At 69.6% G+C, this 44,920-nt stretch carries 37 protein-coding genes and 2 pseudogenes; 19 read left to right on the top strand and 20 right to left on the bottom strand.

Annotated elements, in window-relative coordinates; all coding sequences use genetic code 11:
* Positions 1-337: 337 nt before the first annotated feature.
* The 3 genes from AB0E94_RS47365 (at position 338) to AB0E94_RS47355 (ending at position 2,406) form a co-directional block, all read left to right on the top strand.
* Positions 338-805, top strand: coding sequence for a GNAT family N-acetyltransferase (locus tag AB0E94_RS47365; RefSeq protein WP_360341507.1), 468 nt, complete (start codon positions 338-340; stop codon positions 803-805).
* Positions 806-877: 72 nt separating this feature from the next.
* Positions 878-1,354, top strand: a complete 477-nt coding sequence (locus tag AB0E94_RS47360; protein WP_360341504.1) for a GNAT family N-acetyltransferase — start codon at positions 878-880, stop codon at positions 1,352-1,354.
* Positions 1,355-1,395: 41 nt separating this feature from the next.
* Positions 1,396-2,406, top strand: coding sequence for a carboxypeptidase-like regulatory domain-containing protein (locus AB0E94_RS47355; protein ID WP_360341501.1), 1,011 nt, complete (start codon positions 1,396-1,398; stop codon positions 2,404-2,406).
* 4 nt (positions 2,407-2,410) lie between these two features.
* On the opposite strand, the gene AB0E94_RS47350 is transcribed toward AB0E94_RS47355, so the two are convergent.
* Positions 2,411-2,641 carry a hypothetical protein gene (locus AB0E94_RS47350; protein ID WP_360341498.1) on the bottom strand — a complete coding sequence of 77 codons (231 nt, stop codon included), beginning with the start codon at positions 2,639-2,641 and terminating at the stop codon, positions 2,411-2,413.
* Positions 2,642-2,727: 86 nt separating this feature from the next.
* Here AB0E94_RS47350 and AB0E94_RS47345 point away from each other — a divergent pair, with 86 nt between their 5' ends.
* On the top strand, positions 2,728-3,456 hold the full coding sequence (locus AB0E94_RS47345; RefSeq protein ID WP_360341495.1) for a hypothetical protein: 729 nt from the start codon (positions 2,728-2,730) through the stop codon (positions 3,454-3,456).
* 9 nt (positions 3,457-3,465) lie between these two features.
* Here AB0E94_RS47345 and AB0E94_RS47340 read toward each other — a convergent pair whose 3' ends face one another.
* On the bottom strand, positions 3,466-5,655 hold the full coding sequence (locus AB0E94_RS47340) for an AAA family ATPase (protein WP_360341492.1): 2,190 nt from the start codon (positions 5,653-5,655) through the stop codon (positions 3,466-3,468).
* A 146-nt stretch (positions 5,656-5,801) separates the two neighbouring features.
* Between AB0E94_RS47340 and AB0E94_RS47335 the strand changes: the two genes are divergently transcribed.
* The 6 genes and pseudogenes from AB0E94_RS47335 (at position 5,802) to AB0E94_RS47310 (ending at position 17,297) form a co-directional block, all read left to right on the top strand.
* Complete coding sequence (locus tag AB0E94_RS47335; RefSeq protein ID WP_360341489.1) at positions 5,802-9,395, top strand: S8 family serine peptidase; 3,594 nt, start codon at positions 5,802-5,804, stop codon at positions 9,393-9,395.
* An 86-nt stretch (positions 9,396-9,481) separates the two neighbouring features.
* Complete coding sequence (locus AB0E94_RS47330) at positions 9,482-11,122, top strand: glycoside hydrolase family 9 protein (protein ID WP_360341486.1); 1,641 nt, start codon at positions 9,482-9,484, stop codon at positions 11,120-11,122.
* Between the two features lie 111 nt (positions 11,123-11,233).
* Positions 11,234-11,938 (top strand): annotated as a pseudogene (locus AB0E94_RS47325) (PA domain-containing protein); the annotation flags it as partial.
* Positions 11,939-12,007: 69 nt separating this feature from the next.
* Positions 12,008-12,670, top strand: a pseudogene (locus AB0E94_RS47320) (M28 family metallopeptidase); the annotation flags it as partial.
* A 372-nt stretch (positions 12,671-13,042) separates the two neighbouring features.
* The gene (locus AB0E94_RS47315) at positions 13,043-14,125 is read left to right on the top strand and encodes a sugar phosphate isomerase/epimerase (RefSeq protein ID WP_360341483.1); all 1,083 of its coding nucleotides are present in this window, start codon (positions 13,043-13,045) and stop codon (positions 14,123-14,125) included.
* Between the two features lie 7 nt (positions 14,126-14,132).
* Complete coding sequence (locus AB0E94_RS47310) at positions 14,133-17,297, top strand: ThuA domain-containing protein (protein WP_360341480.1); 3,165 nt, start codon at positions 14,133-14,135, stop codon at positions 17,295-17,297.
* 79 nt (positions 17,298-17,376) lie between these two features.
* Here AB0E94_RS47310 and AB0E94_RS47305 read toward each other — a convergent pair whose 3' ends face one another.
* Positions 17,377-17,970 (bottom strand): TetR/AcrR family transcriptional regulator, encoded by a 594-nt coding sequence (locus AB0E94_RS47305; protein ID WP_360341477.1) that lies wholly within the window; start codon positions 17,968-17,970, stop codon positions 17,377-17,379.
* 73 nt (positions 17,971-18,043) lie between these two features.
* Here AB0E94_RS47305 and AB0E94_RS47300 point away from each other — a divergent pair, with 73 nt between their 5' ends.
* Positions 18,044-19,456 carry an MDR family MFS transporter gene (locus AB0E94_RS47300; protein WP_360341474.1) on the top strand — a complete coding sequence of 471 codons (1,413 nt, stop codon included), beginning with the start codon at positions 18,044-18,046 and terminating at the stop codon, positions 19,454-19,456.
* Positions 19,457-19,547: 91 nt separating this feature from the next.
* Here the strand turns inward: AB0E94_RS47300 and AB0E94_RS47295 are convergent, their stop codons facing one another.
* Positions 19,548-20,897, bottom strand: coding sequence for an SLC13 family permease (locus tag AB0E94_RS47295; RefSeq protein ID WP_360341471.1), 1,350 nt, complete (start codon positions 20,895-20,897; stop codon positions 19,548-19,550).
* 116 nt (positions 20,898-21,013) lie between these two features.
* On the opposite strand from AB0E94_RS47295, the gene AB0E94_RS47290 reads away from it, so the two are divergent.
* From AB0E94_RS47290 to AB0E94_RS47280, 3 genes are read left to right on the top strand one after another with little or no spacing between them, the layout of a single operon-like run.
* Positions 21,014-22,177, top strand: a complete 1,164-nt coding sequence (locus AB0E94_RS47290; protein WP_360341468.1) for an aminotransferase class V-fold PLP-dependent enzyme — start codon at positions 21,014-21,016, stop codon at positions 22,175-22,177.
* Entirely contained in the window at positions 22,174-25,095 is a 2,922-nt protein-coding gene (locus tag AB0E94_RS47285; protein ID WP_360341465.1) for an FAD-linked oxidase C-terminal domain-containing protein, read from the top strand. The genes AB0E94_RS47290 and AB0E94_RS47285 overlap by 4 nt, the downstream gene beginning before the upstream one ends.
* Complete coding sequence (locus tag AB0E94_RS47280) at positions 25,085-25,864, top strand: methyltransferase domain-containing protein (protein ID WP_360341462.1); 780 nt, start codon at positions 25,085-25,087, stop codon at positions 25,862-25,864. Before AB0E94_RS47285 ends, AB0E94_RS47280 begins: the two co-directional genes overlap by 11 nt.
* A gap of 33 nt (positions 25,865-25,897) precedes the next feature.
* Here the strand turns inward: AB0E94_RS47280 and AB0E94_RS47275 are convergent, their stop codons facing one another.
* From AB0E94_RS47275 to AB0E94_RS47230, 10 genes are all read right to left on the bottom strand, one after another.
* The gene (locus AB0E94_RS47275; RefSeq protein ID WP_360341459.1) at positions 25,898-26,347 is read right to left on the bottom strand and encodes a hypothetical protein; all 450 of its coding nucleotides are present in this window, start codon (positions 26,345-26,347) and stop codon (positions 25,898-25,900) included.
* 85 nt (positions 26,348-26,432) lie between these two features.
* The gene (locus AB0E94_RS47270; protein WP_360341456.1) at positions 26,433-26,690 is read right to left on the bottom strand and encodes a hypothetical protein; all 258 of its coding nucleotides are present in this window, start codon (positions 26,688-26,690) and stop codon (positions 26,433-26,435) included.
* A gap of 180 nt (positions 26,691-26,870) precedes the next feature.
* The gene (locus tag AB0E94_RS47265) at positions 26,871-27,164 is read right to left on the bottom strand and encodes a hypothetical protein (protein ID WP_360341453.1); all 294 of its coding nucleotides are present in this window, start codon (positions 27,162-27,164) and stop codon (positions 26,871-26,873) included.
* Positions 27,165-27,355: 191 nt separating this feature from the next.
* The gene (locus AB0E94_RS47260; RefSeq protein ID WP_360341450.1) at positions 27,356-27,973 is read right to left on the bottom strand and encodes a hypothetical protein; all 618 of its coding nucleotides are present in this window, start codon (positions 27,971-27,973) and stop codon (positions 27,356-27,358) included.
* A 30-nt stretch (positions 27,974-28,003) separates the two neighbouring features.
* Positions 28,004-28,141: a hypothetical protein gene (locus AB0E94_RS47255; protein ID WP_360341447.1), complete on the bottom strand. Its 138-nt coding sequence runs from the start codon at positions 28,139-28,141 to the stop codon at positions 28,004-28,006.
* The gene (gene atzF / locus AB0E94_RS47250) at positions 28,138-29,778 is read right to left on the bottom strand and encodes an allophanate hydrolase (RefSeq protein WP_360341444.1); all 1,641 of its coding nucleotides are present in this window, start codon (positions 29,776-29,778) and stop codon (positions 28,138-28,140) included. The genes AB0E94_RS47255 and atzF overlap by 4 nt, the downstream gene beginning before the upstream one ends.
* Positions 29,775-33,323 carry an urea carboxylase gene (uca, locus tag AB0E94_RS47245; protein ID WP_360341441.1) on the bottom strand — a complete coding sequence of 1,183 codons (3,549 nt, stop codon included), beginning with the start codon at positions 33,321-33,323 and terminating at the stop codon, positions 29,775-29,777. The genes atzF and uca overlap by 4 nt, the downstream gene beginning before the upstream one ends.
* 2 nt (positions 33,324-33,325) lie before the next feature.
* Positions 33,326-33,949, bottom strand: coding sequence for an urea amidolyase associated protein UAAP2 (locus tag AB0E94_RS47240; protein WP_360341438.1), 624 nt, complete (start codon positions 33,947-33,949; stop codon positions 33,326-33,328).
* Positions 33,946-34,752: an urea amidolyase associated protein UAAP1 gene (locus AB0E94_RS47235; protein ID WP_360341435.1), complete on the bottom strand. Its 807-nt coding sequence runs from the start codon at positions 34,750-34,752 to the stop codon at positions 33,946-33,948. Before AB0E94_RS47235 ends, AB0E94_RS47240 begins: the two co-directional genes overlap by 4 nt.
* Positions 34,749-36,305, bottom strand: a complete 1,557-nt coding sequence (locus tag AB0E94_RS47230; protein WP_360341432.1) for an amino acid permease — start codon at positions 36,303-36,305, stop codon at positions 34,749-34,751. The genes AB0E94_RS47235 and AB0E94_RS47230 overlap by 4 nt, the downstream gene beginning before the upstream one ends.
* Positions 36,306-36,464: 159 nt before the next feature.
* Here AB0E94_RS47230 and AB0E94_RS47225 point away from each other — a divergent pair, with 159 nt between their 5' ends.
* Both AB0E94_RS47225 and AB0E94_RS47220 read left to right on the top strand, forming a co-directional pair.
* Positions 36,465-37,070, top strand: a complete 606-nt coding sequence (locus AB0E94_RS47225; protein WP_360341429.1) for a helix-turn-helix domain-containing protein — start codon at positions 36,465-36,467, stop codon at positions 37,068-37,070.
* Positions 37,067-37,471 carry a hypothetical protein gene (locus AB0E94_RS47220; RefSeq protein ID WP_360341426.1) on the top strand — a complete coding sequence of 135 codons (405 nt, stop codon included), beginning with the start codon at positions 37,067-37,069 and terminating at the stop codon, positions 37,469-37,471. Before AB0E94_RS47225 ends, AB0E94_RS47220 begins: the two co-directional genes overlap by 4 nt.
* Before the next feature lie 53 nt (positions 37,472-37,524).
* Here AB0E94_RS47220 and AB0E94_RS47215 read toward each other — a convergent pair whose 3' ends face one another.
* The 3 genes from AB0E94_RS47215 to AB0E94_RS47205 all read right to left on the bottom strand — a co-directional run bounded on the left by AB0E94_RS47215 (position 37,525) and on the right by AB0E94_RS47205 (position 39,780).
* Complete coding sequence (locus tag AB0E94_RS47215) at positions 37,525-38,127, bottom strand: hypothetical protein (protein ID WP_360341423.1); 603 nt, start codon at positions 38,125-38,127, stop codon at positions 37,525-37,527.
* 140 nt (positions 38,128-38,267) lie between these two features.
* Complete coding sequence (locus AB0E94_RS47210) at positions 38,268-38,981, bottom strand: hypothetical protein (protein ID WP_360341420.1); 714 nt, start codon at positions 38,979-38,981, stop codon at positions 38,268-38,270.
* Between the two features lie 175 nt (positions 38,982-39,156).
* Entirely contained in the window at positions 39,157-39,780 is a 624-nt protein-coding gene (locus AB0E94_RS47205) for a hypothetical protein (protein ID WP_360341417.1), read from the bottom strand.
* Between the two features lie 249 nt (positions 39,781-40,029).
* Here AB0E94_RS47205 and AB0E94_RS47200 point away from each other — a divergent pair, with 249 nt between their 5' ends.
* The gene (locus AB0E94_RS47200) at positions 40,030-40,497 is read left to right on the top strand and encodes a DUF4259 domain-containing protein (protein ID WP_360341414.1); all 468 of its coding nucleotides are present in this window, start codon (positions 40,030-40,032) and stop codon (positions 40,495-40,497) included.
* Positions 40,498-41,180: 683 nt separating this feature from the next.
* Here the strand turns inward: AB0E94_RS47200 and AB0E94_RS47195 are convergent.
* Entirely contained in the window at positions 41,181-41,522 is a 342-nt protein-coding gene (locus AB0E94_RS47195) for a hypothetical protein (RefSeq protein WP_360341411.1), read from the bottom strand.
* Positions 41,523-41,785: 263 nt separating this feature from the next.
* Between AB0E94_RS47195 and AB0E94_RS47190 the strand changes: the two genes are divergently transcribed.
* Entirely contained in the window at positions 41,786-42,346 is a 561-nt protein-coding gene (locus tag AB0E94_RS47190; RefSeq protein WP_360341408.1) for a DinB family protein, read from the top strand.
* A 677-nt stretch (positions 42,347-43,023) separates the two neighbouring features.
* On the opposite strand, the gene AB0E94_RS47185 is transcribed toward AB0E94_RS47190, so the two are convergent.
* A complete protein-coding gene (locus AB0E94_RS47185) occupies positions 43,024-43,899 on the bottom strand; it encodes a hypothetical protein (RefSeq protein WP_360341405.1) in 876 nt (291 codons plus the stop codon).
* Positions 43,900-44,113: 214 nt separating this feature from the next.
* Between AB0E94_RS47185 and AB0E94_RS47180 the strand changes: the two genes are divergently transcribed.
* Positions 44,114-44,437: a hypothetical protein gene (locus AB0E94_RS47180; protein WP_360341402.1), complete on the top strand. Its 324-nt coding sequence runs from the start codon at positions 44,114-44,116 to the stop codon at positions 44,435-44,437.
* A gap of 66 nt (positions 44,438-44,503) precedes the next feature.
* Here AB0E94_RS47180 and AB0E94_RS47175 read toward each other — a convergent pair.
* Positions 44,504-44,920, bottom strand: a 417-nt coding sequence (locus AB0E94_RS47175; RefSeq protein WP_360341399.1) for a hypothetical protein, incomplete at its 5' end; no start/stop codon positions are given.

Here is a 44,920-nt window from a genome sequence, read left to right as displayed (position 1 = left end):
CACGCCCTCATCGCCCTCGCCAAACTCCACCTCGGCGGCTACAACATCGACCTACCAGGCCGCACCTAACCCACACATCCACCCGGAGAGCCGAAGAACCGTGCAAGATCCACGAGCAACGAGCAACGAGCAACGAACGACGAACGGCCAGCCACGAGCGACGAGCGAGAACGACGGGCCGGGGGTGGGCGTCGCGGGCGAGGAGATGTCATCCGCCCGAGGGCTGTCCTTCTCAAGCTGAGGCGGCTGCGCAGAAGGCTCCGTAAACGGTGACGAGCCGGGCAGGAACGCGGAGAGGATGACGCCTGGTGTTGCCGTCATCCACGAAGATCACTACATGACTGATGTCGATGTGACGGTGCGCCGGGCCTCCGACGCCGACGCGCCCGCGCTGGCCGGGTTGCGCTGGCGGCGGGCCACCCAGGACCACGGCTACGAGGGCGACAACCTGGACGAGTTCGTCGCGACGCTCGGCGAGTGGATGCGTGATCATCCCGAGCACCTGGCGTTCGTGGCCGAGGCGGACGGCGAGGTCGTCGGGATGGCATGGCTGGCCGTCCTCGACCGGGTGCCGACCGCGACCAGGTATGCCCGGCGCGGCGGCGACGTGCAGTCCGTCTTCGTCGTCCCCGAACTGCGCGACCGCCGGGTCGGGGCGCTGCTGATGTCGGCCGTGCTGGACGAGGCCCGCAGCCTGGAACTGGAACATGTGACGGTGCACTCCAGCCCGCGGGCGGTGCCGTTCTACGAACGTAACGGCTGGGAACACGACAACGAGTGGCTCAGCTGGGCCGCCGGGGCATGACTCACCCCACGGGACCGGCGCCGAACCCGCGGGGGCGCCCGGCACAGGTGGCATGAGACGACCGGAGGCAGGATGAGTGATGTGGTGCACATCGAGCTGCTGACCGACGCCGATCATGCCGAGTGGTCCGGGCTCGCCCGCCGCTTCAACGACCATTTCGGCACGGCGATCACCGACGAGTTGTACGAGCGGACCTGGCACCGCCTCATCGCACGAGACGAGATACGCGGTGCCGGGGCGTGGGCCGACGGCCGGATGGTGGGCCTCGCCCACTACTACTTCCACACCGGCCTCTGGTTCGGTGACCGCTGTTTCCTGGCCGACCTGTTCGTGGCGCCCGAGGCCCGGCGGCGCGGAGTCGCGACCGCGATGCTCAGCTGGATCGCCGGCGACGCCGCGGAGCACGGCATCACCCGTTTCTACTGGAACACCGAGCACGACAACGCCGGTGCACGCGCCCTGTACGACACGGTCGCCGACTACCGGGGCTTGATCGTTTACACGTACCGAACACCGCTGGGTCGCGAAATCCGCTCGAACACGGCATAGTGTCGTCCGCTGTTGTCGGCCGATCGAGAAGGTGGATGGAAGTGACGACGCGCATACGTGCCCGATGGACCCGTACCGCCGCATTCTTCGTATTGGCCGCCGGAGCACTGGCGGTGCCGGCGACGCCCGTGGTTGCCGCACCGGCCCCGATCAAGATCCTCAGCGTGTCGGCGGAGAACGTCGCACCGGGTGACAAGGTCCAGGTCCGGTTCCGGGTGACCAACACCGGGTCGGCGGCCGAGACCGCCATCGTGGTCGTCGGCGGCGGTCTGCCCTGCCGCACCGGCTGCCGGGCCGAGCCGAATCTCGGCCCGGGCCGCAGCAGGGACTTCTCGGCCACCGTCGTCGCGCCGGCCGCAGCGCCGGGTGAGACGACGGGTCTGAACATCTCGGTCGCGGTCCGGCTCGCCGGGCAGAACCACTTCGACTTCAAGATGGTGTACGTGCACGGGGCGGGCGCCACGACGCCGGGCACCGGCACCTCGTCCCCCACGGTGGACCGGGTCACCGGCCGGGTCCGGGACGCCGACGGCAAGAATGTCGGCGGGGTGGCCGTGACGGTCCGGGACAGTGCCGGGCACGAGTATCGGACGACCAGTGGCGGGAACGGCCGGTTCACGATCCGGTCGACCGATGCCAAGCCGATTCTCGCCGGGTCGATCGGTGTCGCCGCGACGAAGAAGGGCTATCGCAGCGCCGCCACTGTCGTGCAGGGTGCCGCCGGTGGCACCGCGAACGTGCCGGTGACCTTGACCGCGCTGGCCGAGCTGACCACGAAGGCGTCGCCTTCGGTGTCGGCGACACCGTTCGTCGCCGACGCCGACACGCCGGAGCCGAAGGCGAGCCTCGACGGCCTGGCTGCTCCGGGTTTCGAGCCGGTCAGCGACGACGGCAGCGGCCCGCTGCCGTTCGTCATCGGCGGCCTGCTGATGCTCGTCGGGCTGGGCGCGCTGGCGCTGATGGTGGTCCGCCGGCGTAACACCCGGCCGGAACCGGCGCAGCTCGCGGCGACCCAGTTGTTGCCGGTCCACGGCCGCGGCCGGGCCGGGTGAGAACTCAGTAGCTGGAGCTGGCGTCGAAGCCGAGCAGGCCGAGCCCGGCGGCCAGCGCGTAGGCGATGGCGATCGCCACGCCGAACAGGACGGTCGCGCCGACCCCGGTGATCAGACCGGTCCGGCCCAGGATCAGCATGCTGTCGACAACCTGCCGTCCGAGGCTCGGGTAGGTGACCCGGCAGGTGATGTCAGCGGCGGGCATCGGCTTGATCTCAGCGGTGGTGATGTTCATGCCTCAAAGACTCGCCCCACCACCTCAAGACAACCTCCGGCCCCGCTAAAACCCTCCGCAAGCCACCGACCCGAAACGGAACCGGCGTGATCGACGACTTCAGTGACCTGCGCGCATTGTGCGCTCCGGACGGCGACCGGCAGCGTGGGTGGGCGTTCGTCCGGGAACTGACCAGCACACTGGGCCGCCCGCTGACCGACGGCGACGGTATCGACACCGACCTGCTGCGTGCAGCCGAGGACCGGCTCGGGTATCCGCTGCCGGCCGCGCTGCGGGAGGCCTATCTGCTGTTCGGCCGCCGGCGGGATCTGACCGCCGCTCAGGACGAGCTGGTCTGGCCGCAGAATCTCACGACCGCCCCGGAGGGCGTCCTGGTCTTCCGCGTGGAGGCGCAGCACTGCGCGTCGTGGGGCGTGCCGGAGCAGGCCGTCGGGCAGGACGATCCCCCGGTCCTGGTGAACAACGGAGACGGCTGGGAGCCGTACTCGGACCGGCTGTCGATCGCGCTCGTGGAGATGGTGATGTCGGAGGCGATGTTCGGCGCCGACGAGCACAACGTCGACAACCGGGACCTCGACGAGGACGCGGCCGCAGCCGTGGCGGCCGCGTTCGAGCCGGTGCCGCTGCCGACCCTGCCGTTCTGGGCGGGAATGGACGGGCCGGGGGTGCGCTGGCTGGCCGGCCCGGAGGTGTTGCTGCGCGACGACGGCGGGGTGTGGCTGTGGGTGCACGGCCGGACTCCGGCGGCGGTGCAGCCCGTACGTGAGCAGGTGCCGGGCGATTGGCTTTCGGGCCCGGACTACGACGAGGACTGAACCCGACGGTCAGGAGGCCACCGGCGTGAGGAGGCGGGTGGCGTCGCGGCCCCAGGCGGGCAGGCCCTTCGCCTCGGCCAGGGACAGGGCCGCCTGAGCTTCGGCTCGGCCCTCGTCGTTGGCGCCTCGGGTGAGCAGCACCTCGGCGAGTGCCGTCCGCGCCGGGATCAGCGGCCACGCCGCGCCCACCCGGCCGGCTTCGGTGATCACGTCGCGCAGGCCCTGCTCGGCGGCCGTCAGGTCGCCCTGCCGGTGGCGGAGCCGGGCGAGGTAGAGCCGTGCGTCCGGCATCGCCAGCGGCAACCGGTGTGGCTGGGCGAGGAAGCCGAGGAGGCGGTCCTCGAGTCCGGCTCGCCGGTCGAGTGCCAGGTCGAGGCCGTAGGTGGTCAGCTCGACCAGGGGGCGCAGCCGTTCGTAGTCGGTGTCGTCGACCAGGCGGCGGCCGGTGGCCAGCATCGACGCGGCCAGGGTGATGTCGCCGACGTGCAGGGCGCCCTGGGCCCAGTTGAGGCAGGCCCGCGCGCGTTCCCGCGGATGCCCGGCCAGCCCGGCCGCGGCCGCGGTGATCGCCGCACCGGCGGTGGGGTCGCCGCTCTCCAGCAGCAGCGACAGCCGCGCGATCTCGACGGCGAGCACCGCCGACGGCTCCCCCGACCGGGCGGCCGCGAGGGCGGCCTGTTCGCAGAGCGCCTGATGCTCGCGGAGATGCCTGTCGACCACGGTGTCCGGCGCCGACAGCACGGCCAGGGCCCGGGCGCGCCGGCCGTGCTGGCGCAGGTACGGCAAGGCTCGTTCGATCTCGGCATAACCGGCGCGGGCCTCGCCCTGTTGGCGCAGCATCCGCCCGAGCGCGAGGCCCAGCTCGCCGCGGGCGCCGGGTGGCAGGCGACGGTCGGCGACCAGTGCGCGCAGCACCGGGATGGCCGATGTCTGGGCCACGCTCTCGATGGCGGACCGGGCGAGTTTCCCGGCCAGCCGGACCCGGATCGGGCGGGGCAGCCCGGCGTGTCCGACCGCGTCCAGCAGGAACCGCGCGGCGGTGCCGTCGTCGCCACGGGCGCTGGCCAGGTCGGCTGCGGCTTCGGCGTTGCGGACGTGATCGGCCGGGCTGTCGGCTTCCCGGTAGTGGTGGGCGAGCCGGGCGTACGGCCGTGGTTGCTGCTCTTCCAGGAGGCGGGCGGTGCGCAGGTGCAGCAGCCGCCGGGTGACCGGTGGCAGCAGTTCGTGGACGACCTGCCGGGCGAGGGTGTGCCGGAACCACAGCCGCCCGTCGCGCTGGTGGAGCAACCCGATTGCGCGGGCCTGCTGGAGCGCGGCGGTGATCGTACCCTCGCTGGTTTGAATGATGATGGAAAGCGGTCGTGCGTCGGCTGCCTGGCCGAGGACGGCGGCCGCGCCGAGGATTTCGCGGGTGTGTTCGTCGAGGTGGTGCAGGCGTGCGACGAGCACGTCGCGCAGCAGGGCGGGGACGGCGAGGTCGGCCAGGGCGTCCGGGTGGCGGCGGATGGCTTCCAGATCACCGTCGGTCATCAGTGACCGCACGACCTCCTCGACGAGGAACGGGATGCCGGCGGTGCGCTGGTACAGGTGGGTGGCGAGGGCGTCGGATCCGGCGAGCAGGGCGGTGGCGAGCCGGCCGACCTCGGCGCGGGTCAGCGGCGGCACGCGCAGGCGTTTGACGGTTGGTCCGGGCAGCCAGCCGGGCGGCAGCTCGTTGCCGCGCACGGTGATCAGAACCTTCAGTCCGGGTACGGGGTGCGCGCCGAGGTGGTCGATCAGTTGCAGGGTGGCCGGGTCGGCCATCTGCAGGTCCTCGACGGCCAGCGCGACCGGCGCGAGCCGGGCCAGCAGGGCGGCCGCCGAGCGCAGCAGCCGGGCGCGTTCGGCGTCCGGGTCGGGTAGCGCGGGCGGGAGCAGGTCGTTGAGGGCGTCGGTGGCGTGCGCGACCCGGAGCCCGTCGATCAGCGGCCCGAGGGGTTGTGGTTCGCGCAGGTCGTCGCAGTGGGCGACGATCACCGGCAGGCCACTGTCCTGAAGTGACTCGGCGACCAGCCGGCTCTTGCCGACTCCGGCTTCACCGCTGAGCAGCACCAGTGGCGAGGGGCGGGCGAGTTCGGCGCGCAGCGTGCCGAGCAGCCGGCGCCGCCCGACGAACGGGCCGGGCGTGGGCAGGGCGAAGAACGCGGTCAGCTGAGACACCAGATAGGACGATAGTTCGCCGTGTTTCCAGTGACTGCGCATTCGGTTTCGTGATCGTTAACGGACAAGATCGACAGGCGCCGCATCGATGATCGCGCTTGTAGCGTCACCGGCACTTCAGGCCTCTGATCGAGTCGAGGTAATACGTGAGGATCTTCCCCATCGGCGGCGTCGTGGCGGTGCTGACCGCGGTCGCGGTGACCCCGCCCGCGGCCGCGGCCGCACCCGGGCCGGCGCACCGTGCCCCCACCACCAGCAGCACCACGATCACCCTGATCACCGGCGACGAGGTGACCGTCCGGCCCGGCGGGACCGCGGTGCAGGCTCCGGAGGGCTCGCACATCACCACCGTCGGCCCGGACACCTACGTCTATCCGGACGGTGTGCTGCCGTACATCGCCTCCGGCCGCCTCGACAAGCGGCTGTTCAACATCACCTACCTGCTGCGCGAGGGCTACGGCGACGCCGCCACCGACCGGCTGCCGGTCATCCTCGGTTACGCCCCGACGCTCGCGAAACGCGCCGAGGTCCTTCCCGAGGCCGCCACCGAGGTGCGGGCGCTGCCCAGCATCAACGGCCGCGCGGTGAACACCGACCGGGCCCGCGCCAAGGACTTCTGGTCGTCGCTGACCGCCACGTCCCCGGCTCTGACCGCGCGGACCACCAGCGCAGCGCCGGCGTTCGCGCACGGCATCGACCGGGTCTGGCTGGACGGCCGGGTGCACGCCGCGCTGGCCGACAGCGTGGCCCAGATCGGCGCGCCGTCGCTGTGGGCCGGCGGCAACACCGGTGCCGGCATCGACGTCGCCGTGCTCGACACCGGTGTCGACGCCGGCCACCCGGACCTGGCCGGCCGCATCGAGTCGACCGCCAGTTTCGTGCCGGGCGAGGACGTCACCGACGGCCACGGCCACGGAACCCACGTGGCGTCAACGATCGCCGGCACCGGCGCCGCCTCCGACGGCCGGGAGAAGGGTGTCGCCCCCGGCGCCGACCTGGAGATCGGCAAGGTGCTCGACAACGGCGGCTCCGGCCAGGACTCCTGGATCATCAGCGGCATGGAGTGGGCCGCCCGCGAGCGCAGGCCCAAGGTCGTCAGCATGAGCCTGGGCGGCTCCCCCACCGACGGCACCGACCCGATGAGCGTCGCCGTCAACCAGCTCAGCGCCGAGACCGGCGCGCTGTTCGTGATCGCAGCAGGCAACAGCGGCCCGACCGAGACCACGGTCGGCTCGCCGGGCGCCGCCGACGCCGCCCTGACCGTGGGCGCGGTCGACTCCGGCGACCGGCTCGCCGAGTTCTCCAGCCGCGGCCCGCGCCTGGTCGACGGCGCGCTCAAGCCGGAGATCACCGCCCCCGGTGTCGACATCCTGGCCGCCCGCTCGCAGTACTCCGCGGAGGGCGAGGGCCTCTACCGGACGATGAGCGGCACCTCGATGGCCACCCCGCACGTGGCCGGCGCGGCCGCCCTGCTGGCCGCCCAGCACCCCGGCTGGACCGGCGGGCAGCTCAAGGACGCCCTGGTCAGCACGGCCAAGCAGACCCCGGACTTCGGGCCGTACGACGCGGGCAGCGGCCGCCTCGACATCGCCGCGACCAGCAGCGCGACGGTCTTCGCCTCGGCCACCGCCTACCTCGGCATCCACCCGCTCACCGACGAGCCCACCGGCACGACCGAGCGGCCGATCACGTACACCAACACCGGCCCGGCCGCGGTCGACCTGGACCTGACCCTGGACGGCCCGGACCTGATCGAACTGTCCGCCACCAAGGTGACCGTGCCGGCCGGCGGCACCGCCACCGTCACGGTCTCGGCCGACCTCGGCAGCGTCGCCGAGAAGGGCCGCTACACCGGCAGCGTCGTCGCCAGCGTCGGCGGCACGCGGGTGGCCGACACCGTCGTCGGGCTCAGCACCGAGGACCAGCCCCGGCACCTGACCATCACGCCGACCGGCCGCAACGGCGAGCCGATGCCCGGCGAGATCATGCTGCTGCGCGACGGCGATCCGGCCGGCGCCTACTACAGCTTCGTCACCTATGACGGCCGGCCGATCGACGTGCTCGTGCCGCAGGGCCGCTACGCGGTCTGGATGTGGGGCCAGGTCGAGGGCAGCCACGGACCCAACTCCCGGGGCATGGCCCTGATCAGCGAACCCACCGTGGTCGTCGAGAAGGACACCGCGATCGCGCTGAAGGCCGCCGCGACCCGCGAGGTGCAGGCGATCACCCCGAAACGCACCGCCACCAGCGAACTGCGCGTCGACTACCACCGCGAACTGGGCGAGACCGCGTCGGCGACCGACGCGTACATCCTGCCGCGTTTCTACGACAGCGTCTGGGTGGTCCCCGGCCAGAAGGCCCGCGACGGCCGGATGTCGGTCACCGCCCGCTGGCGCAAGATCCAGCCGATCCTGTCGCTCGGCGACACCTTCGACGACCTGATCCTGCTGCCCGGCTCCACGCCACCGGCCGAGGGGGTCCAGCAGATCGAAGCCGTCTTCGCCGGCAAGGGCGTCAACGTCAAGGACAAGATCGCGGTGGTACGGCGAGGCGACCTCGACGATCAGGTCGACGCCGCTGAGGAGGCCGGTGCGGTGATGCTCGCGATCGTCAACGACGAGCCGGGCCGCTACTTCGACGCCACCAGCCGCACGAAACTGGCCGTGGTGTCGCTGACCAAGGACAGCGGCGAACAGCTGATCACCCGGCTCGCCCAGGGCCCGGTCAGCCTGCGCGTCGAGTCCCAGCCGACCACCGACTACCTCTACGACCTGGTCCGCTACTGGCCGGACGGGGTGCCGAAGTCGGTCACCTACCGCCCGGCCGAGCGTGAGCTCGCCCGCGTCGACGTCGACTTCCAGCGCACCTCGACCCGGGAGATCTCCGAGAAGCGCTACGACTACCACCCGGGCATGCCGGTGAAGGTCGGTTCCACCACGCTGATGCGCTCCGACCGGTTCCGGACCGACCGGGTGAACGCGCAGCCCGGCGTCACGTGGTCGAGCGACATGGACGACCTGTACTCGTTCCAGCTCGGCGGCAGCACCACCTATCAGCCGGGCAGCCGGACCACGGAGACGTGGCTGGGCGCCATCCAGCGGCCGCGGATCAACGACGCGGTCACCCTCCCCCACCGCGACGGCGACCGGATGGTGGCCGAGATCCCCGGCTGGGGCGACTCGGGCGCCAACCATGCCGGGGTGGCGTTCCCGGACGGCGGCGAGATGACCGCGACGCTTCTCCAGGGCGGGCGGGTCATCGAGAACAACGAGTACAACTGGATCGACCAGAACTCCGGGCTGAGCCCGAAGCGCCTGCCGTACCGTCTGGTCACCACCACCAAGCGGGACTCGACGTCCTATCCGTACTCGACGCGGACCCGTACCACCTGGGACTTCGTCTCGGACGCGAAGACCGGACGGCTGCCGCTGATCCAGCTCGACTACCGGGTGGCCACCGACATCACGCACCGGGCCGCCCGCTCGGCGCCGATCACGGTCACCCCGTCGCACCTGCCCGGCGCTCCCAGGACAGGGTCGATCACGTCGGTCACCCTCCAGGTGTCCTACGACGACGGCGTCACCTGGCAGACCCAGCACCTGCACCGGACCGCAGCCGGCTGGACGGCCGACCTGAAGGCGCCGCGGAACGCTCAGCACGTCACGCTCCGCACCACCGCGAAGGACGTGTACGGCAACCGCGTCGAACAGACGATCACCCGGGCCTTCGGCCTGAAGTGATCACACGGCCGGGTCGCGACGCCCATCGTCGCGGCCCGGCCGTTCACGTTTGACAGCGAACCGCATGCCTGGGAGCGTTCCCAGGCATGTCTGCCGTTGCGGTGAATCAGGTGGGGTATCTGCTGTCCGGCCCGAAGCGGGCCACTCTCGTCACCGCCGCTGTCGAGCCGCTGACCTGGCAACTCGTTGACGATACGGGCCGGATCGCCGCGGACGGGACGACCGAGCCGCGCGGCCTGGACGTCTCCTCCGGGCAGAACGTGCACACCATCGACTTCAGCGCCCACCAGCACGCGGGCGCCGGCTTCACGCTGACCGCCGGCGACGCGACCAGCCACCCGTTCCGCATCGGCACGGGCCTGCACCGGCCGCTGCTCGCCGACGCGATGAGGTTCTTCTACTGCCAGCGCAGCGGCATCGAGATCCGCGAGGACCTGCGGCCCGGCTACGGCCGCCCGGCCGGGCACCTCGGCGACCGTGACGTCCCGTGCGCCCCGGACGCCGGCGATCACCGCCTGGACGTGCGCGGCGGCTGGTACGACGCCGGCGACCAGGGCAAATACGTGGTCAACGGCGGCATCACGGTGTGGCAGCTGCTGCACGCCTTCGAGCACCGCAGCGGCCTCGCCGACCTGGCGCTCGACCTGCCGGAGAGCGGCAACGGCGTACCTGACCTGCTCAACGAGGTCCGCTGGGAACTCGACTTCCTGCTGCGCATGCGGGCGCCGGGCGGCCTGGTTCACCACAAGATGCACGACCTCGCCTGGACCGGCCTGCCCACCCTGCCGCACCTCGACCCGCAGCCGCGGGTGCTGCGCCCGGTCTCCACCGCGGCGACGCTCAACCTGGCCGCGGTGGCCGCCCAGGGATCACGGATCTACCGGAAGTACGACGCCGGCTATGCCGACCACCTGCTGGCTGCCGCGCGGACCGCTTTCACCGCGGCCAAGAGCAATCCTCTCCGGTACGCGCCGGTCGAGGACACCATCGGCGGAGGCCCCTACGACGACGATGACGTACGCGACGAGTTCTACTGGGCCGCAGCCGAGTTGTACCTGACCACGGGCGAACCGGAGTACGCCGATGCGGTCCTGTCCTCACCCCTGCACACCGCGGACGTCTTCGGACCGTACGCCTTCGACTGGGCGGCCACCGCAGCCGCCGCCCGCCTGGACCTGGCCCTGGTCCCGAACGCGCTGCCCGGCCTCGACGAGGTGCGCGCCTCGGTGCTCGCCGGCGCCGACCGCTACCTGGGCATCCAGCAGGCCAGCCCGTACGCGATCGCCTACGCCCCGCCCGGCAACCAGTGGCACTGGGGCTCCAACAGCATGGTGCTGAACAACCTGGTGGTGCTGGCCGTGGCGCACGACCTCACCGGCGAGGCCGGCTACCGCGACGGCGTCCTGGAGGGGCTGGACTACATCCTGGGCCGCAACGCGCTGAACCTCTCCTACGTGACCGGATACGGCACCGACTACGCCGAGAACCAGCACAGCCGCTGGTACGCCCACCAGCTCGACCCCGGCCTGCCGCATCCGCCGAAGGGCACCCTGGCCGGCGGCCCCAACTCGGGGCTCCAGGACGAGGTGGCGCAGGCCCGGCTGGCGGGCTGCGTGGGCCAGTTCTGCTACGTCGACGACATCGAGTCCTGGTCGACGAACGAGCTGACCATCAACTGGAACGCCCCCTTGGTCTGGATCGCGGCTTTCGCCGCCGAACTCGGGTAACCGGATCGTCCTTACCGGACGGTCGGGCCATTCCAGCCCCTCCGAGGCGCGGGTTACGTTCCGCATCACCGGAGTTACGACCATCAATTGATCTATCTGTCCGGGGGGATCATGCGCATCAGCCTACGCAGGGGAATCGTCGGCGCCGTCTCGGTGGCCACGACCATCGCCCTGCTCCTCGCCCAGCCATCACCGGCCGCCGCGACCTCGCTCGACGACGTGTTCGCCAAGCTCCTCGTCAAGCAGGTCACCGGGGCCAACGCCCAGAAACACCTCAACGCGTTCCAGGCGATCGCCAACGCCAACGGCGGGACCCGCGCGGCCGGCACACCCGGCTACCGGGCGTCCCGTGACTACGTCGCCGACAAACTGCGGCGCGCCGGCTACAAGGTCACGCTCGACCCGATCAACTTCGTCCAGGGCTGGGTCGAGAACAACCCGCCCACCCTGGAACTGACCGCGCCGACCGGCAAGGCCTACGTGCCCGTGCAGGACTTCGTCACGTTCGCACCCTCCCCGCCCGGTGATGTGACCGCGCTGGTGCAGGCGGTCGACCTGACGTTGCCGCCGACCCCGACACCCACGTCGACCAGCGGCTGCGAGACCGCCGACTTCGACGGTTTCGTCGCCGGCCGGATCGCGCTCATCCAGCGCGGCACCTGCCCGTTCGTCACCAAGATCCGTAACGCGGGGTTCGCCGGCGCGTCCGGGGTCATCGTGTTCAACGAGGGGCAGCCGGGCCGCACCGACCCGTTCCCGCTCGACCTCGGCGAATGGCGGGCCGGAATCCCGATGGTCTTCTCGAGCTTCGCCGTCGGCAACGAGCTCGCGAACACGCCGGGCGCGACCGTCCGGCTCAAGGTCGACTCGACCCTGACACTGGGCACCGACCACAACGTGATCGCCGAGACCCGCACCGGCAACCCGAAGAACGTCGTGATGGTCGGCGCCCACCTGGACAGCGTGACCGAGGGCCCCGGCATCAACGACAACGGCTCGGGTAGCGCGGCGATCCTCGAGACCGCCCTGCAGATGAAGCACGTCCCGGTGAAGAACAAGGTCCGCTTCGCGTTCTGGGCGGCCGAGGAGATCGGTCTGCTCGGCTCCGACCAGTACGTGGAGGGCCTGTCGGCCGCCGAGAAGGACCGGATCAAGCTGTACCTGAACTTCGACATGGTGGCCTCACCGAACTACGCCTACAAGCTCTACGACGGCGACGACTCGGACGCCGAGGGCTCGCCGGCCGGGCCGCCCGGTTCCGCGCAGATCGAGAAGCAGCTGGAGAAGTTCTTCGACCGCCGCGGACTGGCGCACGTCGGCACCGACTTCGACGGCCGCTCCGACTACGGCCCGTTCATCGCGGTGGGCATTCCGGCTGGCGGCATCTTCACCGGCGCCGAGGGCATCAAGACCCCTGAGGAGCAGGCGCTGTTCGGCGGTACGGCGGGCGTCGCCTACGACGTCTGTTACCACCAGGCGTGCGACACCCTGACCAACATCAACACAACCGCATTCGACGTCAACGCGGACGCCATCGCCGACTCGGTGGCCCGCTACGCCTTCAACACCACAGCCATCCCGTAAACCGTCACCGCCGACGAGGCCTCCGGTCGTTTCAGGACCGGAGGCCTCGTGCTGTTAAGCGGCCCGACCCGGACGGAAGGCGAAGCGGGGCCACGGGTGTGGTGGACGTTCCTGACTGACCAGGCAAAATCGGTAGCTTTCGTCTCGATCGAAAAGAGTTTCCTCTGATGTGGACTATCTTTTGTATCGATCGAACGATACGGTGTGTGATCAAGGCGTAACAATCGCGAAACCGCGCCAGGCGCCGGCGCTTCGGCAACGCCGGCACTTTTCCCGCACTGAACGCAACCCGGCAGCGGCCCCTCCCACGGGCCGCGGTTGGAAGGTGGAGAAGTCATGTCCGAGCCGCACCAAAAATCCCTCACCCGTCGCCGCCTGCTCACCGCATCGGCTGGCGCCGCCGCTGTCCTGGGCGCCGCCGGCTTCCCGATCCTGCAGACCGGCTCCCCGGCGATCGGCCACGGCCGGCTGCGCGCCGAACCCCTCATCCCGGCCCGTAACCGGGGCATCATCCTGTACAGCGTCCGCGACCGGATCAGCGCGGCGCCCGACGACTCGGGTGTCCCGTACGGCTTCGAGCGGGTCCTGGCCCGGCTCGCCGAGATCGGCTACAAAGAGATCGAGTTCGCCGGCTACAACCAGCACACCTCGATCCTGGGCCGGCAGATCACCCCGGCCGAGATCCGCAAGATCCTGGACGACAACGGGCTGGTCGCCAACGGCACCCACACCCAGATCAACGCGGCGACCTTCGAGCAGCAGCTCGACATCGCCCAGACGCTGGGCATGAAACACATCGGCACCGGCTCGGACCCGACCGGCAGCGCGTACCGCACCGACTGGGACGCGGCCGCCGACCTGTGGAACGAACTCGGCCGCGCGGCCCGCAAGCGGGGCCTCAAGCTCTACACCCACAACCACGACGCGGCGTACGGCTTCCTGCTCGACACCGGCCCACTGGACGCCAACGGCCGCCCCACCCTGTCGACCGGCACCCGCAAGCTGGAGTACTTCTTCGGCAAGACCGACCCCCGGTACGTCTTCTTCGAGATGGACATCTACTGGGCGTACGTGGCCAGGTTCAAGCACCGCAGCTACGTGGACCGGTGGGGCGCCACCCGCACCGCCCTGTTCGACCCGATCCTCACCGTGGCCCCGCGCACCGAACGGTTCCCGCTGTTCCACGCCAAGGACGGCGACCGCAACTCCACCCAGGCCAACGGTTACGTGATGACCCCGCTCGGCGAGGGCGACATCAACTTCCAGCAGTTCTTCGAGGAGATCGGGGAGCAGAACTACCACCACGCGAACTGGGAGCAGGACACCGCTCCGGGCGGGGCGGCGAACCCGGGCCAGTCCCTGAGTTTCGCCGACGTGAGCTACCAGAACATGTCCGAGCTGACCATCTACCGGCGTTGACGCGGTCATGTTGAAACGAATCACGGCCGTGCTGTCGGCTGTTCTGCTCATCATCACCGCGCCGGGCGCGTCCTACGCGCACCCGGGCCACCAGCACCATGACGTCCTGGTGTTCACCGAGACCGCCGGGGTCCGCCGCGACTCCATCGACAAGGGCGCCCGCACGATCCGCGACCTCGGGCGCCGGCACGGGTTCGGCGTGACGGTCAGCGCCGACTCGGCGTCCTTCAGTGCGGCCACCCTGGCCAGGTACAAGGCGGTGGTCTTCCTCAACACCACGGGCGAAGTGCTCACCGACACGGAGAGAGCCGCTTTCGAGACGTACATCCAAGGGGGTGGCGGTTTTGTCGGTGTGCATGCCGCCGCCGAGACCGAGCCCGGCTGGACCTTCTACCGGAACCTGCTCGGCGCCGCCGCGACCAGCGCGTCCCCGGTGAGCACGGGCGCCGTGACGATCACCGACCGGGTGCATCCGTCGACGGCCCCGCTGCCGCGCACCACGACTTTCACCGAGGAGTGGTACACCTTCGACCGTGACGTGCGCGGAACCTCGCACGTGCTGGCCACCACCACCGGCCCGCTCGCCTGGTGCAAGGACTTCCAGGGCGGCCGGTCCTGGTACACCGGCCTCGGGCACTCGGCTCAGACGTACAGCAGCAGCTCTTTTCAAAAACATCTGCTCGGCGGCATCCAATGGGCCAACGGGCAGGCCGGCGGCGACTGCGGCGCAACCGTGCAGAGCAACTACGAGAAGGTCACGCTCAACGACGAACCAGGCGAGCCGATGACCCTCGCGGTGCTCCCGGACGGGCGCGTCCTGCACAACACCCGCGCCGGTGAGGTGCGCCTCTACACCCCGGCGACCGGCCTGAGCCCGGTCATCGCGGAGATCCCGGTCTACGCCCACGACGAGGACGGCCTCCAATCGGTGGCGGTCGACCCGGACTTCGCCCGCAACAGATGGGTCTACATCTACTACGCGCCGAAACTGACCACACCCGTCGACGACCCGGCCACCCCGGCCGTCAACGAGGGCGACGCCCCGGTCACCAGCACCGACCCGACCGCCTGGGACCGCTTCAAGGGCTACAACCAGCTCTCCCGGGTCAAACTCGTCGACACCCCGGCACCGCACCTCGACCTGAGCACCGAGCAGCAGATCCTGCGGGTGCCGGTCGACCGCGGCAACTGCTGCCACGTCGGCGGCGAGGTCAAGTTCGACGGCAACGGGCTGCTCTACCTGGTCACCGGCGACGACACCAACGCCGGCGGGTCGGACGGCTTCACCCCGATCAACGAATCGCCCACGCAGGGGCCGGCCTACGACGCGCAGCGCTCCGCGGCCAACACCAACGACCTGCGCGGCAAGGTGCTGCGCATCAAGGTCCGCGGCAACGGGACCTACACCATCCCGTCCGGCAACCTGTTCCCGGCCGGCAAACCGAAGACCCGGCCGGAGATCTTCCTGATGGGCCTGCGCAACCCGTTCCGCTTCGACGTCAGCAACAGCGGATATGTGTACGTCGGCGACTACTCCCCCGACTCACGGACCCCGAACCCGGCCCGCGGGCCCGAGGGCACCGGCCGGTGGATCGCCACGAACAAGGCCGGCAACTACGGCTGGCCCTACTGCTACTCGCCGGACCTGCCGTACATCGACTTCGACTTCGTGACCCGCACCTCCGGCGCCGCCTTCGACTGTGCGAAACCGGTCAACAACTCACCCCGCAACACCGGACTGCAAAACCTTCCGCCGGTACGGGACCCGCAGCTCGCGTACACCTTCAACGCCCTGACCCCGTGCCCGGAGGCCTACCTCGCCGTACCGCCCGGGGTGTGCGGTTTCGACTGGCCGGTGCTCGGCACCGGCGGTGTCGGCCCGATGGGCGGACCGCAGTACGACTACGACCGCCGCCTCGCCAACCCGATGAAGTTCCCCGAGTACTACGACGACACCGTGGTCTTCGGCGAGTTCACCCGCAACCGGCTGTTCGCCTTCCGCACCGACGGCCGCGACCGGCTGCTGTCCATCGAACCGCTTCTCACCGGCTTCACCTGGGCCAACCCGATGGACATGGAGTTCGGCCCGGACGGCCAGCTCTACGTGCTCGAATACGGCAACGGGTTCTTCCGCGCCAACCCGGAGGCCCAGCTGTCGACGGTGCGTTACGTCAAGGACGGCCGCTCACCCGTCGCTCGCGCCTCGGCCAGCCCGACGTCCGGGCCGGCGCCGCTGACCGTCCAGTTCGCCAGCACCGGCACGGCCGACCCCGACCCGGGTGACACGATCACCCTGGGCTGGGACTTCACCGGCGACGGCACGATCGACTCGACAGTCGCCGACCCGTCGTTCACCTACACCGCGAACGGCACCTACAACGCACGGCTGACCGTCACCGACAGCACCGGGCGGACGGCGGTGGCCACCCGCACCATCACCGTCGGCAACACCGCGCCGGTGGTCGAGGTGGTCACCCCGGCCAACGGATCGTTCTTCGACTGGGGTGACGACATCCCGTTCACGGTCCGGGTCACCGACCCGGAGGACGGCACGGTCGACTGCTCCCGCGTCCAGGTGTCGCTGGTCATCGGCCACGACGAACACGGCCACGGGATCAACTCGACGACCGGCTGCACCGGCACCCTGCCCAGCCCCGAGGACGGCGCCGACCACGCCGGCGGCTACCTGTTCCTCGGTGTCAGCGCCTCGTACACCGATCTCGGCGGGCTCGCCGCGACCGGGCAGGCGACCGTGCAGACGTGGCGGCAGCAGGCGGAGAACGCGCAGGTCAAGAGCGCCGTGGCGATCGCCACCACGAACGACGTGGACGGCGGCGAGCACCTGACCGCGGTGGACAACGGTGACCACATCGGATTCCGGCCGATCGACCTCGGCGGGATCTCCTCGGTCACGCTGCGGACCGCGGGCGGTTCGGCGGCCACCGCCGGGCAGCAGCGGGCGGCGGTCGAGGTACGGCTCGGCTCACCCACCGGCGCGCTGGTGACGACCCTGCCGGTGCTGGCCACGGCGGGTAACGCGTACTGGACGAGCCAGACCTTCCCGCTCACCGCGGCGGCCGGGCAGCAGGAGCTCTACCTGGTGTTCCGGCAGATCACCGGTGGTCCCGCCACCAACCTGTTCAACCTGAACTGGGTCGAGTTCGGCCCCTGAGACATGACGGCCGGGGCCGGCCGCCGAACCGGTCCCACCCGTCATAGTGACGCCACCGTGGCTGCCGACCACGGTGGCGTCACCGTGCTTGCGGCCAGCCGATCAGCGGCAGCCAGACCTGGTCGATGATCTCGATGGCGATCTCGTCGCCGGGCGGGCGCATGGTCATAAACATCTCGTGCCGGAACAGGTCGAACGGCAGATTGACCACCCGTGGCGGGCGCGGGACGTCGGGCAGTTCGCCGCGCTGGACCGCGCGGTCCAGCAGCCGCTCGAAGCCGGTCCGCTGACCGGGAGTCAGCAGGTGCTGCCGCAGGTCGCTGAAGCTGGTCCCGGTGGCCCGGAAATACTCCGCCAGCTGCATGCCGAGCATGGTCATCATGCCGGAACGGCCCGCACCGGCGTTGCGCAGGAAACCGATCGCGTCGTCGCGGAGGTTGCCGGTGTCGGGCAGCTCGACCGGGTGCGCCGCCCAGTGTTTGCGGATGGTGGCCAGCAGCAGGTCTTCGCGCTGGGCCCAGCGCCGGTAGAGCACCGGGCGGCTGGTGCCGGCGCGGGCGGCGATCGCCTCGTAGGTGAAGCCCGCATAGCTGTGCTCGATCAGCACCGCCCAGGCGGCGTCGAGGATCGCGTCCTCGAGTTCGGGTCCACGCCGCCGGCTTTTAAGAGTCACTTGCGTATCTTATCGCGGCGGCCTACCGTCGAGGCAACATTAGATACGGCTGCGTACCTTAAGGCGGTACCCCATGTCCCACCCCCACGACAGCGCGATGCGCACCGCCGTCGCCGTCCTCGTCGGTGGCATCGCGGTCATCCTCGACGCGACCATCGTCAGCGTGGCGCTGCACGAACTCGCCACCGATCTGAACACCGACGTCGGCACGATCCAGTGGGTCAGCACCGCCTACCTGCTGGCCCTCGGCGTGGCCATCCCGACCGTCGGCTGGCTGCAGGGCCGGCTCGGCGCCAAGCGCCTCTGGATGGCCGCGCTCGCCCTCTTCCTGGCCGGCTCGGTGCTCTGCTCGCTCGCCTGGAGCGCACCCGCCCTGATCGCCTTCCGGGTGCTCCAGGGCCTCGGCGGCGGCGTGATGATGCCGCTGATGACCACGATGATCATGCAGGCCGCCCAGGGCGCCGACCGCAACCGGCTGATGTCGGTGGTCGCCCTGCCCACCGCGGTCGGCCCGATCCTCGGACCGGTGATCGGCGGCCTGATCCTCGGCGCCGGCGACTGGCAGTGGCTCTTCCTGGTGAACGTGCCGCTCTGCGTGGCCGGCCTGATCCTGGCCCAGCGGATGATCCCGGCCGACCAGCCCGGCCGGCGGGTCAGCCTCGACGTGGTCGGCCTGGCCCTGCTCTCCCCCGCGCTGGTCGCCCTGCTCTGGGGTCTGTCCAACGTCACCGGCGACGGCGGCTTCAGCCAGGCCGACGTCTACCTGCCACTGATCGGCGGCACTATTCTGCTCGTCGCGTTCGTCGGCTGGGCGCTGCGCCGCCGCGGTGACGCGCTGGTCGATCTGGACGTGCTGCGCTCCCGGCCGACCTGGGCCGCGACCACCCTGATGTTCCTGTCCGGCGCTGCCCTCTACGGCGCGATGCTGCTGCTCCCGCTCTACTGGCAGGAGTTGCGGGGCGAGGACGCGCTCGGCGCCGGGCTGCTGCTGATCCCGCAGGGGGTGGGGTCGCTGCTCAGCCGTACCGTGGCGACCCGCCTGCTGGACCGGATCAGCGCCCGCTGGGTGGCGTTCCTCGGCTTCCTGCTGGTCGGCGCGGCCACCGTGCCGTTCGCCTTCGCCGGCGTCGGCACCACGACCTGGCTGCTGCTGGTGGCCCTGCTCGTCCGCGGCATGGGGCTCGGTCTGGTGATGATCCCGCTGATGACCGTCGCCTTCGTCGGCCTCGACAAGGAGAAGATGCCGCACGCCAGCATCGTCACCCGGATCGCCCAGCAGGTCGGCGGCTCGGTCGGGGTGGCCCTGCTGGCGGTGATCCTGGCGACCTCGGCGACGAGTTCGGGCTCGCTGACCACGGCGTTCCACGCGGCGTTCTGGTGGACCACCGGGTTCACCGGCCTGGCGGTGCTGCTCTCCTTCGTCCTGCCCGCCGGCACCACCGCCCTGCCCGCCGCCACCCCGGCCCCCGCCAGGGCCGCAGCCTGACAACCGGCCGGCACCACCTGCCACCACCCCGGCACCCACCAGCGCCGCCGCCTGACAACCGGCCGGGTCAGAGTCGGCCGCCGCCACAAGGTCAGAGCCAGCCAGGCACCACGAAGATCAGCCAGGTGATGATCGGGATGAGCACCACCATGCTGAAGCCCCACCGCATGAGGCCCCGGTAGACGTAGTCGCGACGGTCTTCCGGGGCGTTGGCCACGGTGAGCGCGCCGGAGGTGGAGAACGGGCTGGAGTCGACGATCGACGAGGACAGGGCCAGGGCGGTGATCAGGCCCACCGCGCCGACCGCGTCGGTGCCGGTGAGGAACGGGACGGCGAGCGGGATCAGCGCGCCGAGGATGCCGGTGGTGGAGGCGAACGCGGAGACCGCGGCGCCGATGAAACAGATCACCAGGGCGGCCACCAGTGGGGCGCCGACCGTGGCGACCTCCTCGCCGAGCCAGTCGATGGTGCCGATGGTCTGCATGACACCGACGTAGAGCACGATGCCGCAGACCAGCAGGACGGTCGACCAGGCCACGTGGTCGACGGCGTTGCGGGCCGACTGCGGCGAGAGCAGGGTGAGGGTCACGGCCACGGTGATCGCGGCGACGCCGACGCTGATGTCGAAGAAGAGCGCGGCGACGGCCAGCAGGAGCAGCCCCACGATGGTCATGATCCGGTGCCGGTCGAGGGTGATCGCCGGCGCCTCCTCGGCCGTGGCGAGGGCGGCCGAGGGCAGCGGCGACGCAGACCCGGACGGCGAATCGGACGGCGAATCGGACGCAGAAGCGGGCGCGGGCTCGCTCGCGGGCTCGACGCGGCGGCCGAACAGGTCACGGCCACCCCACATGACGAACGCGACGACGCTGATCGCCAGGTTGACGAAGAACGAGGCCAGGAGAAGCAGCGTGGGGTTGCCGGGCAGGCCGGCCTTCTCGACCACACCGTTGGTGATGCCGCCGAAGATGCTGATCGGGGAAAAGCCGCCGGCACTGGCCCCGTTGATGATCAGCAGGCCCATCATCAGCGGGTTGATCCCGTACCGGACGGCGAAGCCCATGCCGATCGGGGCGATGATCGCCACCGAGGCGGGCACGACCGCGCCCATCGCGGTGAGGCAGGCGGTGACCAGGAACATGATCCACGGGATGAGGCCGATCCGGCCCTGCACGGCCCGGATGGCCCCCTGGACCAGCCAGTCGACGGTGCCGTTGGCCGAGGCGATGGCGAACAGGTAGGTGACGCCGACCAGGATCAGGAACAGCTCGCCGGGGAATCCGGCGAAGACGGCGTCGGTCCGCTCCTCGACGTCGCCGTCGAGGACCGCGATGCCCAGGATGAAGGCGGCCACGATGGCGAGCGCGCCGAGGTTGACGGGCCGGATCGTGGCGATGAGGAAGATGACCGCCAGGACGAGGATGGAGACGAGTTCTACCGACATCGCGACCTCCCACGGAGGGCCCCACTATGATCCCGGCCACAGTGGAGGGTCAAGCAATCTCGATAGATCTGCATCTATTGGTTTATTGATCGCAGTAGATGTTGATACGGTCGGGCATGACCTCCACCGGTCGTCATTTCCTCCAGATCCCCGGCCCCACCAACACCCCCGACCGGGTGCTGCGGGCCATCGCCGCCCCCACCATCGACCACCGCGGCCCGCAGTTCGCCGACCTGACCCGCGACATCCTGCGCCGGCTCGGACCGGTCTTCGGCACGACCGGGCCGATCGTCGTCTACCCCGCCTCCGGCACCGGCGCCTGGGAAGCCGCCCTGGTCAACACCCTGTCCCCGGGCGACCGGGTGCTCTGCTTCGAGACCGGCCACTTCGCCACCCTCTGGCAGGACATGGCACAACGCCTCGGCCTCGACGTCGAAGTCGTACCCGGCGACTGGCGGCACGGCGCCGACCCCGCCGAGGCCACCGCACGCCTCACCGCCGACACCGGGCACACGATCCGCGCGGTCCTGGTCGTGCACAACGAAACCTCGACCGGCGTGACCAGCCGGATCCCGGAGATCCGCGCCGCCATCGACGCCACCGGCCACCCCGCGCTGCTGCTCGTCGACACGGTCTCGTCGCTGGCGTCCATCGACTACCGGCACGACCAGTGGGGCGTCGACGTCACCATCGCCGGCTCGCAAAAAGGCCTGATGCTGCCGCCGGGCCTGAGCTTCAACGCCGTCTCGGCCAAAGCGCTCGCCGCGTCGCGGACCGCCCGGCTGCCCCGCTCGTTCTGGGACTGGGCGCCGATCATCGAGGCCAACGCCCGGGGCTTCTTCCCGTACACCCCGGCCACCAACCTGCTCTACGGGCTGCGCGAGGCGCTGCGGATGCTCGACGAGGAGGGCCTGCCACAGGTGTACGCCCGGCATCAACGGCACGCCGAGGCCACCCGGCTGGCCGTGCGCGCCTGGGGCCTCGAGGTGCTGTGCGCCGACGAGCGGGAACACTCCGGCTCACTGACCGCGGTCCTGGTGCCCGACGGCCACGACGCCGACGAGATCCGCGCGATCGTGCTGGACCGCTGGAACATGTCCCTCGGCACCGGCCTCGGCCGGCTGGCCGGGCGGGTCTTCCGGATCGGCCACCTCGGCGACCTCAACGACCTGATGCTGGCCGGCACCCTCGCCGGCGTACAGATGGGCCTGGTCGCGGCGGGCGTCCCGATCGACCCGGCCGGCGTCACCGCCGCCCTCGACAGACTTCAAAAACGATGACCGACCTGTCGTACGACCTGACGAGCGCTCTGGACGGCGAGGTCGCCTTCGACGCGTACACCAGGCATCTGTTCTCCCGCGACGCCAGCATGTACGCCATCGAACCGCTCGGTGTGGTCTTCCCCCGGCACGCCGGCGACGTGGCCGCGGCCGTGGCGGTCGCCGGCGCGCACGGCGTGCCGGTGGTGCCGCGCGGCGCGGGGACCAGCCTGGCCGGGCAGACCGTCGGCCCCGGCCTGGTGCTGGACCTGTCCCGGCACCTGCGCGAGATCGTGGCGATCGACCCGGAGCAGCGGCTGGCCCGGGTCCAGCCCGGCGTCGTACAGGACCAGCTCAACCAGGCCGCCGCCGCCCACGGCCTGATGTTCGGGCCGGACACCTCGACCAGCAACCGGGCCACCATCGGCGGGATGCTCGGCAACAACTCCGCCGGCAGCGGCTCGCTGCGCTACGGCTCGACCATCGACCACGTCCAGGAACTCGACGTGGTGCTCGCCGACGCGTCGACCGCCCGGTTCCGGCCGATGCCCGCCGACGAGCGTGCGACCCGGCCCGGCCTGGAGGGCGAGATCTACCGGCGGCTGGCCCCACTGCTCGACGACCCGAGCATCGGCGACTTCCCGCCGTACTGGCGGCGGGCCTGCGGGTACCGCCTCGACCGGCTGCGTGACGACCCGGGGTTCAACCTGGCGCCGTTCGTGGTCGGCTCGGAGGGCACCCTGGTCACCGTGACCGAGGCCGTGGTGCGGCTGGTGCCCCGCCCACGCCGTACGGTGATCGCGGTCGGGCATTTCGATTCGACGTTCGCTGCGGTCGAGGCCACCGGGGACGCGCTGGCCTGCGAACCGGCCGCGGTCGAGATGATGGACCGCACGATCCTCGACCTGTCCCGGCAGAAGATCGAGTACGCGGATCTCGGCGCCATCCTGACCGGCGACCCGCAGGCGCTGCTGTTCGTGTCGTTCAGCGGCGACGACGACCGGCAGCTGCGCGCGCAACTCGACCGGCTGTGCGCGCTCTGGCGCAAACACGGGCACGGCTATCACACCTTGCGCGCCGAGACGCCGCAGCAGCAGGCCGGTCTGCTGAAGGTGCGCAAGTCGAGCCTGGGACTGCTGATGGCGGCCAGCACCGGGACGCTGCGGCCGCTGGCGTTCGTCGAGGACACCGCGGTCGATCCGCGGCACCTGGCCGCGTACACCAGGCGTTTCGCCCAGATCCTGGACCGGCACGGGCTGCGCGCCGGCTTCTACGGGCACTGCTCGGTCGGATGCCTGCACATCCGGCCGTTCGTGGACGTCCGGCGCCCCGAGCACGTCACCGCGATGCGGGCCGTCGCCGGGGAGATCAAAGACCTGGTCCGGGAGTACGGCGGAGTCAACTCCAGCGAACACGGCGACGGCCTGGCCCGCAGCGAGTTCAACCGGGAGATCTTCGGCGACGAACTGTACGAGCTCATGCGTACCGTGAAAATGATCTTCGATCCGGATGGGCGGATGAACCCCGGCAAGATCGTCGACGCGCCGCCGATGACCGACCACCTGCGTGACGCCGCACTGCCGCCGCCCCGGCCGGTCCGCACCCACCTGGACTTCTCGGTGACCGGCGGCATGCGCGGCGCCGCCGACAGGTGCATGAACATCGGCCTCTGCCGCAAGGACTCGACAGGTGTGATGTGCCCGTCCTACATGGCCACCCGCGAGGAGGAACACGCCACCCGCGGGCGCGCCAACGCCCTGGTCAAGGCACTGTCGGAGGGCGAGCCGGACACCGCGCTCGGCGACGACCGGCTGCACGGCATCCTGGACCTGTGCCTGATGTGCAAGGCGTGCAAGAGCGAATGCCCACTGAGCGTGGACGTGGCCGCGCTCAAGGCGGAGGCGCTGGCGCACCGGCACGACACGCACGGCGTACCGCTGCGGTCGAAGGTCTTCGGTCGCATCCGCCTGCTGAACCGCCTCGGCTCGGCCACCGCACCGCTGTCCAACCTGCCCGGACGTGTGCCGCCGCTGCGCCGCCTGATGGATCGCGGCCTGGGGATCGCGGCCGCTCGGCCGTTGCCGCGGTTCCACCGCGGCAACCTGGTCCGCTGGTTCAACGGCCGCGCCGGCTCCCTCGGCCGGCCGGTGGCTTTACCGGCCTCCCGTTCCCCCGGCCGGCCGGTGACGTTCCCGGCTTCCCGTTCTCCCGGCTGGGCGGTGACGTTCCTGGCCGACTCGTTCACCACCTGGACCGAGCCGGGCGTCGGGCGGGCCGCGGTGGAGCTTCTGGCCGCCGCCGGCTGGGAGGTACGGCTGGAGAGCGCCGGCTGCTGCGGGCGGGCGAGCTACTCCAAAGGCCTGCTCGACGACGCGCGGCGGCAGGCGTCGGCGATGGTGACGCGACTGGCCGACACGCCGGGACCGATCGTCGGCTGCGAGCCGTCCTGTGTGCTGACGCTGCGCGACGAATACCGGCGGCTGCTGCCCGGCGACGACCGGGTTCCCGGCGTCGCCGAACGGGTCCGGCAGGTCGAGGAACTTCTGACCGAGGCGATCGACGACGGCCGGCTGACACTGTCCGGCGCGCTCAGCGGCAAGCAGATCCTCTACCACGGGCACTGCCATCAGAAGGCCGAGGTGGGTACGGCCGCGACCGTCGTCCTACTGCGCCGCATCCCGGGCGTCGAGGTCACCGAACTCGACGCCGGCTGCTGCGGCATGGCCGGCTCGTTCGGGTTCGAATCCGAGCACTACGACCTGTCGATGCGCATCGGTGACCTCCGGCTGTTCCCGGCGGTCCGGGAGACACCCGCCGACACGATCGTGGCCGCCACCGGGGTGTCCTGCCGCCAGCAGATCCGGCACGGCACCGGCCGGGCGGCCCGGCATCCGCTCGACATCGTGCACCAGGCTTGGGGAGGTTTCGGTGGAACATGATGAGCTGATCCGACGGGAGTTCGCCCGGCAGGCCGGCACGTTCGAGGACGCCCGCCTCAACGACGCGTTCACCAGGCACCTGGCCCGGCTGGCCGACTTCGCCGCGCCGCAGCCGGACGATGTGTGTCTCGACGTCGCGTGCGGCACCGGCCTGGTCGCGCGGGCTCTCGCTCCGCGGGTGCGGCATGTGACCGCGCTGGACCTGACACCGCAGATGCTGGCCACCGGGAAGGTGGCCGCGGACCGCGACGGCCTGCGCAACCTCGTGTTCCAGGAGGGCGATGCGACCCGGCTGCCGTTCCTGAGCGCGTCGTTCGACCTGGTGGTGACCCGCTTCTCACTGCACCAGGTCAGCGAGCCGGAATCGGTGGTGTCGGAGCTGGTCCGGGTGTGCCGGCCCGGCAGCCGGGTGGTGGTCGCCGACCTGATCCGCGATCCGACGCTACCCGGCGACCCGGACCGGGTGGAACGTCTCCGCGACCCGTCACACGGCACGATGCTCACCGTCGAACGGATCACCGAGTTACTGGCGCGGGCCGGGGCCACGCTGGAGACCGCCGACGTGTTCCCGGTGGAACGCCCGCTGACGACCTGGCTGGAACAGTCCCGTACCCCAGCGGACGTCTCCGCGGCGATCGCCGAGCAGTTGCGGACCGAACTCGACGGCGGCACACCGACCGGCATGCGGCCACGGGCGGCCGGCGACGACCTGATGTTCACCCAGACGTGGGCGCATCTGCTGGCCCGTCTCCCGAGGCCAGCCGGTTGATGCGCTGGCGCGTGACCAGTCTCAGCGGCAAACCTATGCGAGATCCAGCAGGTGAATGTCGCCGCCGCGGATCATCCAGTCGTCCCAGTAGCCGAGCCGGCCGCACGCGACGCAACGGCTGGTGATCGCGAGGGCCCGGATTCCATCGCCGCCCTCGTAGAGCGAATAGCCGACCGCGATGTTGAAGTCCTCCTCGTCACCATCGCCATCGCACTCACAAACCATGACGCCGGTCTTGCTCTCGTCCCAGTAGGCGCCGCTGTCCGCGATGAAATGCTCCTGACCGCACCCGCGGCACAGGCGCATCGCCGTGTTCTCCCCCAGGTCGCCGTGAAGACCGAACACCTGGCCGCCGCAGGCTGCACACACGCACAGCCGGACCTCGTGTACCTCGTAACCCTCGGCGCCCTCCGCCTTTGCGTACTCGACGAGGTCGTCGAAGTCCTGTCCGATCTTCCAGTCATCGCCGTTGCGGGTTGCCACGGCGGCAATCTCATCACGGCGGCCCCGACATCGGAACGCCCTTACAAAGCCGGACAGGACAAGTCGTGATCGCAGGCCCATTGGATCAGGGCCGGCCCTCTCTCTCGCGGAACGCCAGCAGGTCGAGGGAATACGGCATTCGGATCGGCGGAGTCAGTTCGCTCATGGCGAGCACTCCCTGAATCGGTCCTCGGCGGATCGCGGCATCAATGGAGTGCTGAGTCGACAACGCCAGGGAATCCCATGTCAGCCGCGCCTCGCACATGCTGCAACGGGCGTTGGCTCGGACGGCGTCGGCAACCTCGCCGCGCGTATCGCACGTCGGGCACTGGTAGGGGAACACCCGTCGATGATGTTGCCCTACCTGCCCGTGGGCAACGGATATCCCGATACCGCGCCGCCGGACAGGACTCCCGCGGGCACGACGGGCCGGTGTCAGCCCGCGCAGAGGACGCTCCGCCGTATCCGGTGAGACCAGGCGGATGAACCCGCAACTCAGACATCGACTTCTCCCCCATAGCCGTCAGGTGATCAGTGAGTGAATGCCGTACAGCACGGCGTCACCGAGCAGCACCAGGCCGCCAGCGATCGCCAGTCGTCGAGCCGAGACACGCGGGTCGCGGGCAGCCATGCCCAGCACCGCGAACACGATGCCGGCGAGATTGATCGGCGCCGCGGCGATCACCGGCGCCCAGGTGCCACCGTCGTCGCCGTCCGAGGCCACGAGGGCCATCCCGCCCACCGGCACAGCCGCGAAAACGATCAACGCCAGCCCCGCGTACCAGCGCATCTGTTCGGTCGGGTCGTCCAGGCTCACGGTTCCTCCGGCAGCAATAGCAGTCGCAAGGGTGTTCCATCTCGGGCGCTGTTCGGTTCACCACTGTCCGACTTGCGATAGCTTGCTGAGCTGACGCTGTGCCAAAGGGTGCCGTCGGGCGTCGACGCAGGTGAGCAGGTCGGCTGCGACGATTCGCAGCTGAACTCCGCTCCGGGCACGACGGGCCTGTGTCAACCTGCCCGGATGACGCCCGTGATCAGGGCGACGACGGCCAGGACCCCTGCGGCGCCGATCGTCCAGCGCAGCATCGAGTGCTTGACGTAGAAGTCGCCGGCACGCTTGCCGGCGCTCACCCGGATCGCGATGATCAGTAACGGTACCGCGGCCATGGCGCCCCACCGCGCTCCGGTGATGAACCCGCTCCCACCCCGCCCGTCGACCGTTTCGGCGAGTCCGCTGCCGTGCAGTGGCAGGAGCATCCAGGAGGCGAGGGCCAGCAGGGCCAGCACCGTCCCGATCGCGTAGATCCAGGGCCGCGGAACCCGGCCACGGATCAGGACCAGAGTCAGCACGACGGCCGCGGTGACGACGAAGAGCAGCCAGCCGGCCGCCGCCATGCCGCGCGGACTCCCGCCGGTGGCGGACCGGGCCGCGGTGACGTACGCGTCCGCCACCACCGAGAGCACCACCGGGAACACGGCGAAGTAGGCGAGGCCGGCGACCATGAAGAGGACGATGGAACCGCCGACGCACCCCAGACACCCGAGATTCTCGGCGAACGTCGGCTTCTTGCGCTGGATCGGGATCCGGACCCCACCTGCCGACGCATCGGGCCGATCGGGATTCATCGCTTGATCGTAAGCCGCACCGGCCACCGTTCACTCGGGTGTGGACGGTCCCGGTTCGGGTTCCGGCCCGGCGGCTTCCGGCGGCCGTCTGGTCAGCAGCCGGGTGATCGCGGCGAGCAGAATGGCACCGACGACGTAGCGGGACGCGTGCAGGGTGACCCGGTTCATCGAGACCCCCGGGTGGAGTCGAGGTAGGCGAGCCAGCCACCGTGCGCGGTGATGTCGGGAGTGCCGTCAACCGCCACGGATTCGCAGAGGAAGCCGGTGACCGAGGTTCCGTCGGCGAGCCGCACCTGCCCCAGCGTCATCGGCGCCGGCAGGGCGGCCAGGAACTGCCCGAGCGCGGCCGGCGGCAACTCCCACACCTCACCGGACACGGCGGCGCCGCCGGAGGCGACCCGGACCAGGCCGGGTTTCGGTGGCTCGGTCGGCAGAGCATGCAACCGATACTCGGGTACGGTCCGGGCCGCCCCGACAAGGCGGCCACCGGCCGAGGTGAGCTGGTGGTTGAGGGGCTGCCCGGTCAGGTGCGCCCCGACCACGAGCAGGCGCAACCCGGGTGCGGCCGGTACGGGCGCGGGCACTCCGGTGAGCATGGCGGCGATGCCGGTGGCGACGGCGTCGGCGTGCCCACGGGCGATGATCTGCACCCCGAGCGGCCCGGCCGGGACAGCCACCGCGGACAGGCCGAACAGGTTGCAGAAGTTGGTGAACGTGCCGACCCGCGCGTTCACCCCGATCGGGTCGGCCTCCACCTCGGCGATCGTCGGATGGATCGGCGCGGTCGGCAGCAGCAACGCGTCCGCGCGACCCCATTCGGCCATCGCCTCGGCCCGCAACAGGTCGAGACGTTCGGTGTCGGCGACCAGCCGGTGCGCGGGGATGTCCCGGGCCGCGGCAACGATGGCCGCGACGGTGGGGTCGGCGCCGTCGGCGTGCGTGCCGAGGAACTCACCGACGGCGGCGTAGCGTTCGGCGACGAAGCCACCGTCGTAGAGCAGTTTCGCGGCGGCCAGGAACGGGTCGAGCCGGATCGGCCGCAGCACCGCCCCGGCGGTCTCCAGCGTTTTCGCGGCTTGTTCGAACGCGTCGAGCCACTCCACCGACATGCCGATGAGCTGGTCGCGGCCGGGCACCGCGACGACCGGCCGCGGTGGGGCGGCCAGCGGCGCGCCGGCCGGCCACTGCGGGTCGCCCATGATCGTCATCGCCTGCTGGGCGGTGGCGAGGTCTCGGGCGAAGACCGTCACACAGTCGAAGCTGCGGCAGGCCGGGACGACACCCGTGGTGGGCACCCGGCCGGGCGTCGGCTTGATCCCGACGATGCCCTGGAAGGCAGCCGGCACCCGGCCCGAGCCGGCGGTGTCGGTGCCCAGCGCGAGGTCGGCGATGCCCAAGGCGACCACCACCGCGGAACCCGAACTGGACCCGCCGGCCACCTTCGCCGGGTCGTTGACGTCACGGACCGCGCCGTACGGGCTACGGGTGCCGACCAGCCCGGTGGCGAACTGGTCGAGATTGGTCTTGCCGAGCACCACCGCCCCCGCGTCGATCAGACGTTGCACCGCTGGTGCGTTTCGGGTCGGACGGTAGGCGTACCCCGGATGTCCTGCCGTTGTCGGAAGCCCGGCCACGTCGATGTTGTCCTTGACCGCCAACAGTGACCCCGCCAGGGGCAGATGGGCGGCGACCGCCGCCGCGTCGGCCAGAACGTCCGCCTCGTCACGCAGCGTGATCCAAGCTTCCGGGCGCTCGCCGAGGGCGAGCCGGGCGTAGGCGGCACGGACGCGGTCCTGTGGGGTCATGCGGCGGCCTTTCCGGAGAGGACGAGCAGCGGGCTGCCGGGCGCGACCTGGCTGCCCGGGGTGACGAGGACGTCGGTGACCTGCCCGTCGCTGGGCGCGGTGAGCACCGTCTCGAGTTTCATGGCTTCCAGCGCCAGCAGCGGCTGACCGGCGACGACCCGGTCGCCGGGGCGCACGTCGACGCGCCACACGCTGGCGACGAATGGCGCCTCGACCAGAGCGCCACCTTCGGGTACGGCCACCGCGCCGGCCGCCGGAGGCGCGGGCGGCTCCGGGCGCGGGTCGAACTCGCCGGCCGCCGCCCAGGCGGAGCGTTCCCGGCCGAAGGCGGCCGCCTGGGTGTCGCGGAACGCGCTGATCGAGCCGGCGTTGGCGGCGAGGAAGTCCTCGTGGTCGGCGAGGCGGAAGGCGCCGTCCTCGATCCGCAGCCGGTGCCGGCCGGCGGCCACGTCGGCGCGCAGGTCGAGCAGTTCCTCGGCGCCGACCGGGTACCAGGAGATCCGGTCGAAATGGCGCAGCAGCCACGGGTCGCCTGCTTCACGCTGCCAGCGGCTCCACACCTGCACGGTGCGGCCGACGAACTGGTAGCCGCCGGGCCCCTCCATGCCGTAGATGCACAGGTACGCGCCGCCGATGCCGACGGCGTTCTCCGGTGTCCAGGTGCGGGCCGGGTTGTACTTGGTGGTGACCAGCCGGTGCCGGGGGTCCAGCGGGGTGGCGACCGGCGCGCCGAGGTAGACGTCGCCGAGCCCGAGGACCAGGTAGCTGGCGTCGTAGACGGTGCGGTGCACGTCGCCGACGCTGTCCAGGCCGTTGATCCGGCGGATGAACTCGATGTTCCACGGGCACCAGGGCGCGTCGTCGCGGACGCCGGCCATGTAGCGGGCGATCGCCTCCCGGGTGGCCGGGTCGTCCCAGGACAGCGGCAGGTGTACGACCCGGCTCGGCACCTCCAGGTCGCGGGTGGCCGGGAGCTGGTCCTCGATCTCGCGAACCAGCCCGAGCAGCCGTTGCACGGGCAGCCGGTCCGGGTCGACGTGGATCTGCACGGAGCGGATGCCCGGGGTCAGGTCGACGACGCCGCCCAGGTTCTCCGCGCGCAGCCGCTGCATCAGGGCGTGCCCGCGCATCCGCAGCCCGAGGTCGAGGGTCATCGGCCCGTACTCGACGAGCAGGTTGTCGTCGCCGCTGCGGCGGTAGGTGACCGCCGGGCCGGCGCCGGTGGCCTCGCGGCGGGCCAGCACGCCGTCGTCGCCGGTGACGATCGGGGTCACCGGGGCGAGTGGCCGGGCCCGCAGGTCGTGGGCGGTGTCGTCGGAGACGGGCACGAACCGGACGGTGTCGCCCGGGGTGAGCTGGCCGAGTTTCCAGCGTTCGGCGGTGATCACGGTGGCTGGGCAGACGAACCCGCCGAGGCTGGGGCCGTCCGGTCCGAGCAGGATCGGCACGTCGCCGGTGAAGTCTACGGCGCCGACCGAGTACGGGGTGTCGTGAATGTTCGACGGATGCAGTCCTGCCTCACCGCCGTCGGTGCGCGCCCACCGGGGTTTCGGTCCGACCAGGCGGACCCCGGTACGGGCCGAGTTGAAGTGCACCTCCCACGACGCAGCGTAGAACTCGTCGATGTCCTCCCGGGTGAAGAACTCCGGGGCGGCGTGCGGCCCTTCGGTGACCGCGATGCGCCAGTCCCGTCCGATGGCGGGCCGTTCGCCGGGCGGCACCGGGCCGCGGACCGGGCCGGCTGTGACACCGGGGCGCAGCACGTCGCCGAGCCGCAGCGCCCGGCCGCCGTGGCCGCCGAACCGGCCGAGGGTGAAGGTGGCCGCGCTGGCCAGGTAGCCGGGCACGTCGAGCCCTCCGGCGACGAGCAGGTAGACGCGCAGCCCGCCGCCGGTGGCCCGGCCGATGTCGAGGACCGCGCCGGCCGGCACGTCGACCGGCTCCCACATGGGCACGGGCGTGCCGTCGACGGTGACCGGCACGTCGGCGCCGGTGACGCAGACGGTGGTGGCCGCGGTGAACCGCAGGGCCGGCCCGTCGACTGTGCACTCCAGCCCCGGTGCGCCGGCGGGGTTGCCCAGCGCCCGGTTGCCGAGGCGGAACGACAGGTCGTCCATCGGCCCGGAAGGCGGGACCCCGACCTCCCACAGTCCGGTGCGGCCGGGCCAGTCCTGCACGGCGGTGAGGGTGCCGGGCCGTTCCACGACGATGCGCGGCTCGTGGTCGTGCACGTCGGCGAGTGTCGCAGTGCTGTGCCGGGCGGCCAGGACTTCGGTGTCGACGGCTGCGGCGCGCAACAGGCCGAGGTTGGTCTCGATCCCGTCGACCCGGGTGCTGTCGAGTGCCGCACGCAGGGCGGCGAAGGCGGCGGGCCGGTCCGCTCCGGTGGCGATCACCTTGGCGAGCATCGGGTCGTAGGAGGTGGTGACCTCGGTGCCGGCCTCCACCCAGCCGTCGACGCGCACGTCAGCGGGGAAGGTGACCGCGGTGACCAGGCCGGCGCTGGGCCGGTGCCCCTGGGACGGGTCCTCGGCGTAGACGCGGGCCTCGACGGCCGCCCCGGCGGGCCGGGGCACGTCCAGCTCAAGGTCACCCTGTGCCAGCCGCAGCATCCACTCCACCAGGTCGATCCCGAAGATCGCCTCGGTGACCGGGTGCTCGACCTGGAGCCGGGCGTTGACCTCGAGGAACGACGCCTGCTCGCGTTCCGCGTCGTAGACGAACTCCACGGTGCCGGCCGACCGGTAGCCGACCGACGCGCACAGCGCCACCGCCGACTCGTGCAGCCCGGCCCGGACCGTGTCCGGCAGCCCCGGCGCGGGCGCCTCCTCGATCACCTTCTGGTTGCGCCGTTGCAGCGAGCAGTCCCGGTCGCCGAGCGCCACCACCCGCCCGCGCCCGTCGCCGAACACCTGCACCTCGACGTGCCGGGCGCGCTGCACGAACCGTTCCAGGAACACGCCGCCGCTGCCGAAGCTGGCGATCGCCATCCGCTCGACCTTCGCAAACGCGCCGGCGAGTTCCTGCGGGGTGAAGCAGGCCTGCATGCCGATGCCGCCGCCACCGCCGGTGGCCTTGACCATCACCGGGTAGCCGATCTCCTCAGCCGCGGTCAGCGCCTCGTCGAGCCCGGACAACAGCCCGGTCCCGTCGATCATCGGCACCCCGGCGGCGCGGGCCAGGTCACGGGCGGTGTGCTTGGCGCCGAACGCGGTGAGCTGCGCCGGGGTGGGCCCGACGAAGGCGAGCCCGGCCTGCTCGACGGCGGTGGCGAACCCGGCGTCCTCGGAGAGGAACCCGTATCCGGGGTGCACGGCGCCGGCGCCGGTGGACAGCGCCGCGTCCAGGACCCGGTCCACGCGCAGGTAGCTGTCGCGGGCCGGGGCCGGGCCCAGCCGTACCGCCATGTCGGCCATCCGCACATGCGGCGCGGCCCGGTCCGGGTCGGAGAAGACCGCGACCGTCTTGAGGCCGATCCGCGCTGCGGTGCGGATGATGCGGCAGGCGATCTCACCGCGGTTGGCGACGAGCAGGGTGTCGAACACGCTCACTCCCCGGTGACGATCATGCGGACCGGTGTCGGGTCGAACCCGTTGCACGGATTGTTGATCTGCGGGCAGTTCGACACCAGCACCAGCACGTCGGTCTCGGCCCGCAACGCGACGCGCAGGCCGGGCGCGGAGATGCCGTCGACGATGCCGAGGCTGCCGTCCGGGTCGACCGGCACGTTCATGTACCAGTTGATGTTGCTGACCAGGTCCCGTTTGCCGAGCCCCCACTTCGCGCCCTCGATCAGGAAGTTCTCGACGCAGGCGTGCTGATGCTTGGTGTGGTGGCCGTAGCGCAGCGTGTTCGACTCGCGGCTGCACGCCCCGCCGACGGTGTCGTGCCGGCCGACCTCGTCGGCCACCACGGTCATCAGCGGGCGGCCCTCGCTGGACATCAGAACACTGCCGGTGCTCAGGAAGATGCCGCCCTGCGCGGCGAGGGTGTCCGGCGCCGAGTAGCGCTCGGCGGTGTCGTCGGCCCGATAGATCAGACAGTCGACGGCCTGGTTGCCGTGCAGGTCGACGATGGTCAGCGTCTGGCCCCGGCGGACGATCGCCGACCACGGCGCACGCGCCGCGACGGTCTCGTCGAGCACGACCGGGCCCGCCACCAGCGCGGTCACCGCGACCCCCTCGCGATCAGGTAGTCGGCGGTGTTGAGCAGGGCACGCTCGCCTTCCGGCGAGCGCGTCCAGAGAGGGTCACCCGGGCCGGCCGGTTGCGATTTCCAAGCCCGCAGCTGTACGGCCGAACTGGCATACTCCGGGCGCGGATCCAGTGGGTGCGGGACATTGGCGAGCAGCACGATCAGCGGCATCTCGGCACGCAGCTCGACGCTCGCCCCGGCGCCGGCCGAACCCAGCCAGCGGAACCGGCCGTCGCCGTCGACGCGTACCCCCTGGAAGAAAGAGATGCTCGGGGGCAGGTCCCGCCGGGTCAGGCCGTGTTTCGCGGCGGCCAGCGTGAACAGTTCCCGCCCGGCCGGTGTCGGCCCGTGTGGGCTGCCGTCGCCGTACCGATCAAGATTGCTCTGAAGAGTGGACGTGCCGCAGAACGTGTCGGACCGATCGAGCGCCCCGGCGGTGACCGAGGCGAGCGCGCGGCCCTGGTCGGACAGCAGCAGGTGGCCCTCACCGACGTAGGCCTGCCAGAGCACCTTGACCGTGTCGGCGACGTTGAGGCGTTCCCACGGCTCGTCGGCGTTGAACAGCAGCACCGAGACGCAGGCGTCGCCGTACAGATCGGTCAGCCGCAGGGTGGTGCCCCGGGCCAGCCGCCGGCTCGCATAGCCGCCGCCCGGGATGGTCTCGGCCCAGACCAGGCCGTCGCCGAGCCGGTCGGCCGGCACCGTCGGCATGCATTCGACGACGGTGCCGCCCTGGGCGCGGGCGTGTTCGCGGGCGCCCGCGGTGGTGGCGGTGCTCATGCGGTCTCCGCCAACGGCAGGGTCAGATGCAGGCTTCGGGTACGGGCCCGGAAGCGCAGGTACACCAGGGCGCCGACCAGCACCGCGCCGCCGACGAACAGCAGTGAGAAGTAGTGCAGGTACCAGTGGGTGCCGGCCGGGTCGTACACCTCCTGGCGCGGCCAGCCGAGGTTGAGGATCATGCCGATGCCGTAGACCACGGCCAGCACGTTGACGACGATCCCGAAGCGGCCCAGGGCGAACAAGCGGCCGCCACGTTCGGTGGCCAGCCCGGCCTCGCCGTCCGGCCAGCCCTTCAGCCGGCGGGCCAGCAGCGGGATGGTGACCAGGGCGTACGCGATGTAGAGCATGACGATGCAGACGCTGGTGATGGCGGTGAACAGCGCCGCCTGGCCGATGTTGACGAGCAGCACGGCGATCGCGCCGACGCCGACGACGATGGCCGGGACGACCGGGGTGCCGGTGCGGGCCGGGACCTTGGACAGCGTGGCCGAGAACGGCAGGACACCGTCCCGGGCCATCGAGAAGATCATCCGGCTGCCTGCGGTCTGGATCGCGAGGGTGCAGACCGCCACCGCGATCGCCACGTCGATCAGCAGGATCCGGCCGCCGGTGTCACCGAGGCGGCTGGTCAGCACGTACGGCAGGCCTTCGGTGGCGAGCCGCCCGTCGGTGAGGCTGGGCGCGGCCATCAATGCAACCAGCAGCATCAGCCCGCCACCGATGCCGGCCGCGGCGAGAGCCCGCAGGATGGTACGCGGGGCGGTGTGCCGGGGGTCGCGGGTCTCCTCGCTGAGTTCGCCGGCACTGTCGAAGCCGACCACGACGTACGCCGCCATCAGCGCCGAGACCAGGAACGGCCCGACGTAGGACAGCCCGGTGCCGGTGCCGCCGGTGTCGAAGACGACGCCCGGCCCGCGTTCGGCGTGGAACAGCAGCAGCCCGACCACCGCGACCACGCCGATGATCTCCAGGGTGACGCCGGTGCTGTTGACGATGGCCATCAGGCGTACGCCGATGACGTTGATGATCGTGGTGACCGTGATCAGGATCGAGCCGAGGATGACCGCGTTGGTGGCGCCGCTGGTCGAGGTCAGCGAGGGGTCGTCGCCGACCAGCTGGAAGCCGGACCAGATCTGCGGGAGCACCACCTGCAGCGCGATCGCGGCGGCCGCGACGGTGGCGATCTGCGCGATGATCATCACCCAGCCGGCGAACCAGCCGACGGTCGCGCCGGCCAGCCGCCGTGACCACTGGTAGATGCAGCCGGAGAGCGGGTAACGGGCGGCGAGCTCGGCGAAGTTGAGCGCCACCATGAACTGGCCGGCGAAAACCAGCGGCCAGGTCCAGAAGAAGGCCGGGCCACCGAACGAGAAACCGAACGCGAAGAGCTGGAAGACAGTGGTGAGGATGGAGACGAAGGAGAAGCCCGCGGCGAACGACGCGTAGCTGCCGATACCGCGGCGCAGCTCGGGCTCGTAGCCGAATCCGCGCAGGTCAGCGGCGTCAGCCTTCTCGGTCGGGGGCGCGGGCAGGGTGGGGGTGGTGGACAAGGGGGCCTCCTCGGGGCCGGAATACCTGTCAGTTGACAGATTTACGGCTCCGGCTCCGGCCGGGGTTTCTGCTCGGTAAATCCTGGGTTGCCGCCGATGTCGGCGGCGTTACACCGCGGCCGGATCGGTTGTGACATCACGACATGCGACGATGCAGGAGTGAGCACCACGTCCCCGACCGCCGGCCGCCCCCGATCCGGAGCCCGGCGGATGCCGGACGCCACCGCCCGCGAGGAGATCCTCGACGCCGCGGCCGAGTTGTTCGCCCAGCGCGGTTACGCCGCCACCTCCACCCGGCTGATCGCCGAGACCGTCGGCATCCGGCAGGCGTCGCTCTACTACCACTTCCCCAACAAGGAGCAGATCCTCGCCGAGCTGCTCGAAGCCACCGTGCGGCCCTCACTGACGTACGCCGGCGAGCTGTCTGCCAAGGACCTGCCACCCGCCACCGCCTTACGTGACCTGGTGGAGTACGACGTCGGCGTCCTGGTCGGCGCCCGCTGGAACATCGGCATCCTCTACGCCCTGCCGGAGATCGCCACCGAGCCCTTCGCCCGCTTCCGCCGCGAACGCGAACAGCTGCGCCTGGCCTACCGCGCACTGGTCGAGGCGGTCGCCCCCGACACCGCGCCCATCACCGGCGACCTGGTCTTCGGACTGGTCGAGAGCGTCATCGGAATGCGCCGCGACCTGCCCGACCTGCCCGGCCCGGCGGACCTGCCGGCCGCCGTCGCCGCCGCCGCGATGCGCCTGGTCGGCCCATGAGCTGGTCGATGTTCATCTTCCGCGGCGTCGCGGCACACGCCCACGACAACGAACAGAACACGTTCATGGCGCTCGCCGCGATGTTCATCGAGGTCCATCCGGTGCACCGGGAGTCGGCCTTCCTGCGCGAATGGCAGGCCACCTGGATGGAGACGATCGGCAACCAGGGCAACGGCGTCAGCGACCTGAGCCAGGACGCCCATCTCACCGACGACGCCCGGATCACCGAATTCCGGCGGTTCCTCGCCGATTACCGCACCTGGGTACGGGCCACCGCCCCCTCAGCACAGTGGATCAGCGGATTCACCGCCGACCGCCTGGCCGAATTCCCCGACATCATCGAGGCCGTCCTCGACCGCGACCACAGCCACCCCCGGGTCGAACCCCTCAACCCGCGCTGACCAAGGCACCCAGCCGTGTTTCAGCGTGCGGACTGGGTACCGGGCCCCGACGGTCAGTCCCAGAAACATTCCAGGTGGTCGGACGTCTCGACGGCGTCCGCGTCGACGCAGAACTCGACGGCGTCGGCCCGCAGCACGTCGTCGATCTCCGGCGCCCAGACGGTCTCCAGCGACACCCGGTAGTCCTCGCGGTCCAGGCTGATCGCGTAGCCCTGCGCATGGGTGCCCGGGTGGTCACAGACGAACTGGAAGATGTCCCAGGCGGACGGGGCAGCGTTCTGCCTGTCGTCCGGATCCAGCCACCTCTCGTCGAACAATGTGGCCAGTCCAGCGGCGTCCAGCGGGCCGAAGAATCCGGCGCCGCCGGTGAAGGTCTCCCCGTTGCCCAGCAGGTCGAGGAAAGGCAGCATGCTGTCACGGCGGGCGGCGTCCCGGTTGAACGGGAAGGCGTCCCGAGCGGCCGGCCGATCGGCGTCACAGAGGGCCGGCCGGACCACGGCGCCGACGCCGTCCGCCATCTCCGAGGTGGCCGCACCCACCGCCGCCGGGCCTACCGCGGGATCGCTGGGACCCGACGAGGCGCTGAAGGCGACGGCGACCAGCCCGCAGACAACCGCAACACCGACCGAGACGACAAGATTGATCGAGCGACGCACCCGGAGAGTATGCCGCCCGATGATCAACAGCCGCGACCCCGAAGCCATCGTTGACGACACCGGCACTCGTTCTTCGGGCCACCACCGCCGAGGCCATGACGAACTCCTGCCGACATCCGGATCTGCCGACGTGTACTCGCCTACCAACTCAATATGCCACCGCGGCGTAGCCTCGGATCACCATGACGGCCTATCTCAACGGCGAGGGCGGCCAGCACCACGAACAATGCGGCACTCGAAACGACATCCCACCAACCGGCAGCCTTGAGAACCCCGCCCCACATCATTGCGGACCACAGGAGTACCAGGACGCGAGCGCCGCCGAAAATCTCCGCACGATACAACGCGGCAGCCAGCAGCGGCATACCGAGATACTGTCCGAAAGCGGCCGTCACCGGAATCCGTAACGGCCCGTAAGAGACATTCACATACGCGTCGAGCACCAATGCCGCCGTCGGGTCGACTCCCTGGATGTCCACCAACTGGAATGCCACCTGCTCAACGCCGGCGAAGTACACCCTCGCCGCGAAACCGAGGATCACCAGCAGCCCGCCCATCGTCGCGAGCACAGGTGAACGCCGAGCAGCCAGATAGGTGAGGATCGCCGTGGCAGGTATCAAGAGAATCGCTCCGGCCAGGAACAGACCGTATGCGGAAATCGTCAGGCCCGGGTTAGCGGCGTAGGCGGCCAACTGTTGCCGTGCAGCGAATTCTTCGGTGGCGAATCGCGCGACCTCCTCTGGCGTGAACGACGCGGAAGCGACAGCCCGAGTTCGCAACAAGAGGCCCACACACCAAAACAGGGGGCCGAGAATCAGCACCGATGCCACCAGCCATCGGCTGACTCCGGTCAAGCCAGGCGGACCATATTCTTTGCTTCTCCGAACCTCCCCCATAGGGTCAACATAGGCGTCAAAGAATGTCGCGCCAACCTTTACTCAGGCAGCCCTCAGGTCAGACCGCCGAACGCACCGACCCGCCGAAGTCAGCGCGATCGAGTCGCCGAAGCACCGAGCGGGATCAGGCTGCTCAGGCTGCGGGGTATCCGGCCGGCCCGTCGACCTCGGGGAGGGGCCAGGGCAAGGGCCAGAGCCCGTAGGGCCGGTTCGGCGCTGGATAGCGGTCCGAGCTCGCGAACGGCGGTTGCCGAAAGCCAACGGCGCCGGCCTGGACGACTGTTCTGGGCAAATCGAAGAAGACACGTCCACCCGCCCAGCCGCCGGCCGGAACGTCGTAGGAGGTGAACTCTCCCTGCCGCCCCTGCGGAGCCGGCTGATGGACGGTGCCGTCCGCGGCGACGAAGAGGAATTCCCACAGGTGGCCGATCCCCGGACACCCCGGCGAAGCAACTGTCACATCAGCCACCAGCCACACGCGATCATGGATGTGAGGCGCCAACCCGACCGACCTGATTGTATAAAGTTGTCCGTTCTGGGCGATAGCCTCTCCGAGACGGGCGCGCACCGGGACTTCCGCAGGCGCACCGAACGACACGCATTTCTCATCAGCGGAGTCGACGACGACGGTAGAACTCAACTGGAAGGCCCCGTCCGGGGCAGCCGGGTCACCCAGGGCGATGAGCTGTGGCGCATCGAGAATCTCAGGCTCCGGTGGTACGGACGCCGAGGACCCACCGATCAACAGCGCTCCCACGGCGACGGCACCGACCCACAACCTCTGCACGTCCGTCGCTCATCGGCAGCAGCCCGACGCGGTTGAGCAGTCGCGGCATCCATCCGAGACGGCAGCCATCGATCGCACGGCCATCAGAACTCAACGCTGTCAGCCGCCCTCTATTAATTCTCCGGTGTAGGCGATATAAGTCTCAGCCGCCTAACGCCCGCCGAAGGCAGTAGAATCGTTGAGCAAGATCAAGATGCGAAGGAGAAGGGATAGCCCACCATGGGCGCATGGGGTATGGCACCATTCCAGAACGACCGGGCAGTAGATCTACTGGAGGAACTTGGCGAGTTGGATACTGTCGCAAGGACTTTGAGGATCCGTGAAGTCTTTATGGAAGGGATCAATTCAGACTCCGACGATGCCCCCTTAGCGTTCGAAGTGGTCGCCGCCGCAGCGTTGATCGGAATTATTCTACCGGGCGGGCTTGCTCTTGACCGAGATCTCCCCGAAGGGGACGAGCGCCTGACCAGCTGCATTGATCCTGAAGACGAGGGCTATGCTACTGACGATTGGCGGCCCGCATTGCTGCGGTCACCCGGACCCGAACTTATTGAATTGGCAATTGCGGCGGTTCGCCACGTGACTGGAATGGACAGTCAATGGCGTGACGTGTGGGGAGGGAACCGAGACCGGGCGATAGAGGAGATGCAAAAAGTTCTCGCCATTCTGGAGGCTGCTGTTCGCTGACTGTCAAACCTCAAGCCAATCCGAATGAACAAGGATAAGCTCGGCATCGCTCGGTCGCAGTTCAGCTATGTGGTCATGCTCTACGGCCGCCAGAGAAAGACCCTTTCTCTTTGGTCGCGAAATCCTGAGAAGTCACGCACTATCATGCCGCCGACCGCGCGGACGGGGTGTAGCCGGCGGCGTTATTGGACGGTGAATCAGCGCGCTCCCGGTAGCCTCAATACATGCAGATGCGGCTGGGGCAAGGCGAAGACTCCGGCGGAGTTGTCCGAACCGATCCGGCGCCGGTGGCACGGCTGACAATGGTGACCACGGTGGAAGCCGGTGATTGGGCCGTTGAGCTCCCGCGACCGCTGCTCCTCCAACCCGGCGAACATGTCTGGATTGTCGGTTCATCGCTTCACGTTCGGCAGTTGGACGGAGAAGTGGCTCGACACGAGGGGGACGGCGTCTGGCTTTGCCGTTGAATCCCGCATCCGAGCTTGCTCAGCGTCCTGTGTTACCGCCGGACATCACGGACGAACGGCGGTCGAGCAGCTCGGTCTCATGCCGCTGTTCCTGCTCGGGCCGGCCGCCAGCCGTGACGGCGGCGTTGACTGTCGCGGAGTGGCGTCTCGTAGTGCCGATTTGTGCGCGGTTCATCATGGTGAACCCGCTGGTCATGGCGCCGGAGACGGTCTGCGTCAGGACCAGGTGGCGCCGTTGCCCACGATCATGGTGACGACCAGTACGACGGCTACTCCCGCGAGAGTGCCGAGAACTACCGGGAGACACCAAGCGCGTCGCCGGGGTGCCAGTCCCAGGCATACAGCCACCACCGCGGCGACCGGCACGACATAGAGTTCGAGAAAACCCAGGTACGCCGCATAAGCCCGGCTGACGCCCTCCGACTCGAGGACGCCCCACGTCATCGCTCCCAGAATCAACACATGCGGGATCGCCGCGACCACCGCCCCGAACCAAACACGATCTTCGGTGGCGGTCGGCTGGGCAACCGGCCGGTGCCAGTCCTGCCAGTCGTCCACGGCCATCTCCAATTCGCCGACAGTGCGCCGAGACATGTCGGCACGAGCACGACTCGCTGGAGGCAGATGGCCAGCCATCTGGACTGCTCGGCGCAAGAAGGCTCACATGTCGCTGTCCGCGCCTGGGCCGACATCCGCCGGCACCACCGGCTGTGACGGCCTCGCACAATGTCGTCCCGATGTGAGCGTGTCGCAGCAACGCTGGTCTCGACGGCTTAAGAAACGGGGTGGCAGGATCGCGGTCGATCGGTAAGGGTGCACCCATGGCCAGTCAGCGGGAAGTCGGTTACAACGGTGCGTGGGTCAAACCCGAAGCGGACCCCCGATCCACCGACAGTCCCGTCGGCGAACTGGCAACCATCCGCGAATACCTGTCCAACTACCGCCTGACGCTGGGCATGAAGTGCGAAGACCTCTCGCCGGAGCAGCTGGCCTCTCGATCGGTTCCGCCGTCGACGATGAGCCTGCTCGGCCTGATCCGGCACATGGCCGCCGTGGAGCACAACTGGTTCCACCGGACCCTGCAGGGCCACCTGAACGCGCCGCGGCTCTACTGGTCCGCGGACGAGCACGACCTGGACTTCGACGGTGCGATGGCTGATCCGGCCGTCGTCGACGACGCGTTCACCGTCTGGCGCCAACAGATCGTCGCCGCTGATCAGTGGCTCGATTCGACCCCCGATCTCGGGACGATGGTCAGTATGACCAACGGCGACCAGGCCAGCGTCCGCGACATCCTCATCCACATGGTCGAGGAGTACGCGCGGCACTGCGGCCATGCGGACCTGCTACGCGAGTGCATTGATGGACGCACTGGCCAGTAAGCCTTTCCCGTAACCATTCGGTCGGGGTGCTGGCCTATTCGACGGTCGCACTGGTCGGCCGCGATCCGCGCTCGACCGGCCGCCTGCTTTGACAGCCAACGTCTTCTCATGCCGATGTGAGTGTGACCATCAAACGACTCCAAACTGCCACTTGCAGTGCAAGCATGCCACCGGCAGGGGTTATACCGCTCACACGGTAGCCAGTCGAGCCGCCAACAGCGCCCGGAATCCTTACCTGGCACTCTGTTCTGGCCAGGGGAAGGATTGTTTATTAGTTCGCACCCTCATCCCCTGGCCCCGGGTAGAAAGCTGGCGGGCGATAACCGTCATCATCAGAGTGAACTGGACCAATTTCTAGCGGCGGGACAGGTACATCTTCAGTGTAGTTCTGTAGGTTGTCATTGTTCTGGCCATCGAGCGGGCCCTCAAGCATCTTGACATCCTCCCACAATGAGGCTCACGTCTCAGTGTGAAACAAGATCGGACGCCAGCCAAGTGGGCTTACCGCCATCACAGCGCACCGAAAGCAAGGAGCGTGGGTACGCGCTGAATTCCTTAGTTCGACGTTCGAACATCCGGACGTACCGAAAAGAGTGCATCCAATGACGGCCGGGATTGACTCAACCCCTTGCGTGCTGATTCAGGCCCAATCCGTAGACCGTTTCAAATAAACTGAATCACGTGTAGGAGCAGTGGCTGACGTATACCAACTTTCCTTCGATCGCCCCACCCTCAGGGACATCGAAGTAGATTGCAAAACCTTTGATCTGATCGCCGGTGAATGAATTCTCATACAGCATCCGCTTTCCTGGTTTTCTGACGTCAGGTTCGTGGCTGCGGCCGACGGTCGCCGTGAGCTCGACCCATCCGTCCTGTTTCGCATCGAGGGGCACATTTGGCCCCAGATCCTGGCGAAAACCCATGTCCTTAAAAGCGATTCCACTCGCGCCGGAGATGTTCTTCAAGTCACTCAAGCGAACAGCGCAGGCTAGAGTGTGGGTGCTCCAGTTTTCTGGCTGAGGTAACTCGAAGTACAATTCTACAAAATTCTTCTTGGGTTCGGTGAATGTGATCCGTATGGCGTCCTCACCAGCTTGGCCAGCGCCCTTTATAAGGGTTGACGTGAACGTGCCTGGCTTTAGAACGCCCTCCAGCCATCGAGCGTTGAGACTAGTGAGAGCTTTAGGAGACCCGGGCGCGGAGTTGAGGCCGACAGGAGACTCGCTGGCGCTACTTGCTGCGTTTCGGGGAGTCGCTTCTGATTCAAGGTCTCCGTCGCCTTTGTGTGTCACGCTGTAGACCGCGACGCCGACAGTTAGGGCGAGACCGACACTCATTGTTGCGCTCACCATAAGCGTCGCTCGTCCAACCAGCCGCCCCCACTGCTTCCAAAGGAGCCAAGCCGACAACACCAATGCCGAGATGCCGACCGCGAAAAGGAACACTCGAAGTCCCACTACGGCGGCGACAACCAAGCCCACGACGTCCGCCGTGAGCCCAAGAAGAGCGAGTGGCTGGTCTTTCTTGCTCGAATCCGCCGTTCTTTGACTCATGCCACCTCGCTCGGACTTGATGCGCCAGCGTCACAACCCGAGCCGCTCTCGCGTATCCCCTCCACGCGTGGTTCGAGTATCTGTAAGGTAGGGGCCCCGACTGCGGGAGGGAAGGGCATGCGCTCATCTGCCGCGATCCGCTCGTAGCCGACATGAGTGGGCTACTCCTGGGTTGAGCGGGCATCTCCAGCAGTCAGTTGTCTAGAGTCGGCCAGTGAGCAGCGACTTCGCCTTCTGGAAGGCCGGCGATGCCGACCCCGGCGAGATCTTCGACAACCTTGCTGACGGAGTCACCGATGCCCTCCATGGGCACTCGGACGTCTCCCGGTTCCGAGCAGGGCTGCTTTCCCGTTGGCCCGACTTAGTTGACGTGCTCGAACCTTCTGAGTACGACTTGGCGGAGGCGCCGGAGATCGCGGCCAAGTACGTGCTGCTCACCCTGCCGGTAAGCATGCTCCGGTACCTCGATGACATCTTTCAGATGGCTCGTGACCATGGGTTGCAGGGGTACAGCGGCGTAGCGGGCGAGGCGTTATGACGATGACGCGCCGCTGGATTGCGACGTACTGATCTGCCGCGATCCGCTTGTGAGTCATGGCAAGGGCTATCCGGTCTCGCCGTGTACGGCCAGGTCTTCGCCGCTCAAAATAAGGCAGCCGAGAATCTCGGCCAGGACGCTCCGCTGGCGCCGAGTCAGAGTGTTCACGAAAACCGCAGCGTGGATGCCTGCTTCTCGGCACGCCTGGGCGATCTCGCGGAGCTTGCCATCCGTCAGCAGTGTGCGGCGGGAGAAGGGCTGCGACATTCGCAGTGATCCGCCGGGACGCTGCTTCCACCGGTCGGAGGCGCCGCGGCGCTGGACATACCGGGCCGCCACCCGTCCACCGCGGGCCTCGACCAGAGCGGCGAACTCGTCGAGCTTGGCCTTGTCAGCGCTTTCCGAAAACTGACCCTCTGCGGGTTCGGGAAAGTTAACCCCCTGACCTGCGGTTATGAGCGTTTGTTGCGGGTTTCCTTGGCG

This window comes from Actinoplanes sp. NPDC026670 (assembly GCF_040638175.1).
Lineage (GTDB): Bacteria > Actinomycetota > Actinomycetes > Mycobacteriales > Micromonosporaceae > Actinoplanes.
Note: the sequence above shows the minus strand (reverse complement) of the source record. Positions and strands in the feature narration are given on the sequence as shown.

Coding starts and splice junctions, on each gene's coding strand:
- AB0E94_RS47365 (WP_360341507.1), top strand. CDS start 338: ATGACTGATGTCGATGTGACGGTGCGCCGGGCCTCCGACGCCGACGCG.
- AB0E94_RS47330 (WP_360341486.1), top strand. CDS start 9,482: ATGTCTGCCGTTGCGGTGAATCAGGTGGGGTATCTGCTGTCCGGCCCG.
- AB0E94_RS47300 (WP_360341474.1), top strand. CDS start 18,044: ATGTCCCACCCCCACGACAGCGCGATGCGCACCGCCGTCGCCGTCCTC.
- AB0E94_RS47350 (WP_360341498.1), bottom strand. CDS start 2,641: ATGAACATCACCACCGCTGAGATCAAGCCGATGCCCGCCGCTGACATC.
- atzF (WP_360341444.1), bottom strand. CDS start 29,778: ATGACCCCACAGGACCGCGTCCGTGCCGCCTACGCCCGGCTCGCCCTC.
- AB0E94_RS47360 (WP_360341504.1), top strand. CDS start 878: ATGAGTGATGTGGTGCACATCGAGCTGCTGACCGACGCCGATCATGCC.
- AB0E94_RS47315 (WP_360341483.1), top strand. CDS start 13,043: ATGTCCGAGCCGCACCAAAAATCCCTCACCCGTCGCCGCCTGCTCACC.
- AB0E94_RS47200 (WP_360341414.1), top strand. CDS start 40,030: ATGGGCGCATGGGGTATGGCACCATTCCAGAACGACCGGGCAGTAGAT.
- AB0E94_RS47260 (WP_360341450.1), bottom strand. CDS start 27,973: ATGAATCCCGATCGGCCCGATGCGTCGGCAGGTGGGGTCCGGATCCCG.
- AB0E94_RS47310 (WP_360341480.1), top strand. CDS start 14,133: ATGTTGAAACGAATCACGGCCGTGCTGTCGGCTGTTCTGCTCATCATC.
- AB0E94_RS47290 (WP_360341468.1), top strand. CDS start 21,014: ATGACCTCCACCGGTCGTCATTTCCTCCAGATCCCCGGCCCCACCAAC.
- AB0E94_RS47295 (WP_360341471.1), bottom strand. CDS start 20,897: ATGTCGGTAGAACTCGTCTCCATCCTCGTCCTGGCGGTCATCTTCCTC.
- AB0E94_RS47220 (WP_360341426.1), top strand. CDS start 37,067: ATGAGCTGGTCGATGTTCATCTTCCGCGGCGTCGCGGCACACGCCCAC.
- AB0E94_RS47285 (WP_360341465.1), top strand. CDS start 22,174: ATGACCGACCTGTCGTACGACCTGACGAGCGCTCTGGACGGCGAGGTC.
- AB0E94_RS47255 (WP_360341447.1), bottom strand. CDS start 28,141: ATGAACCGGGTCACCCTGCACGCGTCCCGCTACGTCGTCGGTGCCATT.
- AB0E94_RS47185 (WP_360341405.1), bottom strand. CDS start 43,899: ATGAGTCAAAGAACGGCGGATTCGAGCAAGAAAGACCAGCCACTCGCT.
- AB0E94_RS47190 (WP_360341408.1), top strand. CDS start 41,786: ATGGCCAGTCAGCGGGAAGTCGGTTACAACGGTGCGTGGGTCAAACCC.
- AB0E94_RS47235 (WP_360341435.1), bottom strand. CDS start 34,752: ATGAGCACCGCCACCACCGCGGGCGCCCGCGAACACGCCCGCGCCCAG.